This is a genomic window from Herminiimonas glaciei, from assembly GCF_042664955.1.
GTDB classification, from domain to species: Bacteria; Pseudomonadota; Gammaproteobacteria; order Burkholderiales; family Burkholderiaceae_D; genus Oxalicibacterium; species Oxalicibacterium glaciei.
This window is the reverse complement of the sequence record NZ_JBHTBU010000003.1, coordinates 234,171-291,512: the sequence shown is the minus strand read 5'-3', so window position 1 is coordinate 291,512 and position 57,342 is coordinate 234,171. Positions and strand designations below refer to the sequence as shown.

The 57,342-nt window shown below is 54.9% G+C and carries 57 protein-coding genes and 2 tRNA genes (1 of these 59 cut by a window edge); 13 read left to right on the top strand and 46 right to left on the bottom strand.

All coding sequences use genetic code 11. The features are described from left to right. Together ACFQPC_RS17935 and ACFQPC_RS17930 are read left to right on the top strand one after the other, a co-directional pair. Positions 1-332, top strand: partial view of a GNAT family N-acetyltransferase gene (locus ACFQPC_RS17935; protein ID WP_382273193.1) — the 3' portion only. It extends 208 nt beyond the left edge of the window; the window shows 332 of its 540 coding nt (coding positions 209-540); its start codon lies off the left edge, out of view; its stop codon occupies positions 330-332. After that, complete coding sequence (locus tag ACFQPC_RS17930) at positions 325-1,872, top strand: MFS transporter (RefSeq protein WP_382273191.1); 1,548 nt, start codon at positions 325-327, stop codon at positions 1,870-1,872. Before ACFQPC_RS17935 ends, ACFQPC_RS17930 begins: the two co-directional genes overlap by 8 nt. Positions 1,873-1,922: 50 nt before the next feature. Here ACFQPC_RS17930 and ACFQPC_RS17925 read toward each other — a convergent pair whose 3' ends face one another. The 5 genes from ACFQPC_RS17925 to rpoD form a co-directional block, all read right to left on the bottom strand. After that, positions 1,923-3,017 carry a porin gene (locus ACFQPC_RS17925; RefSeq protein WP_382273189.1) on the bottom strand — a complete coding sequence of 365 codons (1,095 nt, stop codon included), beginning with the start codon at positions 3,015-3,017 and terminating at the stop codon, positions 1,923-1,925. Positions 3,018-3,196: 179 nt separating this feature from the next. Next, a complete protein-coding gene (locus ACFQPC_RS17920; protein WP_382273187.1) occupies positions 3,197-4,621 on the bottom strand; it encodes an acetamidase/formamidase family protein in 1,425 nt (474 codons plus the stop codon). 362 nt (positions 4,622-4,983) lie between these two features. Beyond that, a complete protein-coding gene (locus ACFQPC_RS17915; RefSeq protein WP_382273185.1) occupies positions 4,984-5,634 on the bottom strand; it encodes a hypothetical protein in 651 nt (216 codons plus the stop codon). 212 nt (positions 5,635-5,846) lie between these two features. Beyond that, positions 5,847-5,925 (bottom strand) — tRNA-Ile (locus tag ACFQPC_RS17910). Positions 5,926-5,942: 17 nt separating this feature from the next. Further along, the gene (gene rpoD / locus ACFQPC_RS17905) at positions 5,943-8,093 is read right to left on the bottom strand and encodes an RNA polymerase sigma factor RpoD (protein WP_382273183.1); all 2,151 of its coding nucleotides are present in this window, start codon (positions 8,091-8,093) and stop codon (positions 5,943-5,945) included. Between rpoD and ACFQPC_RS17900 the strand changes: the two genes are divergently transcribed. Then, positions 8,092-8,310 (top strand): hypothetical protein, encoded by a 219-nt coding sequence (locus ACFQPC_RS17900; protein ID WP_382273181.1) that lies wholly within the window; start codon positions 8,092-8,094, stop codon positions 8,308-8,310. The genes rpoD and ACFQPC_RS17900 overlap by 2 nt on opposite strands. A 331-nt stretch (positions 8,311-8,641) precedes the next feature. On the opposite strand, the gene dnaG is transcribed toward ACFQPC_RS17900, so the two are convergent. From dnaG to ACFQPC_RS17830, 14 genes are all read right to left on the bottom strand, one after another. Further along, positions 8,642-10,441 (bottom strand): DNA primase, encoded by a 1,800-nt coding sequence (gene dnaG / locus ACFQPC_RS17895; protein ID WP_382273180.1) that lies wholly within the window; start codon positions 10,439-10,441, stop codon positions 8,642-8,644. A gap of 25 nt (positions 10,442-10,466) precedes the next feature. Beyond that, entirely contained in the window at positions 10,467-10,916 is a 450-nt protein-coding gene (locus ACFQPC_RS17890) for a GatB/YqeY domain-containing protein (protein ID WP_382273178.1), read from the bottom strand. A gap of 128 nt (positions 10,917-11,044) precedes the next feature. Beyond that, a complete protein-coding gene (rpsU, locus tag ACFQPC_RS17885; RefSeq protein ID WP_011870001.1) occupies positions 11,045-11,257 on the bottom strand; it encodes a 30S ribosomal protein S21 in 213 nt (70 codons plus the stop codon). A 138-nt stretch (positions 11,258-11,395) separates the two neighbouring features. Beyond that, a complete protein-coding gene (locus tag ACFQPC_RS17880; protein WP_382273176.1) occupies positions 11,396-11,818 on the bottom strand; it encodes a VOC family protein in 423 nt (140 codons plus the stop codon). Positions 11,819-11,910: 92 nt separating this feature from the next. Then, positions 11,911-13,107, bottom strand: coding sequence for a BaiN/RdsA family NAD(P)/FAD-dependent oxidoreductase (locus tag ACFQPC_RS17875; RefSeq protein ID WP_382273174.1), 1,197 nt, complete (start codon positions 13,105-13,107; stop codon positions 11,911-11,913). A gap of 71 nt (positions 13,108-13,178) precedes the next feature. Next, positions 13,179-13,979 (bottom strand): uroporphyrinogen-III C-methyltransferase, encoded by an 801-nt coding sequence (gene cobA / locus ACFQPC_RS17870; protein ID WP_382273172.1) that lies wholly within the window; start codon positions 13,977-13,979, stop codon positions 13,179-13,181. Further along, entirely contained in the window at positions 13,957-14,973 is a 1,017-nt protein-coding gene (gene ybiB / locus ACFQPC_RS17865; protein WP_382273170.1) for a DNA-binding protein YbiB, read from the bottom strand. Before ybiB ends, cobA begins: the two co-directional genes overlap by 23 nt. Positions 14,974-15,035: 62 nt before the next feature. Beyond that, positions 15,036-17,855 carry a molybdopterin-dependent oxidoreductase gene (locus ACFQPC_RS17860; protein WP_382273168.1) on the bottom strand — a complete coding sequence of 940 codons (2,820 nt, stop codon included), beginning with the start codon at positions 17,853-17,855 and terminating at the stop codon, positions 15,036-15,038. Then, positions 17,852-18,208 (bottom strand): nitrite reductase small subunit NirD, encoded by a 357-nt coding sequence (gene nirD / locus ACFQPC_RS17855; RefSeq protein ID WP_382273167.1) that lies wholly within the window; start codon positions 18,206-18,208, stop codon positions 17,852-17,854. Before nirD ends, ACFQPC_RS17860 begins: the two co-directional genes overlap by 4 nt. Before the next feature lie 29 nt (positions 18,209-18,237). Next, positions 18,238-20,676, bottom strand: coding sequence for a nitrite reductase large subunit NirB (gene nirB / locus ACFQPC_RS17850; RefSeq protein WP_382273309.1), 2,439 nt, complete (start codon positions 20,674-20,676; stop codon positions 18,238-18,240). A 42-nt stretch (positions 20,677-20,718) separates the two neighbouring features. After that, on the bottom strand, positions 20,719-21,525 hold the full coding sequence (locus ACFQPC_RS17845) for an ABC transporter ATP-binding protein (RefSeq protein ID WP_012078347.1): 807 nt from the start codon (positions 21,523-21,525) through the stop codon (positions 20,719-20,721). A gap of 46 nt (positions 21,526-21,571) precedes the next feature. Then, on the bottom strand, positions 21,572-22,498 hold the full coding sequence (gene ntrB / locus ACFQPC_RS17840; RefSeq protein WP_382273166.1) for a nitrate ABC transporter permease: 927 nt from the start codon (positions 22,496-22,498) through the stop codon (positions 21,572-21,574). A gap of 9 nt (positions 22,499-22,507) precedes the next feature. Beyond that, a complete protein-coding gene (locus tag ACFQPC_RS17835; protein WP_382273165.1) occupies positions 22,508-23,731 on the bottom strand; it encodes a CmpA/NrtA family ABC transporter substrate-binding protein in 1,224 nt (407 codons plus the stop codon). Positions 23,732-24,063: 332 nt separating this feature from the next. Continuing rightward, on the bottom strand, positions 24,064-24,708 hold the full coding sequence (locus tag ACFQPC_RS17830; protein ID WP_012078344.1) for an ANTAR domain-containing response regulator: 645 nt from the start codon (positions 24,706-24,708) through the stop codon (positions 24,064-24,066). 103 nt (positions 24,709-24,811) lie between these two features. Here ACFQPC_RS17830 and tsaD point away from each other — a divergent pair, with 103 nt between their 5' ends. Next, the gene (gene tsaD / locus ACFQPC_RS17825; protein WP_382273164.1) at positions 24,812-25,840 is read left to right on the top strand and encodes a tRNA (adenosine(37)-N6)-threonylcarbamoyltransferase complex transferase subunit TsaD; all 1,029 of its coding nucleotides are present in this window, start codon (positions 24,812-24,814) and stop codon (positions 25,838-25,840) included. Positions 25,841-25,880: 40 nt separating this feature from the next. On the opposite strand, the gene plsY is transcribed toward tsaD, so the two are convergent. Both plsY and ybaK read right to left on the bottom strand, forming a co-directional pair. Next, positions 25,881-26,486: a glycerol-3-phosphate 1-O-acyltransferase PlsY gene (gene plsY / locus ACFQPC_RS17820; RefSeq protein ID WP_382273163.1), complete on the bottom strand. Its 606-nt coding sequence runs from the start codon at positions 26,484-26,486 to the stop codon at positions 25,881-25,883. 312 nt (positions 26,487-26,798) lie between these two features. Next, positions 26,799-27,290 carry a Cys-tRNA(Pro) deacylase gene (gene ybaK, locus ACFQPC_RS17815; RefSeq protein ID WP_175627069.1) on the bottom strand — a complete coding sequence of 164 codons (492 nt, stop codon included), beginning with the start codon at positions 27,288-27,290 and terminating at the stop codon, positions 26,799-26,801. A gap of 36 nt (positions 27,291-27,326) precedes the next feature. On the opposite strand from ybaK, the gene ACFQPC_RS17810 reads away from it, so the two are divergent. Further along, entirely contained in the window at positions 27,327-28,310 is a 984-nt protein-coding gene (locus ACFQPC_RS17810; RefSeq protein WP_382273162.1) for an endonuclease/exonuclease/phosphatase family protein, read from the top strand. Between the two features lie 14 nt (positions 28,311-28,324). On the opposite strand, the gene ACFQPC_RS17805 is transcribed toward ACFQPC_RS17810, so the two are convergent. The 7 genes from ACFQPC_RS17805 to ACFQPC_RS17775 all read right to left on the bottom strand — a co-directional run bounded on the left by ACFQPC_RS17805 (position 28,325) and on the right by ACFQPC_RS17775 (position 35,290). Beyond that, on the bottom strand, positions 28,325-28,669 hold the full coding sequence (locus ACFQPC_RS17805) for a hypothetical protein (RefSeq protein WP_382273161.1): 345 nt from the start codon (positions 28,667-28,669) through the stop codon (positions 28,325-28,327). A gap of 90 nt (positions 28,670-28,759) precedes the next feature. Then, the gene (gene xerD / locus ACFQPC_RS17800) at positions 28,760-29,665 is read right to left on the bottom strand and encodes a site-specific tyrosine recombinase XerD (protein ID WP_382273160.1); all 906 of its coding nucleotides are present in this window, start codon (positions 29,663-29,665) and stop codon (positions 28,760-28,762) included. Further along, positions 29,662-30,162 carry a methylated-DNA--[protein]-cysteine S-methyltransferase gene (locus ACFQPC_RS17795; protein WP_382273159.1) on the bottom strand — a complete coding sequence of 167 codons (501 nt, stop codon included), beginning with the start codon at positions 30,160-30,162 and terminating at the stop codon, positions 29,662-29,664. The genes xerD and ACFQPC_RS17795 overlap by 4 nt, the downstream gene beginning before the upstream one ends. 543 nt (positions 30,163-30,705) lie before the next feature. Beyond that, positions 30,706-32,208 (bottom strand): tripartite tricarboxylate transporter permease, encoded by a 1,503-nt coding sequence (locus ACFQPC_RS17790; RefSeq protein WP_382273158.1) that lies wholly within the window; start codon positions 32,206-32,208, stop codon positions 30,706-30,708. Between the two features lie 12 nt (positions 32,209-32,220). Continuing rightward, positions 32,221-32,682, bottom strand: coding sequence for a tripartite tricarboxylate transporter TctB family protein (locus ACFQPC_RS17785; RefSeq protein WP_382273157.1), 462 nt, complete (start codon positions 32,680-32,682; stop codon positions 32,221-32,223). Between the two features lie 179 nt (positions 32,683-32,861). Then, positions 32,862-33,839 (bottom strand): tripartite tricarboxylate transporter substrate binding protein BugD, encoded by a 978-nt coding sequence (locus tag ACFQPC_RS17780; protein ID WP_382273156.1) that lies wholly within the window; start codon positions 33,837-33,839, stop codon positions 32,862-32,864. Positions 33,840-34,270: 431 nt separating this feature from the next. Then, on the bottom strand, positions 34,271-35,290 hold the full coding sequence (locus tag ACFQPC_RS17775) for a DctP family TRAP transporter solute-binding subunit (protein ID WP_382273155.1): 1,020 nt from the start codon (positions 35,288-35,290) through the stop codon (positions 34,271-34,273). 226 nt (positions 35,291-35,516) lie between these two features. On the opposite strand from ACFQPC_RS17775, the gene ACFQPC_RS17770 reads away from it, so the two are divergent. The 5 genes from ACFQPC_RS17770 to ACFQPC_RS17750 all read left to right on the top strand — a co-directional run bounded on the left by ACFQPC_RS17770 (position 35,517) and on the right by ACFQPC_RS17750 (position 41,166). Then, complete coding sequence (locus tag ACFQPC_RS17770; RefSeq protein ID WP_382273154.1) at positions 35,517-37,553, top strand: sensor histidine kinase; 2,037 nt, start codon at positions 35,517-35,519, stop codon at positions 37,551-37,553. Positions 37,554-37,645: 92 nt separating this feature from the next. After that, positions 37,646-38,239 carry a response regulator transcription factor gene (locus ACFQPC_RS17765; RefSeq protein ID WP_012078332.1) on the top strand — a complete coding sequence of 198 codons (594 nt, stop codon included), beginning with the start codon at positions 37,646-37,648 and terminating at the stop codon, positions 38,237-38,239. A 105-nt stretch (positions 38,240-38,344) separates the two neighbouring features. Further along, a complete protein-coding gene (locus ACFQPC_RS17760; protein ID WP_382273153.1) occupies positions 38,345-39,235 on the top strand; it encodes an AEC family transporter in 891 nt (296 codons plus the stop codon). Between the two features lie 177 nt (positions 39,236-39,412). Then, the gene (tsaE, locus tag ACFQPC_RS17755; RefSeq protein ID WP_382273152.1) at positions 39,413-39,898 is read left to right on the top strand and encodes a tRNA (adenosine(37)-N6)-threonylcarbamoyltransferase complex ATPase subunit type 1 TsaE; all 486 of its coding nucleotides are present in this window, start codon (positions 39,413-39,415) and stop codon (positions 39,896-39,898) included. Then, positions 39,862-41,166 (top strand): N-acetylmuramoyl-L-alanine amidase, encoded by a 1,305-nt coding sequence (locus tag ACFQPC_RS17750; RefSeq protein ID WP_382273151.1) that lies wholly within the window; start codon positions 39,862-39,864, stop codon positions 41,164-41,166. The genes tsaE and ACFQPC_RS17750 overlap by 37 nt, the downstream gene beginning before the upstream one ends. A 41-nt stretch (positions 41,167-41,207) precedes the next feature. On the opposite strand, the gene ACFQPC_RS17745 is transcribed toward ACFQPC_RS17750, so the two are convergent. Then, positions 41,208-41,852 carry a VTT domain-containing protein gene (locus ACFQPC_RS17745; protein ID WP_382273150.1) on the bottom strand — a complete coding sequence of 215 codons (645 nt, stop codon included), beginning with the start codon at positions 41,850-41,852 and terminating at the stop codon, positions 41,208-41,210. Between the two features lie 127 nt (positions 41,853-41,979). Here ACFQPC_RS17745 and mutL point away from each other — a divergent pair, with 127 nt between their 5' ends. The 3 genes from mutL to ACFQPC_RS17730 all read left to right on the top strand — a co-directional run bounded on the left by mutL (position 41,980) and on the right by ACFQPC_RS17730 (position 44,974). Further along, positions 41,980-43,821, top strand: a complete 1,842-nt coding sequence (mutL, locus tag ACFQPC_RS17740) for a DNA mismatch repair endonuclease MutL (protein WP_382273149.1) — start codon at positions 41,980-41,982, stop codon at positions 43,819-43,821. 1 nt (position 43,822) lies between these two features. Next, a complete protein-coding gene (gene miaA / locus ACFQPC_RS17735) occupies positions 43,823-44,767 on the top strand; it encodes a tRNA (adenosine(37)-N6)-dimethylallyltransferase MiaA (RefSeq protein WP_382273148.1) in 945 nt (314 codons plus the stop codon). Between the two features lie 130 nt (positions 44,768-44,897). After that, positions 44,898-44,974 (top strand) — tRNA-Met (locus tag ACFQPC_RS17730). An 89-nt stretch (positions 44,975-45,063) separates the two neighbouring features. Here ACFQPC_RS17730 and ACFQPC_RS17725 read toward each other — a convergent pair. The 17 genes from ACFQPC_RS17725 to ACFQPC_RS17645 form a co-directional block, all read right to left on the bottom strand. Beyond that, positions 45,064-45,501 carry a YeeE/YedE family protein gene (locus tag ACFQPC_RS17725; RefSeq protein WP_382273147.1) on the bottom strand — a complete coding sequence of 146 codons (438 nt, stop codon included), beginning with the start codon at positions 45,499-45,501 and terminating at the stop codon, positions 45,064-45,066. A gap of 10 nt (positions 45,502-45,511) precedes the next feature. Beyond that, the gene (locus ACFQPC_RS17720; RefSeq protein WP_382273146.1) at positions 45,512-45,943 is read right to left on the bottom strand and encodes a YeeE/YedE family protein; all 432 of its coding nucleotides are present in this window, start codon (positions 45,941-45,943) and stop codon (positions 45,512-45,514) included. Beyond that, entirely contained in the window at positions 45,940-46,272 is a 333-nt protein-coding gene (locus ACFQPC_RS17715) for an ArsR/SmtB family transcription factor (protein WP_382273145.1), read from the bottom strand. Before ACFQPC_RS17715 ends, ACFQPC_RS17720 begins: the two co-directional genes overlap by 4 nt. A 130-nt stretch (positions 46,273-46,402) precedes the next feature. Then, positions 46,403-46,930 (bottom strand): thioredoxin family protein, encoded by a 528-nt coding sequence (locus tag ACFQPC_RS17710; protein WP_382273144.1) that lies wholly within the window; start codon positions 46,928-46,930, stop codon positions 46,403-46,405. A gap of 5 nt (positions 46,931-46,935) precedes the next feature. Continuing rightward, positions 46,936-47,451 carry a TlpA disulfide reductase family protein gene (locus ACFQPC_RS17705; RefSeq protein WP_382273143.1) on the bottom strand — a complete coding sequence of 172 codons (516 nt, stop codon included), beginning with the start codon at positions 47,449-47,451 and terminating at the stop codon, positions 46,936-46,938. Between the two features lie 56 nt (positions 47,452-47,507). Beyond that, on the bottom strand, positions 47,508-48,092 hold the full coding sequence (locus tag ACFQPC_RS17700; RefSeq protein WP_382273142.1) for a rhodanese-like domain-containing protein: 585 nt from the start codon (positions 48,090-48,092) through the stop codon (positions 47,508-47,510). A gap of 11 nt (positions 48,093-48,103) precedes the next feature. After that, complete coding sequence (gene soxB / locus ACFQPC_RS17695; protein ID WP_382273141.1) at positions 48,104-49,822, bottom strand: thiosulfohydrolase SoxB; 1,719 nt, start codon at positions 49,820-49,822, stop codon at positions 48,104-48,106. Positions 49,823-49,938: 116 nt separating this feature from the next. Beyond that, entirely contained in the window at positions 49,939-50,535 is a 597-nt protein-coding gene (gene soxX, locus ACFQPC_RS17690; RefSeq protein ID WP_012078317.1) for a sulfur oxidation c-type cytochrome SoxX, read from the bottom strand. 27 nt (positions 50,536-50,562) lie between these two features. Beyond that, a complete protein-coding gene (gene soxA, locus ACFQPC_RS17685) occupies positions 50,563-51,366 on the bottom strand; it encodes a sulfur oxidation c-type cytochrome SoxA (protein ID WP_012078316.1) in 804 nt (267 codons plus the stop codon). Positions 51,367-51,471: 105 nt separating this feature from the next. Further along, positions 51,472-51,783 (bottom strand): thiosulfate oxidation carrier complex protein SoxZ, encoded by a 312-nt coding sequence (gene soxZ / locus ACFQPC_RS17680; protein WP_012078315.1) that lies wholly within the window; start codon positions 51,781-51,783, stop codon positions 51,472-51,474. Between the two features lie 43 nt (positions 51,784-51,826). After that, the gene (soxY, locus tag ACFQPC_RS17675; protein WP_195875180.1) at positions 51,827-52,288 is read right to left on the bottom strand and encodes a thiosulfate oxidation carrier protein SoxY; all 462 of its coding nucleotides are present in this window, start codon (positions 52,286-52,288) and stop codon (positions 51,827-51,829) included. Between the two features lie 52 nt (positions 52,289-52,340). Beyond that, a complete protein-coding gene (locus ACFQPC_RS17670) occupies positions 52,341-52,775 on the bottom strand; it encodes a pseudoazurin (RefSeq protein WP_012078313.1) in 435 nt (144 codons plus the stop codon). Between the two features lie 88 nt (positions 52,776-52,863). Beyond that, a complete protein-coding gene (locus ACFQPC_RS17665) occupies positions 52,864-53,940 on the bottom strand; it encodes a c-type cytochrome (protein ID WP_382273140.1) in 1,077 nt (358 codons plus the stop codon). Further along, complete coding sequence (gene soxC / locus ACFQPC_RS17660; RefSeq protein WP_382273139.1) at positions 53,924-55,288, bottom strand: sulfite dehydrogenase; 1,365 nt, start codon at positions 55,286-55,288, stop codon at positions 53,924-53,926. Before soxC ends, ACFQPC_RS17665 begins: the two co-directional genes overlap by 17 nt. Before the next feature lie 96 nt (positions 55,289-55,384). Further along, positions 55,385-55,729 (bottom strand): ArsR/SmtB family transcription factor, encoded by a 345-nt coding sequence (locus tag ACFQPC_RS17655; protein WP_382273138.1) that lies wholly within the window; start codon positions 55,727-55,729, stop codon positions 55,385-55,387. 98 nt (positions 55,730-55,827) lie between these two features. Beyond that, positions 55,828-56,253 carry a DsrE family protein gene (locus ACFQPC_RS17650; protein WP_012078309.1) on the bottom strand — a complete coding sequence of 142 codons (426 nt, stop codon included), beginning with the start codon at positions 56,251-56,253 and terminating at the stop codon, positions 55,828-55,830. A gap of 40 nt (positions 56,254-56,293) precedes the next feature. Continuing rightward, complete coding sequence (locus tag ACFQPC_RS17645) at positions 56,294-57,280, bottom strand: MBL fold metallo-hydrolase (protein ID WP_382273137.1); 987 nt, start codon at positions 57,278-57,280, stop codon at positions 56,294-56,296. Between the last annotated feature and the right edge of the window lie 62 nt (positions 57,281-57,342).

Sequence of the window (57,342 nt, the reverse complement as noted above, 5' to 3'; positions counted from 1 at the left end):
TGGCGCAAGATCCGGCCAGTGCAGATCATTTGATCGCACTCGCCGACATAGACGGTGCCATCGCCGGCATGGCGCTCATTTCCATTGGCACCAAGCAGGATGTCGCTACGCCCTATGCTTCGCTGGATGACCTGATCGTGCATCCGGACTACCGCAGCGCGGGTATCGGCCGCCAGTTAACTACATGGCTGGAGCAGCAAATGCTCAAGCGCGGCGTCAAACGCCTCTTCCTCGAAAGCGGTGTAGGCAACCATGATGCGCATCGTTTCTTCGAAGCACAGGGCTTTCAGCCGGTATCGGTCGTGATGATGAAGGAGCTGAGCCATGAATAAGCAAATCCTGAAACAACCGTCGACACTGCCGGCATCCAGTCGCTGGCTGGTACTGGCCATCGTCTCGGTTGCACTGTTGCTCATCGTCGTCGATATGACGGTGCTGTATGCGGCATTACCGCGCCTGACCGCAGACCTGGCAGCATCGGCGTCTGCCAAGCTGTGGATCGTCAACATCTATGCGTTGATCGTGTCCGGGCTCTTGCTCGGCATGGGTACGCTGGGTGACAGGCTGGGACATAAATCCCTGTTCATTGCCGGATTGATCGTCTTTGGTATCGCGTCGCTATGCGCCGCGTATTCGCCGACCTCGGCCATGTTGATTGCATCGCGTGCCTTGCTGGCGGTAGGTGCGGCCATGATGATGCCGGCAACACTTTCCATCATCCGTCTCGCCTTTGCAGATGAAAACGAACGCGCAGTCGCGATCGGTATCTGGGCCTCTGTCGCCTTTGGCGGCGCGGCGCTGGGACCGGTGGTCGGCGGCCTCTTGCTCGAATACTTTTGGTGGGGTTCGGTGTTCCTGATCAACGTACCTATCGTGCTGCTGGCTTTGCCCATCGCGCTCGCATATATACCAAAAGGTAAAGCCAACAAAACCCGTCCATGGGATTTGATCGGCTCCTTGCAAATCATGGCGGGCCTGGTCGGCGTTACCTACGCGCTGAAGGAAGCAGGCAAGCGTGACCCGGCATGGGGCATTGCCTTCCTGGTACTGCTGCTTGGACTCTTTTTCCTTGCCATGTTTGCGCGTCGCCAGCAACATAGCGCGCATCCGATGATCGATTTTTCGCTGTTTAAAAACACGATTTTTTCTTCATCCGTTGCCGCCGCCGTGGTCGCCGCTGCCGCACTCCTGGGCATGGAACTGGTACTCACACAGCGTTTGCAATTAGTGCTGGATATGACACCGTTACAGGCTGGTGTTTTCATCCTGCCTTTGTCGCTGGCTGCTTTTGTCGCCGGCCCGTTGACGGGACGCGTATTGCCACGCCTGGGGAGTGCTTTTGTATTGTCGCTGTCCTTGCTCATTTCCGCACTCGGCATGGGTGCCTACCTGTTCCTGCATGACGCAGCAGTGTGGACACAAGTCATTTGCCTGCTGGTGCTCGGTGTCGGTATCGGTGCGGCCATGACTGCCGCATCCGGCACCATCATGCAAAGCGCTCCGGTCGACCGCGCAGGTATGGCGGCCTCGGTCGAGGAAGTTTCTTACGAACTGGGTAGCGTCTTCGGCGTAACGCTGATGGGTAGCATCCTGTCGCTGGCATATGCAGGCACACTGAGCCTGCCCGGCGATATGAACCTGCCTGCTATTGTGTGGGATAGCCTGGACGAAGCCCTCATCGTGGGTCATGACCTGGCGCCGGCTGCGGCGCAAATCGTCGGTGATGCGGCCAAAGCATCATTTGATGTCGCGTTCACCGCCGTCATTGCAACCGCGACCTTCCTGCTGCTCCTGACTTCCGGCATCGTCTGGTGGAGCAATAAAAAAAGCGAGCATGTTTCCATGCTCGCCGAATCGCACTCAACTTCTTGAGCATCGGAGAGGTTGTGTGGCTGGGCGGATACCCCGCTCAGCAATGTTGATTAAAAGCGATGACGGATACCCAGCGCAACGGTATTGCCGGTGTTTTGCTGGGTAATCTTGTCGTACATATAAACCGCATACAGGTCAGTGCGTTTGGAGATGTTGTAGTCATAGCCAAACGACGCTGTATTGCGTTTCAAATCCTGTCCTACCGCAGCGCCATCACGTTTGGTATTCGCCCATGATGCGAGGATAGCGCCCTGCCCCAGTGGAATGCTGGTACCGAGCTGCACGGTCCGGTCTTGCAGATCGATATCGTGACTGGTCTGGTTATAGGTTGCGAATAACTTCGCCACCGCAAAATCATACGAACCACCGACAAACCATCCGGTTTGGCGCGCCGGCGTCAAACCACCGGCCAAAGCCGCTGCCGGCAACACATTGCCCGGCGTCTGTTCGAGCGGATTGTTCACCCTTATCTTTTGGTAGTACGCGGCCAGTCCCAATGGGCCATTCGAATACAGCAAGTTCATACCGACGTTATTCTTGCCGTTCTGCCCTGCCACTTCTCCGAACTGATAATGGATATTGGCTTTCAAACCCGCCATGTCAGGCGTGGTATAGACAATCTCATTGCTCCAGCCGGTATCCGCTGCAACCGAATTGCTCCAGCGCGAACCATTGAATAAGGGCACGTCTGCGTGCAGCATCAAAGGTGACAACTGGAATGAATCACCAAATGGATTGAACAGGATCGAAGGCAGGAAATGCGGTGCGAGATCGCGACCAAGGGAAACCTCACCGAATTTACCGATCAGGCCGACATTCGCATCGCGCGAGAAAAAGGTTTCATTGCCGTCGAAGCGCCCGGCACCGCCGGTATCCGCACGGAAGAAGGAGGTCAGGTTGAATTTGGCCTTGAGTCCACCGCCAAGATCTTCGGTTCCCTTGAAGCCAAACCACGATGTCGTCATGCCGCCACTATTGACGACGCTGCTGCGTCCCGCGTCGCCGCTGTACTTGACCGAACCTACAAAGTTATCGACCAGGCCTGTCACCTGGACCGATGTCTGCGCCATTGCCGGCAATGCACATGCTGCGCCCAAGACCGCAACGCACTGCAGCTTGCGCAGTGTATTTTTTCTTGCACCCATTTTTGTCTCCTCGTTTTTATACGTGTAAAGAAATCTGTTTTCTTTTACTCACGGCACTGCTTATTTTTTTATGTACTTCCGTTTTACCGTCCTGCCTCACTACTTTTTTAATGCCAGGTACTAATCGCTACACGACACAGTGCCGGCGGATACACTCCGCCAGCACCAGATACTTCACATTACTTAGGGAACACAGCCTTCTTGATGACTGCGTGGACACCCCAGTTGCCATCGACGACTTGGGTAATACCGAAGTCGACCGATACCGAGATCAGCGAGATCGCTTCATCCTCGGTCAGGTTGCGTGTATCCATGAAGAAGCGACGGGTCTTGTTGAAGGCATCCGTCATTGCACTGTCCAGCGACGATTTCTTGAACAGTTCCGACGTGCCATCCACACCGAATTCCTTCAGGTAATTCGGGCTGCTGAAGCCGTGCACGATCAATTCGCTTTCGGTTTCCAGCAATGGATAGTCGAGGCCGTACAGCTTGGTGCCTGGCAGGTCTGCTTTCTTGTGCACGATGAACTGGAACAAACCGGTCAGCGAACATTCGATAGCGGTACCGCAAAGCTCAGCATCACCTTGCGATGCATGCGGATCACCAACCGAGAACATCGCGCCTGGCACCACGACCGGGAAGAATGCAGTCGCACCCTTGCCCATACGCCAGTTATCGAAGTTACCGCCGCTGTAGCTAGGGATGATGGAAGACACCATATCCGCTTCGACCGGTGCCACACCGATCATGCCGAAGTGTGGACGCACAGGGATTTCATAACCCTTCAGGACGTCGTAGTTAGGCTTGATGCTGCTCTTGTCGACCGGCACGCCTGGGTAATCGATGATTGGATGCACGGTGCCGAAAGGATCGGTTTGTGGTGTCCAGCGATAGTTATAAACAGCCTTGGCCCAGGTCTGTTCACCTTGCGCATCGACTTCATAAATCGTGATGACTTCACGGCCTTTAGGCTCGGTGATCAGGTTGTTGTAGTGGAAGCCCCAGTTGCTGGCGACATTGGAACCAAAGGTCTTGCCGCGGTAATCAGGATTGCCCGATGGGCGTTGCATGGTGTCGACGATGCGTACTTCCAGTACATCGCCCGGCTCTGCGCCATTGACATAAATAGGACCCGTGCAGACATGCACACCCAATCCGCCGCCCGCGCCCAATGGATCATCCATAGCACCCGCGCCACGGCGATCAACTGCCTTGCTATTCGCATCCCACTGGAAAATGCTTTCCGCGCCTGGATCACCTTTGACCATGCGTTCGATATCGTCGTTTGAGTGATGCGTGATTGTTTCGATCGTCGCGTAATCACCGGATTCCAGCTTCAGCAGCGGCTCCATGGTCTTGCTGAAGTAACCCCAGTGGATAGTCTTGTTGTTGGCCGGAACGTAGTAATGACTAACCTGTTCCCCAGCCTGCTTCGAAGGCAGCGCACGCTCGGTAACACCGGCCAGGCCTGCGGTTCCTGCGGTTGGCTTGCCACCGATGGCGGCGCGCAAGCTCTGGCGCGCTTCCTTGAACTCACCCTGCAAATCGGCATCGTTCAGATGGGAAAAGTGATTACATCCGGTACTGCAAATATGGTCTCGCATACATCTCCTGATCTCTTTGACACACCACCTGATTGTGGTTAGCAGAGATCATATGGGCGAGGAGGTACTGGAATCTTGTACGGAGGCGTACAAATCATTGTTGGATGAATGGTAGGTATTCACCGGGGACTTGTATAAATGTCAGGCTTATTGGCTTTCAGAAATTGTTCAGCGTAGCGGGAGTTAACTAAAAAAGGGATACGAGTAATCGTACCCCCTCTGTGTATGTTGGACCTCCCTCGGGTCTAACGCAGCACCAACGGATTATGAAGTAGCATATCCACTGATTTATACACACGTTACCCCATCATCACTCGTTACCGCTTGCTCAGAATCATCAACATTGTCACGTTCTACTAGGCTCACTTAAAACTCTTGATCACTTTGTATGTAATTTCTGAATTGTTGGCGTCGATAACTTCAATCTGCGCGCCTTTGTAACCGATAACTTTAGATGCAGAGAGATCGTACTCCACATCATTGTTAAACGCAGGCCTTGCTGAGCTATTACTGAATTCTCGATAGCCAATGTTTATTTTGCTACCTACCCGACCACTGTAGATAAGTGTTTGCTGGAAGCTGGCATCTCTTTCCGTGGCACGTTTTACGATCTCAAATTTGGCGTCGTAGCACGCCCTGACACCGAATACCGTGATGACGCAAACTTTCGTAAGATCCTCATTTTTTACAGACATACCCTGATACGGATCAGCCAGCGGGTTTTTGATAATTCCTGCAGGTAGGAAGAATTTTTCCGTATCCGTGTAGCCAAGCTGGGGATATTCTCCTGGCAAGATGTCATAGGCGAAGCCACTTGCCTTACTTTTCAGAGAAAGGACCTCTCCCTCAACAATCAGCCCCTTACGCAAGAGATGATCTCCGATTTGAGCGGTTGTGATAGTACCAATTGCCGGCTCATCAAATGCATTCGTACTTTGTTTGGCGGGAGTATAACTAACGGCACACCCAGATAATGCCAACGCACTAATCACCACAAGAAAAAACGCCCTCATCACCCTCTCCTTCTATAATTAAAATCCTAGTCCCTTACCACTCAGGATTGCTTGTATCTCTTAAAAATTCGCCTACGGCATACCGAGCAAAGCACAATCAATATATTGCTTATGATTAATGCCAAATCATAGCCGGATAAGGTACGGTCGCATAGAAACCAGATTCAGAAGTAGAAAAGGGGTTACGAATAATCGTAACCCCTTCTGTTTTATGGTGGGCCTCCCGTGAGTCGAACACGGCACCAACGGATTATGAGTCCGCTGCTCTAACCAAGCATGAGCTAGAGGCCCGACAACTTGATGAGAGCTTAATTACCTTCCAGGAAGCTCTTCAATTTATCTGACCGCGATGGGTGACGCAGTTTGCGCAACGCCTTTGCTTCTATTTGGCGAATACGCTCACGTGTAACGTCGAATTGCTTACCCACTTCTTCCAGCGTGTGATCGGTCGACATTTCGATACCAAAACGCATACGCAAGACTTTTGCTTCGCGTGGTGTCAGGGAATCGAGTACGTCCTTGACTACACCGCGCATCGAAGCGTGTAACGCTGCATCGGCCGGGGCCAATGTATTGTTGTCTTCGATGAAGTCGCCCAGATGCGAATCGTCGTCGTCGCCTATCGGTGTTTCCATCGAAATAGGCTCTTTCGCGATCTTCATGATCTTGCGGATTTTGTCTTCCGGCATTTCCATCTTGATCGCCAGGGTTGCCGGATCCGGTTCTGCACCGGTTTCCTGCAGGATCTGACGCGAGATGCGATTCATCTTGTTGATCGTTTCGATCATGTGCACCGGAATACGGATGGTGCGGGCCTGATCGGCGATCGAACGGGTGATGGCCTGACGGATCCACCAGGTTGCATAAGTCGAGAATTTGAAGCCGCGACGATATTCGAACTTGTCGACTGCCTTCATCAAACCGATATTGCCTTCCTGGATCAAATCGAGGAATTGCAAACCGCGGTTAGTATACTTTTTCGCAATCGAAATAACCAGACGCAAGTTGGCTTCTGTCATTTCGCGTTTTGCCTTGCGTGCTTTCATTTCACCGGCAGCCATCTTTTTGTTGATGGCGCGCAGGTCAGGCAATGGCAAGACAACACGTGCTTGCAGGTCGATCAGTTTTTGCTGCAGTTCTTTGACGGTCGGGACGTTACGTGCCAACACGACGCTGTATGCATGTTTGCCGTTCACTTCGCCGTCTACCCAGTCCAGATTGGTTTCATTGCCCGGGAAGACTTTGATGAAGTGGCCGCGTGGCATGCCGCAACGATTCACTGCAACATCAAGGATTTGTTTTTCGATGTGGCGTACTTCATCCACCTGGCCGCGCAGGGTGTCGCACAACTTCTCGACGACTTTCGCGGTAAAGCGGATGCTCAGCAGCTCATTCGAAATGATCTCTTGTGCCTTGACGTATGGTTTCGAGTTGTAGCCTTCTTTCTCGAACGCTTTGCGCATCTTGTCGAATTGCTGGGCGATGGTCGCGAATTTGGCGAGCGAATCACGCTTCAGCTGTTCCAGCTGTTCGCTCGAGAAGCCCGCAGCGCCGGAAGCGGCTGTGGTTTCTTCTTCTTCCTCTTCTTCTTCCTCTTCCTCTTCTTCGTCTTCTTCATCATCTGAAGCAGCGGCAGGAGCAGGAGGAGCGACTACAGGTTCGGCCGCATCCATGTCGACCAGGCCGTCGACGATTTCGTCGATCTTGGCTTCGTCTTTCGAGATACGTTCGGAAGCAGCAATGATTTCTGCAATCGTGGTCGGGCATGCGGAGATCGCCTGGATCATGTCACGCAGGCCGTCTTCGATACGTTTTGCGATGTCGATCTCGCCTTCGCGTGTCAGCAGTTCAACCGAACCCATTTCGCGCATGTACATACGCACAGGATCAGTGGTACGGCCGAAATCGGAGTCGACGGTCGACAGTGCCGCTTCTGCAGCAGCTTCGGCTTCATCGTCGCTGGCAACGGTTGCCACGTTGTCGGACAGGAGCAGGGTTTCCGCATCCGGTGCCTGTTCGTAGACAGCGATACCCATGTCATTGAAGGTACCGATGATGCCTTCGATCGCTTCCGGATCGATGATGTTTTCCGGCAGGTGATCGTTGATCTCTGCGTAAGTCAGGAAGCCGCGCTCCTTACCGAACTTGATCAGCGTCTTGAGTTTCTGGCGACGTGCTTCGAGTTCTTCTTCACTGGCTTCCGTATCGGACGAGAAGGCGTCTTTCAACAATGCTTTTTCTTTGGCCTTGCGATCTTTGGCTTTCGCTTTGTCGACGGCTTTCAGTTCTGCGCGTTCGACCGCATTCAATGCCGCGATTTCATCGTTCTCAGGCTGGAATTCTTTTGGCTTACGGCCGCGACGACCCGGAACCTTGATCGACGGCAGGATGTAACCCGACGTGTCGATCGCAGCCAGGGTGGCGGCGTCGGTAGTCTGGCTGACGGTCGCCGTGATCATGACGTTTACGCCAGGACGCGACTCGACTTTTGGCTCGACTTTTGCTGACTTGCTAGCAGGCTTAACTTCAGATTTCTTATTTGTCACAGGGGCTTTCGATTGCACTGATACCGGCTTTGCAGCAACTTTAGGTGAAAGTTTTGCTGCAGGCGTTTTCGCCGCCGCTTTGCTCGGCGAGCTTGTTACTTTGGTCTTGGCAGCCACGGCTTTTGCCTGACCGGCCGACTTTGCAGCGACTACTTTCTTTTCAACAGTTTTACTCGACTTCACCGCAGCGGCCGATTTGGCTTTGCTCGCGGTGAGCGTTTGGGTTTTCGCGGGTTTCTTCATTGCATTCGCCATTGGATCAACTACCAAGGTTATGCTCTTGAAGCGCGGTTAAGCTTGCGCTCGACGAGCTGAGTTGCGCATTCAAATCCGGCTTACGCCCGCGCAAGTTTATTGATTTTCTTTCCGATTACTTTATTACCACCATGTCTAAGAGCTTGAATCGAAAGCCTTTAATTATAACATAGGAGCGAACATTTCCCCTCGCTACGAGAGCAAAATTAGCCTCTTTGCATCATTTCCGCCTGTGCCTGGCGACGCAACTGGTCTTGCTGCAAGGTCAATTCGCGGAAGCGCGCCTGCGCCTCTTCTCCAACCAGTCCACCGGCCACCAAATGCTGCAATTCATCACGTAATGCCTGCATTTTGGTCTGCCGGATCGCCCCGGCCAGCTCCAGCCGCGCCAGTGCCACGTCGGACTCCGGTTCCGCGGCAATTTCTGCAATCAGCGGATCGAAATCCGAGCCGGTAGAACGCAACATTTCCGCCAGGATCGCAAAATTCGCCTGCGCCCCCATTTCACGACTCATGGTCACCAACTGGATCAGCATTTCCGCACGCTCAGGCGCCAAATGCGCGGCGATATCGAGTGCCGCCTGGTCCATTTCAGCCGCCAGCACCGGATGCGATACCAGCAAACGCATGATCTGGCGTTCCAATCCCTGCGGTGCAGCGCGCTTGGTACGCGGCGGCGGCGCACGCACATGCGAAATCGGCTGCGCCAATTCAAACAGCGCTTCGATTTCGGCCGGCGTGCTTTCCGTTATTTGTGCCAGGCTGCGCACTATCTGCAAGCGCAAGGATGACGGCGGCAATGCCTGCAACAGCGGCTTGGCGTCGAACTGCGCGCGGGCGCGGCCTTCCGGCGTACCAAGGTCGTTGTCGCCGACCGCCTCTTTCAGCAAAAACTGCGACAAAGGCATGGCATCCTGCACCTGCTTTTCGAATGCTTCGGTACCCAGTTCACGGATGTAACTATCCGGATCATGCTCAGTCGGCAGGAACAGGAATTTGATCACCTTGTTGTCACCTGCATGCGGCAAACTGGCTTCCAGCGCACGACGGGCGGCACGGCGTCCGGCCTTGTCACCATCAAAACTGAAAATGACCTGGTCGGTCTGGCGCAATAGCTTTTGCACATGGATAGGCGTACATGCCGTACCCAGGGTCGCCACAGCTTGCGGGAAACCCAGCTGCGCCAGCGCAACCACGTCCATATAACCTTCGGTCACCAGCGCATAGCCGGCCTCGCGGATAGCCTGGCGTGCCTCAAACAAACCATAGAGTTCGCTACCCTTTTGAAATAAGGGCGTCTCGGGCGAATTCAAGTATTTAGGCTCACCATTGTCCAGTACGCGACCACCAAAACCGATCACTTGCCCCTTGGTATTGCGGATCGGGAACATGATGCGGTCACGGAAACGGTCATAGCGTTTGCGGTTTGCGCCTTCTTCTTCCGCCTTGTCGATGACCAGGCCGGATTCGACCAGCGCCTCGACTTCATAATCAGGGAATACCGAACGCAAACCATCCCAGCCGTCAGGCGCATAGCCCATGCCGTAACGTGCGGCAATTTCACCGGTCAAGCCGCGGCCTATCAGGTAATTCTTTGCCCGTTCGGCATGGCGCAATTGCTGGCGGTAATAATCGCAAGCCTGCGTCATCGCTTCCGACAAGGCCATGCTCTTGGCCTGATGCTCGGCACGTTGGGCCGGCGGCAAACGGTCTTCCGCTTCCGGTACGACCATGCCGACGTTTTGCGCCAGGTCCTTCACCGCTTCCACAAAACCCATACCCGAATACTCGATCAGGAAACCGATTGCAGTGCCATGCGCACCGCAGCCAAAGCAGTGATAAAACTGCTTGGTCGGACTGACGGTAAAACTGGGGGATTTTTCGTTATGGAAGGGACACAGTCCCATGAAGTTCGCACCGCCTTTTTTCAGCTGCACGTAACGCCCCACCACGTCGACGATATCGACGCGGTTGAGGAGATCCTGGATAAACGACTGTGGTATCACGCCGGCAGCTGACTGCGGATGACGATCAGGCTTTGGTCAGCGCTGCTTTTACCAAACCGGACACGGCGGTCATGTCGGCACGACCAGCGAGTTTCGGCTTGAGGATGGCCATGACCTTGCCCATGTCCTGCGGCCCGGCGGCACCGGAAGCAGCGACTGCAGCAGCAACTTCAGCCTGCACTTCGCCATCCGACAATGCACTCGGCATATAGGTCGTCAATACGGCCAGCTCGGCTTGCTCGATATCAACCAGGTCCTGGCGACCGCCGGCCTGGAATTGCGAAATCGAATCCTTGCGCTGCTTGATCATTTTTTCAATGATGGCCTGCACTTGCGCGTCATCAAGCTCGATGCGCTCATCGACTTCTTTTTGCTTGATGGCAGCGGTAATCAGGCGAATCGTGCCCAGCTTGCCCGCTTCCTTGGCGCGCATCGCCGCTTTCATATCTTCCGTGATCTGTTCTTTCAGGCTCATACGCACTCCGATATCTGATTAATCAAGCGATCTTTAAAAACGCCAAAACCCGCTGCGGACCAACACCGGAGCGGGTTTGCGACTAATTCTGAGTACCGCACGCTCACAAGGGCGCGCAGCCATTGGAATTAGTACAGTTTCTTAGGCAATTGCTGGCTGCGGATACGCTTGTAGTGGCGTTTCACAGCTGCAGCGAGCTTGCGCTTGCGTTCAGCAGTTGGCTTCTCGTAAAACTCGCGCGCACGCAAATCGGTCAGCAAACCAGTTTTTTCAATGGTGCGCTTGAAGCGACGCATAGCGACTTCGAACGGCTCGTTTTCTTTAAGGCGGATAGTGGTCATTTAAATGTAAACCAATGTTGGGTAGTGAGTCGAAGATTATAGCAGCCTTGTTCCACAAAGGGAAGGCTCTTTATTGACCCACAAGCAGATACGGGACAAAACGCCACACCTGCGGCGCTAGTCCCCGCGCAGATTAGCTTAGTGGCCGTACAGTTTCAGGCTGAGGTCGGCATCCCAGTACGCGGCTTCCAGCTTGTGCCCTTCCGGATCCCGCACGAAGCAACCGTAATACGGGTCGCCATACAGCGGGCGCGGGCCAGGCGCGCCATCATCGCTAGCGCCAGCCGCCAGTGCGGCGTCATAAAACGCATGCACCTGCTCCTTGCTGGTGGCGATAAAGCCCATATGGAAACCATTGCCTATCTCCGCCGGCTTACCGTTATGCGGTGTCTGCACCCAGAATTCCGGGTACTGGCGCCCATAGGCGACCGCGCCCGGATGCTCCATGATGACCTTGATATCCAGCGCAGCCAGCACGACATCGTAAAATGCCCGCGCCTTCTCGTACTGGTTGGTGCCTATCGAAACATGGGAAATGATGCTGGGATTCTCGTTGCTCATACCACTCTCCTGTTAGCTTGTTAATAGTAAACAGCCGTCAGCATAGCTTGCCCTACTGACAATAGATGTCAGGAGTCCTGCAATTTCGGTGCTTAAACCGCTTGCCCGGCAGCAACACCGGAGGCCCAGGCCCACTGGAAGTTATAACCGCCGAGCCAACCGGTCACATCTACCGACTCGCCGATGAAGTGCAAACCCGGCACCTTGTTCACCATCATGCTTTGCTGCGACAGTTCACGCGTGTCGACACCACCCAGCGTCACTTCCGCCTTGCGATAGCCTTCCGAGCCATTCGGGATGATGTTCCACTGGTTGAGCGAAACACCCAGTGCGCGCAATTGCTTGTCCTGCATGTCCGCCACACGGGCATCGGCCTTGAAACCGTTGACCGCCAGCCATTCATCCGCGAGGCGCGACGGCAGCCATTGTGCCAACTGGTTGCCGAGGTTTTTCTTGCTGCTGGCCTTGCCTTCTATCAAGGCTTCGGCGATGTCAGTCTCCGGCACCAGGTTGATGGTCAGCGGTGTACCGGGCTGCCAAAAGCTGGATATCTGCAGGATGGCCGGGCCGGACAAGCCACGGTGTGTGAAGAGCAAATCTTCCTTGAAGTAGCCGCGGGCTTTCTTTGTGCCGGTTTCCACTTCGACCGGCAAGGCAATGCCGGACAAGGGTACGAAGGGTTGCCAGGCATTTGCATCGAATGTCAGCGGCACCAGCCCCGGACGCGGCTCGACCATTTTCAAATCGAATTGTTTCGCAATGCGATAGGCAAAGTCAGTCGCGCCTATTTTGGGTATCGACAAACCACCGGTCGCAATCACCAGGCTGTTGGCGAGGATGTCACCGGTATTCGTTTCTATCCTGAATTGCTCGCCGCTTTTGGCAATCGACACCACCGTGCACGGCATGCGCCACGAGACATTGCCGAGTGCGCATTCCGCTTTCAGCATACTGATGATGTCTTCCGCCGAGTTATCGCAAAACAGCTGGCCCTTGTGCTTCTCGTGGTAGGCGATGCGGTAACGCTTCATCAGCGCCAGGAAGTCTTGCGGCGTATAGCGCGACAAGGCGCTTTTGCAGAAGTGCGGATTTTGCGACAGGAAGTTTTGCGGGGTCGCGTCGATATTGGTGAAATTGCAGCGACCACCGCCGGAGATGCGGATTTTTTCCGCGAGTTTGGCGGCGTGATCGATCAGTACCACGCTTTTGCCGCGCTGGCCTGCAACGGATGCGCACATCATGCCGGCGGCACCGGCGCCGATTACGGCAACATCAAACTGTTTAGTCATGGCTTACTACAAATAGAAATAAGCCGTGATTGTAAGCGCAGCTGGCCCGGGCCAGCCGGCTGTTTGCATTTCTATGCTGTCAGTTGTGCAAGAACCGTATCGCGCAGGGTCTGTGTTTCAACTCGTGTGACACAACGGACGACATCGCCAATGACAATGATGGCCGGGCTGCCTATGCCGGATTCAGCCAGGGCTTGCGGCAAGTCCGACAGAGTGGTGATCAGTTGCGCTTGTGCCATGCCGGTCGCCGACTGGATGACTGCGACCGGGGTTGTGCCATCCTTGCCGCCTGCCAGCAGCGCAGCCTGGATTTCCGCACAGCGTGCAATCCCCATGTAAATCACCAGCGTCAGCTTCAGTTTGGCCAGCGTTTCCCAATCCGGATTCGATTCCGCATTCTTGCCATGGCCGGTGATAAAGATCGCACCCTGGCTCCAGTCCCGGTGCGTGAGCGGCACGCCTATCGACGCCGGTGCCGCCAGGCCACTGCTGATACCGTTGATTACTTCAACAACTATCCCTGCTGCCTGCAAATGCTCGCGCTCTTCGCCACCGCGGCCGAAAATAAAAGGATCGCCGCCCTTCAGGCGCACCACACAATGCCCGGCTTGCGCTTCGGACAACATCAGGCGTTCTATGAATTCTTGTGGAGTTTGCTGGCAACCGCCGCGTTTACCGACGTTGACGATGCGCGCAGTAGCCGGCGCATATTGCAATACTTCCGGATTGACCAGGTCGTCGATCAGGATGACATCCGCACATCCGATGGCTTTGACTGCCTTGATCGTGAGCAAGTCCGGATCACCGGGACCTGCACCGACCAGTAAAACCCTGGCTGCCTGCTCGCTTTTAAGCTTTGATTGCTGCTCCATCTCGCACACCTTGTTTGCTTTGTAGGTTCTTCGTTACAAGCAAACAATGTTCCACCTGCTCCGCAATCGAAACCGGGATCGGTTCCTCGCCGCGCAGCGCCGCTTCTATCCATCTGGCGGTCGTTACGGCATCACGTTCGGCAGGCAAAGGCGGCATATCATCGACCGGTTCCTGCTTCTGCACCAGAATCGTGCACTCGCCATCGTGTATCCAGTTGATTTGCTGCGCACGTTTGGCGTTTGCCACGGTTTCCCCTTCGGTACCGCGCATCAGGAAGGCTTCGCCACGTGCCGCCGGGGCCGCCGTCGTGAAGTAGCCGGTCAGCATCGTCAGGTATTCCGGATGCGTGTACGAAGTCAGGCGCAAGGCCGCGGTCGCGAACGGTTGCATCAGCTTGACCAGCGTATGTGTGGAATTGCGCACGCCAAGGATGCGGCGCATCGCCAGCAGGCGCGACAGGCGCGGTGCCAGGTCTTCGATCGGCATCAGCACCGGCGCGTGGCGTGCGAACTCTTGCATTGCCTGTTCCACGGTATGCGATACCGGATAGCCCATTTCCTGCAATATCTCGGCGGTCGTCACGCGTCCCGGATCGCTGGTCACGCCGTGGATCAAGACTGGTGCCCCTGCCTGTGCCAGCAACAAGGCCAGCAGCGGTGTCAGGTTGGGCATCTGGCGCGAACCGTTATAGCTGGGCAGCACAATCGGCGCGTACTCACTTTGCGGCGCGGGTAATTGTTCAAATGACTGTTCCGCCGCATCGAGGAAGCCGGCGATTTCATCCACCGATTCACCCTTGATGCGCATCGCCAGCATGATGCCGCCCATCTCCAGGTCGGAGACGCGCCCATTCAGCATCGCTGCATACAGTTGATAAGCGTCTTCACGCGACAGGCTGCGTGCGCCTTTGACGCCGCGGCCGATTTCCTTGATGAAACGACCGGCGGCGAATGGCCCGGTATCAGCTGGAGAATGAGAAGAAGGATTTTGCATCCGCAGAGGGTACTACGAAGGAGGGATGGACGAAAGAGTTAAGCAGCAAATGCAGCGCCTGCTTATGCGGCTTGAGCGGGCAAGGCGTGGCTGGCAATAATTTTCTTGAGCTCCGGCACACAGGAGCCACAGTTGCTGCCGCATTTCAGTTTTTGCTGCAGAGCCTGCAAACGTGCATCCGGCGTGCCGGGCATAGTCATCAAGGCATCATTGATTTCAGTCTCGGATACATTGAGGCAATTACAGACGATGCGGCCGCGCGATTTGAAATTCTGTGGTGGCTTGTTGGATGGCATCAGCAAGAGGCGACCCAGCGTAGCGACCGCCTGTTCGCTTTCCAGGTATTCTTTCAGCCATGCTTCCGCCGAGATATCACCGGCCAGTGCCACTGCCTGCAGCTTGCCGTCGTGGATCAGGATGCGTCGCGAATTGCCGCGCTTGCTGTCGTCGTAACGCAATACCTGTGCGCCGGCGATACCAAACATCTGTTCTATCTGCGCAATCAATTCAGGAGCTGCACTGTAGTCGTCGGCAGCACGGAACAGGACACCTACCTTGTCGCGCCCAAACAGGGTGCAAGATGCATAGGCAAACTTGCGCATGAATGGACGCAAGTCTGACTGCAGCGTCAGCAGGCGCGCTTCATCTATCCAGCCGAAAGCGATAAAGCGCCACGGGAATTCGGCCTTCAATATCTTGACCGCTGCATGCTTGAGCTCCGGCTGCTTGGAGCTGGGATCATAAGCCGGTGAAGTCAGCGCATTCACACCGTGGCTGCCATCGCCATCGCGGCCGCGACCGGACACATACTCTTCGCCCCAGTGCATGCCGACGAAGACTTGCCCGGCACGCATATCTTCTCCCAGTGCCACCGGGAATATTTGCGAACCGTGTTTACTGGTGACGTGCACCAGGTCACCGTTGTGGAGCTGGCGTCGCTCCATATCGGTTTTCGACATCGCCACCGCGGGTTCCGCCGCATGTGCAAACAATTGCGCCACGGTACCGGTACGGCTCATGCCATGCCATTGATCACGCAGGCGGCCGGTGGTCAGGTGGAAGGGATAACGTGCGTCAACGCGATCGGCGACCGGCTGGTAAACCGTATTGACGAATCTGGCGCGACCGGATGCGGTCGGGAAGATGCCATCTTCATACAGACGCTTCTTGCCTGTAGTCGCACCTTCCGGATACGGCCATTGCTGTGGGCCCTGCTCTTCCAGTATCTTGAAGCTCAGGCCGGTGATGTCGAGGTCGCGACCGCGGGTCGATTCACGATGCTCATTCCAGATTTCTTCGGTTCCTGCAAACGGGAACAGGGATTTGTCCTTGCCCATCACGGCTTCCAGCTTGCGTGCAAACTCGACCGCGATTTCCCAATCGTGTCTGGATTCCGCGAGCTTCGGCAGCACCGATTTGAAGCGCGTGATACGGCGTTCCGAATTGGTCACCGTGCCTTCCTTCTCGCTCCAGGTCGAAGCCGGCAACAACACATCCGCGTAATCGCAACTGGCTGTAGTACGGTAGGCTTCCTGCACGACCACCAGCTCCGCATTGCTCAATGCTTCCCGTATCATCGCCTGCTCCGGCATCGATTGCGCCGGGTTGGTACAAACGATCCAGATCAGTTTGATCTCGCCGGTACGCACCGCTTCAAACATTTCCACTGCACTCTTGCCGGGTTTTTCCGGTACGGCATCGATTCCCCACAGAGCGGCGATTTCCGCCCTGTGCTGCGGATTGCCCAGATCACGATGGCCGGACAACATGGTTGCCAACCCGCCGACTTCACGGCCACCCATTGCATTAGGTTGTCCGGTCAGCGAAAACGGACCGGCACCCGGTTTGCCGATCTGGTGTGTCGCCAGGTGCAGGTTTATCAGCGCCGCATTCTTTGCAGTGCCGGACGACGATTGATTCAAACCCTGGCAATACATGGAGAGCGCAGCCTTGGCCTGGCCGAACCAGCGCGCGGCCTGCATCAGGTCTGCTTCATTGATGCCGCATATCTCGGCCACCATTTTTGGTGTGTATTCACGCACGGTTTGCTTCAGCTCGGCAAAACCTTCGGTGTGTGCAACGATGTAATCAAGATCAACCAGGTCTTCCCACAGGCAGATGTGCAACATGCCATTGAACAGTGCAACGTCGGTACCGGGCAAGATAGGCAGGAATAAATCCGCTTCACGCGCCGTATCGGTGCGGCGTGGATCGGCGACGATGACTTTCAGTGCGGGATTGGCTTTGCGCGCATCTTCGATGCGGCGATAAACAATCGGATGCGCATAGGCGGTGTTGGAGCCAACCAGGAAAATGACATCGGCCTGATCGATATCTTCATAGCAAGGTGGTGGCGCATCCGCGCCCAGCGTCTGTTTGTAACCAGCCACCGCGCTCGACATGCAGAGGCGCGAATTGGTATCGACATTATTGGTGCCGATGAGGCCTTTCGCCAGTTTATTAAAGACGTAGTAATCCTCGGTCAGCAATTGACCGGACAAATAAAAACCCACGCTGTCCGGTCCGTGGTCGCGTATCGTCGCGGCGAATTTATTCGCCAGGAAATCCAGCGTGGTCGCCCACGATGCACGTTCCCGCTGGTCGGTACGCGCCAGTCTTAATTCGGGATATAAGGCGCGCGCCTGCTGTTGCAGCGCCGGACGCGCGCTTAAATGCAAGGTACTGCCCTTGGTGCACAGGCGGCCGTAGTTGGCCGGATGATCCGGATCACCACGTACCGCCACCACCTTTTCACCATCGCTTTGTATCAGCACGCCGCAGCCCACCCCGCAATAACAGCAGGTGGCTTTGGTTTCAGTCAGTGGAGCAGCAACTAACTGCTCCACTGCCAGGCCGGCAGCGGATGGCATGGGTGCATTCATGCGGCGGCGGCCTCGCTGAGCATGATGACATTTAGTTCGGCCGCATCCAGGTAGACTTGCCCGTCTTCCAGCTTGACGCTGAATTTTTGCGTACAGCCTTCGTCCGGTGCAACTGCACAGCCGGAGTCGAGCTGGATATTCCAGTTATGCAAAGGACAGGCGACGCGCTCGCCGAACACGATACCCTGCGACAAGGGACCGCCCTTGTGCGGGCAGCGATCGAGCAAGGCAAATACCTTGTCTTCGCTATTACGGAATATGGCGACATTCGGCTGGTTGGCACGATGTACGACGCGTGAGCCGAGCACCGGGATATCCGTCACCTTGCAAATTGCTTTCCATTGCTGAGACATAAATGGCCTTGATATAAAAGTTGGGTGGATTAAACCGACAATGGTTCGAATTGACGCGTGTCGACCATCGCCTTTTCCGGCTCATGCCATGGGTCCGGCTCACCGTCGAGTGAGAACAGCAGGCGTTCATACAGTGCCTTGCGGTTTTCCGCATCCTCGACCACTTTCTGTTTCGCATACTCCAGGCCGACGCGTGCGAGGTAATGCACGGTGCGTTCCAGGTACCAGCCTTCTTCGCGATACAACTGCAGGAAGGCACCAGCGTACTCAAGTACTTCTTCGTGTGTTTTGAGCTTGACGAAGAATTCCGCCACCTCGGTCTTGATACCGCCATTGCCGCCGACATAGATTTCCCAACCCGAATCGACGCCGATCACACCGACGTCCTTGATGCCGGCTTCAGCACAGTTACGCGGGCAGCCGGAGACTGCGAGCTTGACCTTGTGCGGTGCATACATGCGTGCCAGTTGATGTTCGAGTTGCTGTCCCATCCTGGTCGAGTCCTGGGTACCGAAACGGCACCATTCCGAACCGACGCAGGTTTTGACCGTACGCAAACCCTTCGCATAGCCGAGGCCGGATGGCATGCCGAGGTCTTGCCACACTGCGCGCAAGTCTTCTTTCTTCACACCCAGCAAATCGATACGCTGGCCGCCGGTGACCTTGACGGTAGGAATCTTGAACTTGTCGACCACATCGGCGATACGGCGCAGTTCCGATGAATTGGTTTCACCGCCCCACATGCGCGGGATGACCGAGAAGGTGCCGTCCTTCTGGATATTCGCGTGTGCCCGTTCATTGATATAACGCGATTGCGGATCATCCTTGGCTTCATGTGGCCAGGTGGAGATCAGGTAATAGTTGATGCCGGGACGGCAGCTGGAGCAACCGTTGGGGGTGCGCCAGTTCATGTGCGCCATGACACCTGCAACCGTCAGCAATTTCTCGGCCTTGATCGCATCGCGTACTTCCTGGTGCGTATGGTCGGTACAGCCGCACATAGGCTTGGCTTTGTTCGATGCCGAGTAATCACCGCCGGCGGTTGCCATGATGATTTGTTCGACCAGGCCGGTGCATGAACCGCAGGATGCCGACGCCTTCGTATGTTTGCGCACGTCTTCTATCGTGAACAAACCTTTTTCCTTGATGGCTTTCACGATGGTGCCTTTGCACACGCCGTTGCAGCCGCAGACTTCGGCAGTGTCCGGCATCGCCGCAGCCTTGCTGAAGCCTTCGTGGCCGACATCGCCGGGACGGCCGGTATTAGCTTCGCCGAACATCAGGGTGTCGCGTATCTCGCTGATGTCCTTGCCTTCGCGCAGCAGGTTGAAATACCAGCTACCGTCTACCGTATCGCCATACAGGCAGGCACCGATCAGCTTGTCGTCTTTCAATACCAGTTTCTTGTAGACGCCGCCGATAGGATCGGACAGCAGGATTTCTTCGGTACCTTCACCACCGAGGAATTCACCGGCGGAGAACAGGTCGATGCCGGTTACCTTCAGCTTGGTCGATGTGACCGAACCCTGGTAACGACCGATACCGTAGTTCGCCAGGTGATTCGCACAAACCTTGGCCATCTCAAACAATGGCGCCACCAGGCCATACGCCGTGCCGCGATGATTCACGCATTCACCGACTGCATAGACGCGCGGATCATAGGTTTGCATTGTGTCGTTGACGACAATGCCGCGGTTGCAATACAGGCCGGCGGATTCAGCCAGCGTGGTGTTCGGGCGGATGCCGACTGCCATCACGATCAGTTGTGCCGGCACTTCGCTGCCATCGGTAAAGCGCAGCGCTTGTACACGCCCGTTGGCATCACTGATGATTTCTTGCGAATTCTTGCCCAACAGGAAATTCAGGCCGCGGTCTTCCAGCGATTTTTGCAGCATCTTGCCGGCCGCTTCATCCAGCTGGCGCTCCATCAGGGTTGCCGGCAAATGCACGACCGTGACATCCATGCCGCGCAGTTTCAAACCATTGGCGGCTTCCAGGCCCAGCAAACCGCCGCCGATCACGATGGCTTGTTTGTGTACCCTGGCCGCTTCTATCATCGCGTTGGTATCCTGGATATCGCGATACGAGATCACGCCTTCCAGGTCCTTGCCCGGGATCGGCAGCATGAAAGGATTCGAGCCGGTTGCCATCAACAGCCGGTCGTATGGCGCAATCGTGCCGTCGTCGGCAATCACCACGCGCTTGATACGATCGATTTCGACGATTTTTTTACCCAAATGCAGGGTGATGTCATTTTCCGCATACCAATCCACATCATTGAGCATGATGTCCTTGATGGTTTGCTCACCGGCCAGTACCGGCGACAAGAGGATGCGGTTGTAGTTGGCATAGGCTTCCGCACCGAATACAGTGATTTCGTACACATCCGGTGCAATCTTGCGCAACTCTTCCAGGGTGCGCACACCGGCCATGCCATTGCCTATCATTACGAGCTTCATTTTTTTCATCATGCTTCTCCTGAATTCTTCCGGATATTTTTCTTGTGGTGCTTACGCCGCAGCCGGATGCGATTGACGGTGATACAGGAACTCCAGCACTGCCGTACGGTATTGCGAATACAAGGGATCCTGCGCCAGCATCACGCGCTCGCGCGGACGCGCCAGTTTCACTTCGAGGATTTCGCCGATGGTGGCGGACGGGCCATTCGTCAGCATGACGATACGATCCGACAGCAAGACCGCTTCATCCACATCGTGCGTCACCATCACGACGGTGGAACCGGTGGCGGCCACGATCTTCAGCAATTCATCCTGCAAGTGGGCACGTGTCAACGCATCCAGCGCACCGAATGGTTCATCCATCAAAAGCACTTTCGGCTCCATCGACAAGGCGCGGGCGATACCAACGCGTTGCTTCATGCCACCGGAGATTTCATTCGGACGCTTTTGCTCGGCATGGCTGAGGCCGACCAGCGCCAGTGCGGCGCGGGTGCGTGCCTTCAGCTCCGCCTTGCTTTCAGTCGCACTGAAAACACGTTCGACCGCGAGGTAGACGTTTTCATAGCAGGTCAGCCATGGCAGCAGGGAATGGTTCTGGAACACCACAGCACGTTCCGGCGACGGCCCGGCTATCTCCCGGTTCCCGCACAACAACATGCCGCCGGTGGCTTGCGTCAATCCGGCGATCAGGTTGAGCAAGGTCGATTTGCCGCAACCGGAGTGACCGATCAGCGTAATGAATTCGCCTTTGCTGACGGTGAGGTTGACGTTGGTCAGCGCATTGAAGATCCCCTTCTTGGTGCTGAAAGACATTTCCGCATGTTGAATATCGATGAACTTGCTGTTGATGCTATCCATGATGGTTCCTGTATTTGTATGGCACTGTTGCATTGCGACGAATTGATCAGCTCTTTACATCTTCATAGGTAAAGGCACGGGCGATACCGACCAGGATTTGTTCGAGGATCAAACCCACGACACCGATAACGACGATGGCGATGATGATGTGCGGTACGTTCAGGTTGTTCCACTCATCCCATACCCAGAAGCCGATACCGACGCCGCCGGTCAACATTTCCGCCGCCACGATCACCAGCCATGCGGTACCGATCGCCAGGCGTACACCTGTCAACATATAAGGCAGTACTGACGGGAACAGGATCTTGGTCACGATCTTCCATTCCGACAGCTTCAATACCTTGGCGACATTCATATAGTCTTGCGGCACGCGTTGTACACCGACTGCGGTATTGATGATCATGGGCCAGATCGAGCAAATGAAGATGGACCAGATCGCGGCTGGATCAGCAGCCTTGAATACCAGCAGGCCGATCGGCAACCAGGCCAGTGGCGATACTGGTTTCAACAGGCTGATGATGGGATTGAACATGCCGGACAGGAATTTGAAACGGCCGATCATGAAGCCCAGCGGAATGCCCACCAGTGCCGCCATACCGAAACCCATGCCGACACGTTTGAGCGAAGCCAGGATGTTCCAGCCTATGCCCTGGTCGTTCGGACCATTGCTATAGAAAGGATCGGCAAACAGCGCCTGCGCAGACTGGAAAGTCACCAGCGGCGATGGAATACCGCTGCTTTTGGCTGAGATGATTTCCCATACCAGCACCAGGAAGACCATGCCGAGTATCGGTGGCAGTACCGCCAGCAACAGCGGCTTGGACGACCACTTCACCTTTGGCTTGGCCGCTTCCACCACCACGCCGGCGCGGGCAGCTACGGCCGCATCTGCGGATTCTGATTTCATACTGACTTCCGTTTCTGTCGTAGCGCAGATGGGCGCGTTTTCTGCGGGGCGCATGATTGCACTCATGGTGACTCCTTAAGCCTTGATCTTGAATGATTCGGCGTACGCTTTCGGGTTCTTGCCATCCCACACCACGCCGTCGATCAGCTTGGAGGAACGCATAGGACTCTTAGGCACAGGCACATTCGCCAGCGTTGCCGCTTCCTTGTACAAATCGATACGGTTGACCGACTTGGCCGTGCCGGCGTAATCCGGTTCACCTTTAGCCAAACCCCAACGCTTGTGCTGCGTCATGAACCACATGCCGTCCGACAGGTAAGGGAAATTCGCCTGGCCGTCGTTATAGAACTTCATGTAGTTAGGGTCATCCCAGGTTTTGCCCAAACCGTTTTGATAACGGCCGAGGATGCGCTGGTTAATGACATCAACTGAAGTGTTGACATAGGACTTGGCGGCGATGACTTCTGCCATTTTGTTTTTGTTCGACAGCGAGGAATCGATCCAGCGACCGGCTTCCAGCACCGCAGCCGTCAAGGCGCGCGCAGTGTTCGGATTTTTTGCGACCCAGTCCGAAGTAGTGCCCAGTACTTTTTCCGGATGGTCTTTCCAGATGTCTTGCGTGGTCGCGGCGGTGATGCCGATGCCGTCAACGATGGCGCGGTGGTTCCATGGTTCGCCGACACAATAGCCATCCATATTGCCGACACGCATATTCGCCACCATTTGCGGTGGCGGCACGGTGATGACTTTTGCATCCTTCAATGGATTGATGCCGTAGGTCGCCAGCCAGTAATACAGCCACATCGCATGGGTGCCGGTCGGGAAAGTTTGTGCGAAGGTGTATTCGCGCTTTTCCATTTGCATCAGCTTGGCGAGGCCGGGACCGTCAATCGCTCCGCCTTCGGCCAGCTTTTTCGACAGGGTAATCGCCTGCCCGTTATTGTTCAGGCCCATCAGGACAGCCATGTCCTTCTTCGCGCCGCCTATGCCTTCATGCACGCCGTACACCAGGCCATACAAGACATGTGCCGCATCCAGCTCGCCATTGACCAGCTTGTCGCGCACGCCGGCCCACGATGCTTCCTTGGTCGGCACGATCTTGATGCCGTATTTTTTATCGAAGCCCATGACCGAAGCCATGACCACCGAAGCACAATCGGTCAGTGGAATGAAACCAATCTTTACTTCTTCCTTTTCAGGCTTATCAGAACCCGCCGCCCACACGCCTTGCGTAGCCAAACCACTAAAGGCGGTCGCAGTAATGGTTGCTCCCGCTTTCAAGATTGTGCGTCGTGTCATATTGGTTTTCCTGTCGTTCGTTGTCATGATTTCCTCGAAGAGCGGTTCTGATAAGCACAAAAAAAAGACGCCCGGGCCGGCACAAGCAAAGCTCATGCGACACGGACGTCTTTGTCCTTATTACTCTTACCGCCATTGGTATGAGTAATGATTTGTTCGTAGCACCTTCGTTGGTACTAGCTACTGTTTAGCAATTGGTGTGCCAGCGCGATCAGGCTGTTTTCAGATGTTTGCGATGCAAACCGAGCACTTAAAACGCTCTCTTTTTGTGCGGCGCATTACTTCAGTGCAGAGGAGTAATGACTTACTGGTGCAGCACTTCAGCTGACGTGTCAGCCCAGCAGGTCGGCAATATCCAGTACGCGTTGCGCCAGCTCGGACAATTTCAGGTTCTTGTCCATCGCCATGCGACGCAGTTTTATATAGGCTTCGTCTTCGGAAATCTTGTGCCGCTCCATCAGCAAACCCTTGGCGCGTTCTATGGTTTTACGCTCGGCCAGCTTGAGTTTGGTATCCGATAACTCGGTCAGCAATTTTTGTTCGGCGTTGAAGCGCGCCAGCGCTACATCCAGCACTGGCTTGATCCGTTCAGATTGCAGGCCGGCCACGATGTAGGCCGAGACACCGGCCGCCATCGCCGCCTCCATGCTGGATTTGGCCTTGTCTTCGGTAAACAGGACGATGGGACGGCGCGCATTGCGCGTTGCCATCACCACATGCTCAAGCACGTCACGTGCATCGGATTCGGCATCGATGATGATCATGTCCGGCTGCAATTGCGCGACCCGCTCCGGCAAATGCAGGTCGGCCGGGAACGACGCGATGATGTTATAGCCGGCTTCCAGCAAACCGATGCGCAAGGCACGCGTGCGCTCATCCTGCGCCAGCGCCTGCTCATCGAGTTCGCCTTCCGGTGCGACCGGATTGACGACTACGATGCGCAATGAGTGCAAATCTGGCTGGGAAATCTTAGTCATTCGGCAATCTATAAAAATCGTGGATGGGGTCTTGCATCAGAATAAGCTACAATCCACGCAAGAATCACACCACATGTTGCATATTTTTTGCAACTTTATCCCCATGCTTGTTCTCGGTATCGAATCCTCCTGTGATGAAACGGGTCTGGCGTTGTATGACACACAACGCGGCTTGCTTGCGCACGCCCTTTATTCACAAGTGAAAATGCATGAGGAATACGGTGGCGTGGTGCCTGAACTGGCGTCGCGCGACCATATCCGCCGCGCCCTGCCATTGCTGGACCAGGTATTCAGCGAAAGCGGCATCCGGCATGATGCGATAGACGCGATTGCGTATACACAAGGTCCCGGCCTCGCCGGTGCGCTGCTGGTCGGTGCATCCGTCGCCTGCGGCCTCGGCCTGGCACTGGATAAACCGGTATTGGGCATCCATCACCTGGAAGGCCATTTGCTGTCGCCCCTGCTGGCGAGCGAACCACCGGAATTTCCTTTCATCGCCCTGCTGGTGTCCGGCGGTCATACACAATTGATGCGGGTTGACGGCGTCGGTCTATACACGATGCTGGGTGAAACACTGGATGACGCGGCCGGTGAAGCCTTTGATAAATCGGCCAAGCTGTTGGGCCTGGGGTATCCGGGCGGCCCGGCGATTTCACGCATGGCTGAATTCGGTGATCCGACGGCCTACAAGCTGCCGCGTCCGATGCTGCATTCGAAGAACCTGGATTTCAGCTTCTCCGGCTTGAAGACCGCAGTGTTGACGGTCGTCAAAAATCACACGACGAATATCTGCGAACAGGACAAGGCCAATATCGCCCGTGCCTTCGTCGATGCCATCGTTGAAGTATTGACGGCCAAATGCGTGACCGCGCTGAAACACACCGGCCTGAAACGCCTGGTGATAGCCGGCGGCGTCGGCGCCAACCAGCAATTGCGCGCCTCGCTGAATGCCGCGGCGGCGAAGAAACACTTCAAGGTGTTTTATCCGGAACTGGAATTTTGCACCGACAATGGTGCGATGATTGCATTCGCCGGAGCGATGCGTTTGCAACTGAATCCCGCTGCAGCCAAGCGCGATTACGCTTTCAATGTGAAGCCACGCTGGCCGCTGGATAGCATCCGCGAAATCTGAACGGATGCTGGCCGGTATCCCGCACGGGGTACCGGCAAGCTTATTTCTTCTTGCTGCCGAGGCGGCTTTCTTTTCCTGCTAACAGATTACCGATATTCTTGCTGTGTCTGTAGACCAGCAGGATGCTCATCGCCAGCACCGCCAGCAAAATCACATCCGGTCCGAACAACAAGCCGTAATAAAAAGGCGCAAAGATGGCCGCAATCAAGGCTGCCAGTGACGAATAGCGGAAAGCATAGGCAATCACCAGCCAGGTGACCAGGGTCGCCAGGCCCAGCCAGCCATTCAATGCCAGCAATACGCCGAGTGCGGTCGCAACACCCTTGCCACCAACAAAGCGGAAGAAAACCGGCCACAGGTGACCAAGGAAGACTGCAATTGCCACCAGCGCCACGCCGTTTTCATGCACACCGTAGGCCGGGCCGAAGTGCTTGACCAGCCACACGGCGAGAAAGCCTTTGGCACCATCGCCGAGCAAAGTCAGGATCGCGGCTTTCTTGTTCCCGCTGCGCAGCACATTGGTCGCGCCCGGATTCTTCGAGCCGTAGCTGCGCGGATCAGCCAGGCGAAAGCATTTGCTGACCACGACGGCAAATGAAATCGAGCCTATCAGATAAGCACCCAGGGCAAATAAAACTGTATTCATACCAACCTTTCTAGAACTCATTTCACAAATATCCGCGAGTGCGAACGCGGCTATTTGGGAGGTAGTGCAAGGCGTGTCGCGCCGCCAAGGGTGGTCCCCTTGGCAAGCGGCACAACGCAGCAATACGCCCAAATAGCCCGTTCCCTCCGGGTTCTTACCAAAAGCGGCGCTGGCCGCGTTGTGCTCCTTGCGCATAGGCCACTATGCGACGCGTCGCACGCCTTGCCAGCACCGCTTTTGGTAAGAACGCATCTCACGGATATTTATGAAATGAGTTCTGGTATTTCCGCATCGCCTGCGCGATAGCAATCATTATTCTTCGAGCGCACACTGCACCGGCTTGGCCGCCAGGCTGTCTGTCAACACCTGCGGTGCGATACCGATCAGGTAACCGCGCCGACCACCATTGATATAAATCTGTTCCAGCGCAAGGATACTCTGCTCGACATAAACCGGCATTTGTTTACGCGTGCCGAAAGGTGAAGTACCGCCGATCAGGAAACCGGAATGCCGGTTCGCCACTTCCGGCTTGCACGGCTCTACCGATTTGCAACCGATCTGGCGCGCCAGGTTTTTGGTCGAAACCTTGCGGTCCCCGTGCATCAGCACGATCAACGGCTTGGCCGCCTCATCCTGCATCACCAGCGTTTTCACCACATGGTGTTCATCGACCCCCAGTTTTTGTGCCGAAACCGTGGTTCCGCCATGTTCTTCATAATCGTAAGGGTGTTCAGAAAAACCTATCCCGTTACGACGCAACCATTGGGTCGCCGGCGTTTCGGAAATATGCTCTTTTTTGGCCATGCGTGTTACGCTCATCTATAAAATTTGGAGCACATTATGCAACAAGAACTCCGCTTTGCCACCTTCAATGTCTGCAATCTGGCATTGCCGGGCATGAAATACTATGAAGACCAGATTCCGTATTCCGCCGAGGAATACGATGCCAAGATTAGCTGGATTGCGCAACAACTGGATAGGCTGGATGCCGACGTCATCGGCTTGCAGGAGATCTTTTCGCAACAGGCCTTGAAGGATGTACTGGCGAAAACAGAGAAATACCGGGATGCGCAACAACTGGGCTACGATCCCGACCCTGCCGCCGACCACCTGACGCCCAGCGTGGCGCTGATTTCACGCTTGCCGGTGCTGACCGGTGCCACGGTTTTCCGCGAATTGCCGCATCATTTATCGATCACGCTGCCCGGTGTCGCCCATCCGGTCACGCAGTTCACCCGCCCTATCCTGCATGCGCAAATCCAGGCCGCGAACGGCCTGGCGGTGGATGTTTTTGTCTGCCACCTGAAATCCAAACTGCCGGACTACCGCAACGACCTCGAAGATGAATTGCCGGACCAGACCGGCATCGCGATGCTGCGCTCACTGATACGACGCGGTACCGATGCGCTCGGCTTGCGCCATTTGCTGTCCGATATAAAACAGGTGCAACGCAAACCCATCGTCGTCATGGGTGACTTCAACGACGTCGCCGATGCGATCCCGACCCAGATGGTCATGGGGCTGGGCAAATATCCATTGAACGGGGTCGACGACCGACTGTTTGAAAGTTACCGCATCCAGTCACGACGCGATGTCTTGCGCGATGTCGGATATACGCATATCCACGACAATAGCTACGAGACTATCGATCACATCCTGGTATCAGAAGAATTCAATCCGGGCTCGCCGGTAGCACTGGGTGAGGTCATCGAAGTGATGTACCTGAATGACCATATGACGTTCAGGCAGGCTTATGCGTCGGACCACGGCCTGGTCCTGGCGCGCATCCTGCTGCATGACAAGGCAGAGTCGCTGCCTGATTAAAGACGCAGCGGGAATTACTTGTCTGCTGCGGCAGCGTCGTCGCCACCATCAGTAGCATCGGTCTCGGCATCATCTGCATCGCCGGCTTCCACGCCATCGTCAGGAGTATTGCCCTTTTCCTGTTTGCGCTTCAGCTTCTCTTCTTTTTTTCTTTTCTTTTCCAACTCTTTTTGACGCTTTTCGTACTGGAAATTAGGTTTAGCCAAGTGGTCGCTCTTTGAGTGGATGTTCTGTTTAAGGTGGGCAGCTGGGCGCAACGCTACTGCCATCGCACCCATCAATGGGACGAATGCTAGCATGCCGCCACCCTTTACGTCATGGAACTGCGGCCCGGGAACCATATTGCCAAAATGAAACATCTGCCAACATCCGGCAATTACGGGCAAGCCGGCACAATGCCCTTTCTTTGCATCCCAATATAAATTCAGCCAAATACGAGGGACTGCAGCCTAGCCGCGCGGATGGTGCATTTGATGCAGGCGTTTCAGGCGTTCACGTGCGACGTGGGTATAAATTTGCGTGGTGGAAATATCAGAGTGCCCGAGCAAAAGCTGGACCACGCGTAAATCTGCGCCATGGTTCAGCAAGTGCGTGGCAAAGGCGTGGCGCAGCGTATGCGGCGATAGCGGCGCGTTGATGTCGGCCGCGGCTGCATGTTTCTTGATCAGGGTCCAGAACATCTGGCGCGTCATCGCGCCACCACGTGCCGTCACAAACAGGGCATCGTCCATCTGCCCGTTCAGGATCACGCCACGCGCTTCCTTCAGGTAGCGCTCTATCCACGCACGCGCTTCTTCTCCAAACGGGATCAGGCGGGTTTTACCACCCTTGCCGGTGACGCGCAAAACACCTTCATTCATGCCGACTTCAATCGACTTCAGCAAGACCAGCTCGGTTACCCGCAAACCGCTGGCATACATCAGTTCCAGCATGGTGCGGTCACGCAAACCCAAAGGCGTATGCACATCAGGTGCTGCCAGCAAGGCTTCGACCTGCGCTTCCGACAGGGTCTTGGGCATGCGCGGCGGCTGCTTGGCTGAACGCAGGCGCAGGCAGGGATCATCCTTGATTTTGTTTTGCCGCAATGCGAGCTGATAGAAGCGCTTGAGCACCGCCAGGCGCCGGTTTGATGAAGTGGCCTTGGTCGTTGCATGCTTGGCGAAAAAATAGCCGTTGAGGTCTTCGGTATGCGCAGCCAGCAGGGACTTGCCGCGCTCCTGTTGCAGCCAGACGGCAAACAGGCGCAGATCACGGCGATACGCTTCCAGCGAATTTTTGGCGAGGCCATCTTCCAGCCACAAGGTGTCGCAAAATTCATCAATCTCGGATTGACTGAGCAAGGCCTCAGCGCTCATCGGTAACCTTCTACCTTTTCATGTGCCAGCAGCCAGCGCTTTACGCCGACGTGGAAACTGGTTTCATCGTCGTAATGCGAAAAGCCGCCAAGGCCGTTCGCAGCGGTCACGCGATGACAGGGAATCACCAATGGATACCAGTTCGCACCGCAAGCCTGGCCGACTGCGCGCGGTGCCGATTTCACACGGCGCGCAATATCGCCATAGGTCAGCACCTCGCCGCGCGGGATTTCAGCAATCGCTTGCCATACCTTGTTCTGGAAGTCTGTCCCTATCGGTGCCAGCGGCAAGTCAAAGCGGAAGTCCGGATCGCCCAGGTAACGTTCTACCTGCAGCGCCGCACGTTCCGACACGGCATCGACCGCAGCTTTTTCATCGAAGCTGGCCGGCAGGTAGACCAGCTCGCGTATATGCCCGTCTTCACTGCGTATGCCGATTGCTCCGAAGGAAGCTTCGACGATGGCGGTAAACAGGGAATGGGCGGCATTCTGTTTCATGGCAACAGGATTTAATTGGAGAATAGGCTAAGCATAAAACAAAAAAGGCGCATCTCGCGATGCGCCCTCAAATACCTCTACTGTACCCTCGCCGCGTATAGCATCAGCTATCGCCGCTTTTATTGATACAGGTCTCCTCTGCTATCCGGCATCGATGCCGTGTGTGTATATGCCCCCTGCTAACTATCCTGTCTTGCGCCGGTCCCGGGCCAGGCCCTTGCACCAAAGTGGGCTGATTATAAAAATCAATCCGGAAGAAATCAAGCACTCATCTGAAACGGATCATAGCCGAGGAAAAGCCCGGGGGCTATGCATTTTTAACAACGCTTTAAACATGCTTGTAATAAAATTTTTGACAAGCGCGCAACAGCGATGTATGCACTTGGTCGAACGGCCGAGCAAATAAAAAGGGCGCATCTGACGATGCGCCCCTGAATCTTGCTCCACGTTCCCGGCTACTGACAAACTTCAACAGCATCGTAAAACGCAGGCCTCCTCGACCCACCGGCCTGCCGCCTGCAAACGCAGGCAGCGGCCGTGTCTTTAGTCTTCCTTGAATGCTTCTTCGCGTTTCTTGCGCAGGGCCGGCATCAGCACCACTGCCATCGCCAATACTGCAACTGCCAGCATGGTTGCGCTGATCGGACGGTTCAGGAACACCATCGGATCGCTACGCGACAACAGCAGCGCACGACGCAGGTATTCTTCCATCATCGGTCCGATGATGAAGCCCAGCAGCATAGGTGCAGGTTCTGCATCCAGCTTCGCGCAAATATAACCAAACAAGCCAAACAAGGCCATCAGGTAAATATCGAAGTCACTGTTATTCAAGCTGAACACGCCGATCGCGCAGAACAGCAGGATAGCCGGGAACAGGTGGTGGTAAGGCACGGTAATCATGCGCACCCACAAACCGATCATAGGCAGGTTCAGCACGATGAGGAAGAAGTTACCGATCCACATCGAAGCAATCAAACCCCAGAACAGCGTTGGCTGTTCCACCATCACCGCAGGACCTGGCTGGATACCTTGAATAATCATCGCGCCGATCATCAGCGCCATCACCGGATTCGAAGGAATACCCAAAGTCAGCATCGGGATGAACGAAGTCTGTGCACCCGCATTGTTAGCGGATTCCGGTGCAGCCACGCCTTCGATTGCGCCCTTGCCAAATTCTGCCGAGTTTTTCGATACTTTTTTCTCGATCGAATACGCAGCAAAAGACGCCAGCATCGCACCGCCACCCGGCAGGATACCCAGCGCCGAACCGAGTGCCGTACCACGCAGGATAGGAGCGATGATGCGCTTGAAGTCGTCCTTCGTCAGCATCAGGCCGGAAACCTTCTTCATCACCAGCGAGCGGGTTTCTTCATGCTCGAGGTTACGAATGATTTCACCGATACCGAACATACCCATCGCCACGATCACGAAGTTGATACCGTCTGCCAGTTCCGGCAAATCGAAGGTATAACGTGCCGCGCCGGAGTTGACGTCGGAACCGACCAGGCCCAGCAACAGGCCCAGGATCACCATACCGATGGCATTGAGCAGCGAACCGCTGGCCAGAACCACGGAAGCAACCAGGCCCAGCACCATCAGCGAGAAGTATTCAGCAGGGCCGAATTTCAATGCCAGGTCAGCCAGTGGTGGGGCAAACAATGCCAGCAGGATGGTAGCAACGGTACCGGCAAAGAAGGAGCCGATAGCCGCTGTTGCCAGCGCCTTGCCCGCTCGTCCCTGTCGTGCCATCTGGTAACCGTCAATCGCAGTCACCACCGAGGATGACTCCCCGGGCAGGTTGACCAGGATCGCAGTGGTTGAACCGCCGTACTGTGCACCGTAATAAATACCGGCCAGCATGATCAGAGCGGAAATCGGAGGCAAGGCAAAAGTTGCCGGCAACAACATTGCGATCGTGGCCACAGGGCCCAGACCAGGCAACACGCCGACAGCGGTACCGAGGAAGACCCCGGCCAGACAGTACGCCAGATTCTGCAAGGACATTGCAGTATCAAAACCTAGCGCCAAATTAGCGAATAATTCCATTTGAGTACCTTTTTAACCGCCGAACCATGGGCCAAATATTGCGATCGGCAAACCGAGCGCTTCGACAAACACCACTACCGCAAACACGGCAGCCCCTATGGCCAGCGCAATCGCCGGTATCCATTTGAATTTTGCACTTGCGTATGCACTGAACATGATGATCGCGAACACAGCGACCACCAGGCCGGCACCACGTACCAGGAAGCCGAACAGCAAGACGCCGGTCAGGATCAGGATGGTTTCCTTGACGGCAAATTTGCCGATAGGCTCGCCATCACGGAAGAAAGCCCGCACCATTGCGGCCAGGCCGATCAGTGACAGCAAGCCGCCAAGAATGGTAGGGAAATAGGCCGGGCCCATTTTGCCTGCGGTACCCATGTTGTAATCGCGGCCGATGATGACAGCAGCCAGGCCGATCACAATAAAAATAACCCCAGTCCAAAAGTCCTTGGGATGTCGAATGAATGATAACAAGTTGCTCCCCTTCTCTAAAAACCAGATGGCTCAACGTTGAATATCAAACATCAAACGTCGAACAATAAACATTCTGTCCTGCAATGGATCGGTGGGTGCATATTTACCGAGCCACTTACTGAAATGACGAGATACACCTGCGCGTATCTCGTCATTTTTAAATTTACTGCATGCTTTTATCAGTCAGCGTAAACGCCAGCCTTCTTGATGATAGGCGCCCACTTGGCGATTTCTGCCTTCAGGTGTGCGCGCAGTGCTTCTGGCGTCGCGCGGTTTTCTGCAACCGGCTCTGTACCCAGGTCAGCAAAACGTTGTTTGACTGTTGGATCTTTCAGTGCGACTTGCAGAGCGTGTTCCAGTTTGTCGATGATAGGTTTTGGTGTGCCCTTAGGAGCATACAGACCGTGCCAGACAGCGACTTCAAAACCAGGCAAGCCGGCTTCGTTCATGGTTGGCAGGTTAGGCAACGAAGGTACGCGTGTTTTTGTGGTTACAGCGTAAGCCTTGATTTTGCCGCCTTTGATCTGGCTGGTGGTGTTGGTGGTTTGATCGCACATGAAATCAACCTGGCCGCCGAGCAAATCATTCATTGCAGGACCGGTACCTTTGTAAGGCACGGTGGTCAGTTCGGTGTCGATTGCTGTCATGAACAACATACCGCACAGATGGGAAGCCGAACCGATACCGGCATTGGCGTAAGTAACTTTGGTTTTGTTGGCTTTAACGTAAGCCAGCAATTCTTTCAGGTCTTTCGCAGGGAAGTCGCCGCGTGCGATGAAAGTCATAGGCACGTCGGTGATCAGGCCGATAGGCTCGAAATCGTCAACTGCGTTGTAGCTCAGTTTGCGATACAGCGAAGGTGCTGTCGATTGACCGATGTGATGCAGGAACAGGGTGTAGCCGTCCGGTGCGGATTTCGCAACGCGTGCTGCACCGATAGTGCCGCCGGCGCCGCCGACGTTTTCAACCAATACTGTCTGCTTCAGGGTGTTGGTCATCGATTGCGCAACCAGACGCGCCACTGTATCGGTCGGACCACCCGCAGCAAACGGCACGATCATGGTGATCGGCTTGGTTGGGTATGGTGTTTGGGCAAAGGCAAATGCACTTGCGAACATGGCCAGGCCGGCAACCGATTTCAGAAATTTATGTTTCATGTGACGTGTCTCCTGATTTAATAATTATTGGAAAAGCTACAACTGAGCCTGCTGGCTACTATTGCTTCTTTATCCTATCAAAATCGCAAATAAAGCGATACGAGGATTAGTGTTCCAGATAAAAGCAGCGCTTTGAAGTGAGAAAATCGTTCAAGTTCTACCGGGCAAAAAAGCTCCCGACTTTAATCTAGGGGGCTGATCATACTGACCGAACCTTTCACCAAACTTGCGGGGACAAGACTAAACGATTTTATAGATCGCCTGCAAGAAAGATTCTTGGCAATTTACACCCGTAATTGCACATATTAGTAATATACATACGCAGGGAAACAAGAATTAACATTGCCGTGTCATTTTCGAAGGCACAACAAGCATATCGCATGCATTAAGCATTAACACATATCTATTACATATCTATTACTAACGAATATTTAACGTGCACTGCCGCGGCGCATATCCGCGTCACGCGTCACGCCATACACGAGTGCCTTGCCGATCCGTGCTTCCAGTTCCTTATGCACCGGCAACAGTGCCTGGCGCCAGGCCTCGGTTTCTTCTGCAGTCAAGGTATAGACCTTCACCTTCTTTGATTTTTTGATCCATTGCAGTGCAGCGGCATTTTCTTCTTCCGCCAGATTATTGCCATATGAAGTGGCTTCACGCATGGCGAGGTCTATCGTATTGCGCAAATCGGACGGCAAACCATCCCAGAATTTCTTGTTCACCACCACCGCACTGCCGAGATAGCCATGATTGGAGATGGTCACATTGCTCTGGACTTCATACCATTTTCTTGCGTAAAAATTAACAGGTGAGGTTTCCGCACCATCGACCACACCGCCCTGCAAGGCCGGATACACTTCATATGCATCCAATATCAATGGAATTGCGCCGAGTGCCTCCATTTGCCACGACAGTACTTTGGAGGAATGGATGCGCATCGCCAAGCCGGCGAAATCGGATGGTACGCGCAAGCGTTTGTTGCCGGACATGATCTTGAAACCGTTATCCCAGTATGCCAGGCCAACCATGCCCTTGGATTCCAGCTTGCGCAGCAGGGTTTTGCCGATCGGGCCTTCGGTGACACGTGCCACCGATTCCTTCTCAGTAAATGCAAACGGTAAATCAAATACCTCGAAATCCTGCAAACCGAACTGCGCCAGCTTGGCCAGCGATGGCGCGAGCATCTGCACCGCGCCCAATTGCAGCGCTTCCAGCTCGTCGCTTTCTTTATAGAGCAGGTTATTCGGGTATACATCAACGCGGATACGACGCTGGCTATTGCGTTCCACCAATTCCTTGAAACGCAGCGCGGCCTTGCCTTTCGGGCTGTCAGCCGGAGAAACGTGGCTGAATTTAATTACAGTGGTCGTTTGCGCGGATACAATTACGCTGGTCAGCGATAATGCCAAACCAAGCATAAACAGATGCAGTTTTGTTGCTAATTTCATCGCACGACCAGGAAATTTCAAATTCGGGTTGATACTATGCGCAGTCACTATAGGCGTCACAACTGTGGTTAACCACATGCTGCGCCTCGGTAAATGAGCTATGCGCGCTCTCGAAATACACCAGCATTTTTTAATTTGAATGTAATGCTGTGAATACAACAGCAAAAAAATCGGCACATCCACTGCTGTACTACTGCTTTATAGCCGGTTTTTTATTTAGCTATTTATGATACCAAATCAAACGCGCTCACCAAGCTTCGGTTTTCCAAGTCGCAAACAAGCGTGGCGTTGGCTTGCTCCACTGTTCCTCGCGCTGCTCTTCCTGACCACACTGATCTGGCTGCCGCTGCATGAAAAGCAGCAGGAAGCCGCCGAGCGCCAGGAACAACTGATTGCCGACTCCCTGTGGGTTGAGCAAACCATCCGCTTCCAGTTACAGCGCAATGAAGAGAGCCTGGGCCTGATGGGTTCCGAGATTGTATCCGGCTATTTGGTCGGCAAGCGCCTGCTGGACCGCATGGAAGGCCTGATTCGCAATAATCACGAAATCCATCGCATCATCCAGCTCGATGCGGACGGCAAATTGCTGACCTCGACCGATGAAACACTGATCACCTTCAACGAATTATCGGCACCGTCCAAACGTGCCAACGAACGCGCCCGCACCACCCGTACCCCACTCTATAGCCAACCGGCCACCGACATCAGCGGTCCGGTGATGATCGACTATCACGTGCCGCTTTTTGTCGGTAATAAATATATAGGCAGTATCATCGCCAGCTACCTTGCGTCGAGCATACTCGATGATATGGTGCCGTGGTGGTTTGCGCAGGACAATGAAATTGCGCTGACCGATATCAACGATGTCATCATCCACAAACGTGCATCCGGCGGTGCCGGCCGTGGCGTCTATACACACAGACGCGCGCTCAACCTGGCCGGCCTCTCGCTCAAGCTCAGCACCAACAGCATCAAGAGCGCACCGAAACTCTTGCCCAGCCTGCTGGTCGATACCGTCATCCTGCTTTCGCTCGGCCTCGCGTGGAGCCTGATTGCACTATGGCGCGATATCAATCGACGGCTGGCAGCGGAAACCGCATTGCGCGAACAGATCGCCTTCCGTACCGCGATGGAAAACTCGCTGATCACCGGCTTGCGTGCGCGCGACCTCGAAGGTCGCGTGACCTATGTGAATCCGGCTTTCTCGCAAATGGTCGGGATGCCGGCCGAAGAAATTGTCGGTCACCTGCCACCTATGCCGTACTGGGCACCGGAAGCACGTACCGAATATCACCGGCACTTTTCGCAAGTGGCAGCGGGCACTGCCAATCCGCAAGGCTTTGAAACCGTATTCCAGCATTCGGATGGCCGCCGCATACCGGTCCTGATTTTTGAATCACCGCTGGTGGATAACACCGGTGCGCAAACCGGCTGGATGGGCTCCATCCTTGACATTTCAGATCGCAAACGGGTCGAAGACCTGAACCGCCAGCAGGAAGAAAAACTGCAGGCCAGCGCCCGCCTCGCCACCATGGGTGAAATCGCATCGACGCTCGCGCATGAGCTGAACCAGCCGCTGGCCGCCATCTCCAGCTACACCACCGGCGCACTGAATATGCTGGAGCGCGACAAATCGAAGGCGGCCGAAGTCAATATAGATATGCTCACGCATGCGCTGGAAAAAGCCCAGGCACAGGCGCAACGTGCCGGGCAGATTATCCGCAGCGTGCATACCTTCGTGAAAAAGCGCGAACCCATGCGTACTGCGGTGACGATAGAAGAACTGATCGATAACGTCGCACCGCTGGTCGAACTGCAGGCGCAAAAATACTTCGTCTTCATCAAGATCGATATCCCGGATAATCTGCCGGCAGTGCTGGCCGATCATGTCTTGCTGGAACAGGTGCTGCTGAACCTGACACGCAATGCCATCGAAGCTATGCAAAACATCGCACCGGAAAAACGCGTACTGCGTATCGCCGCCGCGGTTGATGAATCCGACCCGCCGAATGTAGTAGTCTCGATCAGCGACCAGGGCCACGGTATTCCACCGGAAGTCGCGGAACGCCTGTATTCGCCCTTCTTTTCGACCAAGGCCGACGGCATGGGCATGGGCCTCAGCATTTGCCGTACTGCAATAGAATTCCATGGCGGTACACTCACGCATGCGGACAATCCGGGGGGCGGCACTATTTTCCGTTTTTCACTTCCGACATTGCAAAATAGATTGATCGACACGACAATGCGTGCAAACCGAAGATAAAAAAAATCCTTTTGATATATTTTTGATACTTTTATCAGTTCCCCGAACTGATCAGATACACCGCAACACACGGCAGACCGACAGGATATTTAATGCTGCACATTATTGATGACGAAGAAGTAATCCGCGACTCGCTCATGTGGCTGGCCAAATCGCGAGGCATCCCGGCCACCGCATATGACAGCGGCAAGGCCTTCCTCACCACGCTCGACACCATGCCACGCGCCACCAGCCCGCAAGGACAATGCATCTTGCTGGACGTGCGTATGCCGGAAGTCAGCGGCGTCGCCTTGTTCGATTTGCTGACTTCGCGCGGCCTGACCCAGACTTTCCCGGTGATTTTCCTGACCGGCCACGGTGATGTACCGATGGCGGTGGATACATTGAAGCGCGGCGCTTTCGACTTCTTTGAAAAACCATTCAACGACAACAAGCTGATGGATCGCATCCAGGAAGCGCTTGCCTCTTCCGAACATGCATCGGCCAGCGTCGCCATCCATACCCGCCTGGCCGCGTTGTCGGGACGTGAACGCGAAGTGCTGGACCTGATCCTCGAAGGCAAAATGAACAAGGTCATCGCCGACAAGCTGGGCATCAGCATGCGCACGGTCGAAGTCCATCGCGCACATATCTTCGACAAGATGAATGTAAAGACCGCGGTCGAACTGGCCCGCCTCTTAAAGTAAAATCAACAGTAAAATCAAAAGACGCAAGGGCCGGCTGATCGGCTCCTTGCGCTCCGTGCACTTTCCTAAACTGCTTTTCCATTCCAGCGTACTACGCTGATTGCCATGCATATCGTCAATCTCCTGCTGCCCGACTTCATGCTGATCCTGTTCGGTGCGGTCTTGTTCCGCGTCACCAAATGGCATGCGGAATTCTGGATAGGCATGGAGAAACTGATTTACTACGTGCTGTTCCCGGCACTCTTGTTCTATTCCTGCGCACGCTCGCCGATCAACTTCGCCGCCACCGGTCAGTTCCTGCAAGTGGCGATAGCCGCCTGTGTCACCGGCATCGTGTTCGGCTGGCTCGCCAAGCCGCTGTTCAAATCCGAGCCGATGATCTTTGAATCCGGTGTGCAAACCGCATTCCGCTTCAATTCCTATATTGCATTGGCGATTGCCAGCCGTCTCGGCGGCGCGGAAGGTACTTCACTGATGGGCCTGGTGATCGGCTTTGCCGTCCCCCTGTGCAATATGGCGGCAGTCCATGCACTGGTTAAAAACAAGGGCGGCCTGGTATTTGAATTACTGAAGAACCCGTTGTTGATGGCAACCGTCGGCGGTGTAATCTTCAATTTGCTCGGCTTCCAGGTACCTGAATTGGCCAGCGCCTTCCTGTCGCGCCTCGGCAATGCATCGATTGCACTGGGCCTGATCATGGTCGGTGCCGGCCTGCGCCTGACCGGCTTGCACGCATCAAAAGGCATCGCAGCCTACTTCATCATCGTCAAGCTGCTGATCGTCCCCCTGGTCACCTACGGTCTCGGCCTCTGGCTCGGCCTGTCGAGTTCACATCTGCAGATGGTAGTGATGTTTGCCGCATTGCCGACTGCTTCCAGCGCCTATGTGCTGGCGGTGCGCATGGGTGGCAACGGTCCTTTTGTCGCCTTCCTGATTTCTGCCGGCACACTGATTTCGATGGCCACCCTGCCACTCTGGCTGGCACTGTTACAGTAAGCGACACTTTTTTCTCGCAATGCACAATTGAGCGTAATGCAGGATCGCAGTGCGCGATAAAATACGCTCGCCTGAAAAAAGATTGAACTCAGGACACATAATTGCATCGTAGCTGCAGGCTGAGTCCACAGGCGAAGCGCAGCATCCGGCAAAGAACCCCTGGGATATCCTTACTCAATGCAAAATTTCACCGCCCATCTGCATGAAGAAGCCGGCACCCTCGCACTGGGTGCATCGCTCGCGCATGCGCTGCAGCCGGGCCTGACCATTTACCTGCATGGCGACCTCGGTGCCGGCAAAACCGCGTTGACACGCGCCATGCTGCATGCGCTGGGCCATGTCGGCCATGTGAAAAGCCCGACTTATACATTGGCAGAACCGTATACCGTCCACATCGGGGGCGTGGCCGTCAATGTGATCCATTTCGATTTATATCGGATGGGAAGTGCGGAAGAATTCCTCGATGCCGGCTTCCGTGAATACTTCAATCAGCAAACGATCTGCATTATCGAATGGCCGGAAAAGGCTGAAACGGTATTGCCGCCTCCCGATATCAGCATTTCGCTTACAGTTGCAGGCGAAGGGCGTGATGTAGAATTGCAAGCGTTGTCCGATCAAGGTGTTGAATGTCTGAATCGACTGAAATTCGCTCCAAACCTGTGAAAGCAAAAGTCCGTCGCACTGTCTTGAAGGCAGGCGGCACTTTGCTGATCTCCCTGTTTTCGCCCTTGCCGGCCTTCGCTTCGCAAATCCTTGCCGTACGCGTCTGGCCGTCCGAGGATTACACCCGCGTCACGCTGGAAAACGATGCGAACCTGAAGACCAATCACTTCATCATCAAGGATCCGGAACGGCTGGTGGTGGATGTCGAAGGCATCGACCTGAACCCGACGCTGAAAAGCCTGATCGCCAAGATCCAGCCGAACGACCCCTATATCAAGCAAGTGCGCGTCGGCCAGAACCGGCCGGGCGTGGTACGCCTGGTATTCGACCTGAAGGAAGAAGTGAATCCACAGGTGTTTACGCTGGCACCGGTCGACAAATACCAGCACCGCCTGGTATTCGATCTGTACCCGGTCAATCCGCCGGACCCGATCGCCGCCCTGATAGAAAAAGGCCAGTGGTCACTCGACAAACCAAACGAGCCGACGATGCCGCCGCCGGTGGCTGAAGTCAAACCACCGTTTGCCGAGCCCAAGACAGACCGCGCACCGCAAGTCAGCCGCATGCTGACCATCGCACTCGATCCCGGCCATGGTGGCGAAGATCCGGGCGCGGTCGGACGTGGCGGCAGCTATGAAAAACACATCGTGCTATCCATCGCCAAACGCCTCAAGGCCAAGCTGGAACAGCATCCGAATATGCGCGTGATGCTCACGCGTGACGGCGATTACTTCGTGCCATTGCATGTGCGCGTACAAAAAGCACGCAAGGTACAAGCCGATTTATTCGTGTCGATACACGCGGATGCCTTCGTGCAACCGACGGCGAACGGCTCATCGGTCTTTGCCCTGTCGGAAAAAGGTGCCAGCTCAACCGCTGCGCGCTGGCTCGCGAACAAGGAAAATGCGGCCGATCTGATCGGCGGTACGAATATCAAGAACCATGACAAGCAACTCGCCAGCGTGCTGCTCGACCTGTCGACCACCGCACAGATCAATGACAGCCTGCGCCTCGGCAAGGCGGTGTTGAATGAAATCGGCGGCGTCAATCGCCTGCACAAGAATGCGGTGGAACAGGCGGGTTTTGCGGTATTGAAGGCACCGGATATCCCGAGCATCCTGATTGAAACCGCCTTCATTTCCAATCCGGAAGAAGAAGCCAAGCTGAATGATGATGCCTACCAGGACCGGATGGCGGATGCAGTGGCGCAAGGTATCAGGAAATACTTTGCGAAAAATCCACCGCTGGCGAAGGGCCGGATGATGTAAATAAAAAGGCGCTTAGGTATGACCGAAGCGCCTTTTTTATTTCATTTATTTTTGAAGCGTTGTAATACTTTCCACAAGGCGCCGAGCGCCACCGGCACTGCCGCCGCACCAACACCAATCAGCACGATAGTATTCAAGTGATCGCGGATGATAGGAATGTTGCCGAACAGGTAACCACCAACCACCAGCAAACCCACCCACAACACGGCACCGATACAGTTGAATAACTGGAAGCGGAAGAAAGTCATTTCCGAGACACCGGCGATAAACGGCGCAAAAGTACGTGCAATCGGGATGAAACGGGCGAGGATCAGGGTCTTGCCACCGTGTTTTTCATAGAAAGTATGGGTTTTGCGCAAAGCGTCGCGATCCAGCCAGCGGTAATCATGGGTAAACACTTTTTCGCCTATCGCATGCCCTATCCAGTAATTCACGGTATTGCCGAGGATCGCAGCCGCCATCAGCAAACCCAGTAACAGCCACAGGTTCATGCTGCCGGAAGCGCAAAATGCACCGGCAATGAACAGCAGGGTATCGCCAGGCAGGAAGGGAAATACCACCAGCCCTGTTTCGCTGAAGATAATCGCAAACAGCACGACATAAATCAGCATGCCGTATTGCGCGATAAAAGTGCCTAGATACTTGTCGACATGCAAAATCATGTCGAAGAACTGCATGAAATCCATAATTTTCCTTGGTAGCGGCAGAATGATACACCAGCGGCACTGCCGACAGGCACCGTAGAAAGACTGCTGGCAGCTCCGACAGTTCACTGCACCGTGCGGCCATGCAATCAGAAGTTATAATCTCCCTATGTACGCAACCACCCAACCTTTCCGGCCGATCCAGCCGCTCTCCGACCAACTCATTTCGCAAATCGCCGCCGGTGAGGTAGTCGAACGCCCATCCGCCGTCGTCAAGGAATTGCTGGAAAATGCATTGGATGCCGGCGCCACGCAAATCAGCATACGTCTGGAACAAGGCGGCGTGAAACGCATCGCGATTACCGATAACGGGCGCGGCATTGCCCCGGAACAATTACCACTGGCGCTGGCACGTCACGCCACCTCCAAGATCAATTCGCTGAACGAACTGGAAAACGTCGGGACACTGGGCTTCCGTGGTGAAGCACTGGCTTCGATCGCTTCGGTCGCACAGCTGACACTTACTTCGCGCACCGCAGATGCACAGCACGCCTGGGAAATCAGCGGCGTACAAGGCAGCGATCAAAAGAACACCGTTGCACCGTCATCCGGCGCTCCTGGCACCACAGTCGATGTGCAAGACCTGTATTTCAATACGCCAGCGCGACGGAAGTTTCTGAAAACAGATCAAACCGAATTTGGCCATTGCGCCGAAGTGGTACGCCGCATCGCGCTGTCGCGTCCGGATGTGGCCTTCTCGCTGTCACATAACGGCAAGACCGTCGATCACTGGGCCGTCAACGATATCGCCAAGCGCAGTGCACATATCCTTGGCAGCGAATTTTCCGGTGCGCGCCTGCCTTTGGAAGAAACCGCAGGGCCTTTGCACCTGCACGGCTACATCGGCTTGCCGACTGCATCCAAGGCACGCGGCGATGCGCAATACTTTTACGTCAACGGCCGCTTTGTCCGCGACAAATTGCTGATGCATGCAGTACGTTCCGCATATCAGGACGTCTTGCACGGTGATCGCTACCCGTCTTATGTCATCAGCCTGGATCTCGATCCGGCGCTGGTGGACGTCAATGTGCATCCATCGAAAATCGAAGTACGTTTCCGCGACAGCCGCGCGGTCCATCAATTCGTATTCCATGCAGTCAGTCGCGCACTGGCGCAGACATCGGCTACCGCCTTCGGTGCCGTACCGTCGCCAACGCCGGCTCCGTCCGGTGCCTTGCCATGGCTGCGCGAACAACAACAGACTACATTTGCACCACAATTCCAGCAGCAGTATGGCGTCGCGCAAACGACGGCGAATTATGGTGCCTTGTTTAATACGGATAGTGCAACGACGCCTGCCGGTACCGAACCGGCACCTGCATACGCAGCCTTCACCAACAGCCCTGCGCAGACCATGTCTGACGATGAATTCCCGCTCGGCTTTGCCTTGGCGCAATTGCACGGCATCTTCATCCTCGCGCAAAACACCAAGGGCCTGGCCCTGGTCGACATGCATGCAGCGCATGAACGCATACTCTACGAGCAATTGAAGAATGCATTGGATGACAATGCGATGCAGGTGCAGCCATTGCTAATCCCGATCACCTTCTATGCCGATGACGTTGAAGTCGGCACCGCCGAAGACAGCAAGGACACCCTGCTCTCGCTCGGTTTCGATATCGCCGTGATGTCGCCGACCACGCTGGCAATACGTGCAGTACCGACGCTGCTCAAGAATGCCGATGCGCAATCACTGGCACGCGATGTCTTGCGCGATGTACGTGAATACGGTGGTTCGCGTGTATTGGTGGAACGACGCAATGAGTTGCTCGGCACGCTCGCCTGCCACACTGCAGTGCGCGCCAATCGCATGTTGACCGGCCCGGAAATGAATGCGCTGCTGCGCCAGATGGAAGCCACCGAACGCGCCGACCAATGCAATCATGGCCGTCCGACCTGGGTCCAGCTGGGCTTGTCCGACCTCGACAAACTCTTCGAGCGCGGACGTTAAGATGTCCGTAAAACCACTGGTCGTTTCCATCATGGGACCGACCGCGTCCGGCAAAACTGCGGCGGCACTCGCCGTCGCGGAAAAGATTCCTGCCGAAATCATTTCGGTCGATTCCGCCCTCGTCTATCGCGAAATGGATATAGGCACCGCCAAGCCCAGCGCGGAAGAACTGGCGCAAGTACCGCATCACCTGATCGACATCCTCGACCCGCTCGATTCGTATTCCGTCATGCAATTCCGTCAGGATGCGATACGCCTGGCGACAGAAATCAGCGCACGCGGCAAGTTGCCACTGCTGGTCGGCGGCACCATGTTGTACTTCAAAGGCTTGAAGGATGGACTGGATGCACTGCCGCAGGCGGATGCCGCCTTGCGCGCAGAACTGGATGCGGAAGCGGCAGCGATAGGCTATCCAGCCATGCACGCGAAGCTGGCGGCACTCGATCCGATTACTGCAGAGCGCCTGAAACCAAACGACTCACAACGCATACAGCGCGCACTGGAAATCATCGCCCTCACCGGCCAGCCGATGTCGGCCTTGCTGGCACAGGCACCGAAGACCGAATTGCCTTTCACGCTATTGCCAATCGCGCTGGAACCGTCGGACCGCAGCGTCTTGCATGCACGCATCGCGACACGCTTCGATGCCATGCTGAAAGGCGGTGCCTTGCTGGATGAAGTCAAAGCCTTGCGCGCCCGCGGCGACCTGCACCTGGGCTTGCCATCGATGCGTTGCGTCGGTTATCGCCAGAGCTGGGAATACCTGGACGGCGCTTACAGCCTGGCCGAACTGCGGGAGCGCGGCATCGCCGCCACCCGGCAACTGGCAAAACGGCAGCTGACCTGGCTGCGCTCCATGGATGACCGGCACATCATTGATTGCCTGGCTCCTGACGCAAGCGGCGCCATCCTGCAACAAATAGAAATCGCGCAAAATCGCGCGTGATTGCAAATTCCACAAGCTTTTCCCGGCAGTGGAAACCCGCTTCCTGCACCGATTTCTTCGAATATCTGAGAACTAATAGGATTTGGATATTGACAGGAAGAGCCAAAAACGCGATAATTTTCGGCTATCTGGTGATATAGCTCAGTTGGTTAGAGCACAGCACTCATAATGCTGGGGTCGGTGGTTCAAATCCACCTATCACCACCAAGAACATGTTTTCGGGGCAACCCGGAACATACAAAAACCCGCTCTCAGCTTAGGCCGAAGCGGGTTTTTTGTTGCTTGCGAATGTTTCCTTACTTCGCCTGCACCTGCGGCTTGCGCGTATAAGTTTCCAGCAATTCAAATATCGCCATACCGAGCACCATCGCCGTCACGAAGATAACTGTTTTGCTATGCCCTATCACCAGTGAAGCCAGCGCCGGACCCGGGCAATAACCGGCCAGCCCCCAACCTACACCGAATGCCAGCCCACCAAGAACCAGACGGCGGTCTATCTGCTTCGCCTGCGGCAAACGCAGAGGATCACCAAGTAAAGTCGTACTGCGCTTGGCGGCAATGCGGAATGCAAACAAGCCGACCAAGATTGCCCCACCCATCACGAAGGCCAGCGACGGATCCCATTTACCGGCCAGGTCCAGGAAGCCGATGACCTTGGCCGGATTGGCCATGCCAGAAATGATCAGCCCGATCCCGAAAACCAGTCCCGCGAGTAATGCCATAAGAATTTGCATGAGCTTTCTCCTAGGCGATCAAGTGACGCACGATGTACACGGTCAGGAACCCTGCCGCCATGAAGGCCAGTGTCGCCACCAGTGAACGCAAGGACAGCCGCGATAAACCGCACACGCCATGACCGCTGGTGCAACCAGCACCGTAGCGCGTGCCCAGTCCTACCAGCAGGCCGGCGACCACCAGCGTCACATTGCTTGCATCTATCGTGGCATCCGGCAAAGGCTGGAACAATGCAAACACCAGCGGCGCCGCCATCAATCCCAGCAGGAAGGCGACACGCCACAACAGGTCACCCTTTACCGGTCGCAACAAGCCACCGAGGATGCCGCTGATGCCGGCAATCTTGCCGTTGAATAAAATGAACAATGCCGCTGCCAGCCCGATCAGCAAGCCGCCGGCCAGCGCATGCCAGGGCGTAAAGTGGATCCAGTCGATTGTCATGATTTTTTCCTTTTGCCCGGGGCGCAGAATTGTTGGTACAGCACTGCTATCACTGCCATCGCCTCTTTGCTCGCCATGCTGTAATAAATCTGTTTGCCATCGCGTCGCGTATGTACCAACTGTTCTTCGCGCAATACCGTCAACTGCTGCGATAAAGTCGGTTGCCGTATTTCAGTCATCGCTTCCAGTTCGCTGACGCAATATTCACCCTCACACAACTGGCACAGCAAGAGCAATCTATCCCGATTGGATAGGGTCTTCAGCAAGCCACATGCCTTGGAAGCCGCATTCTGCAAGGCTTCCAGGTCCACACTGTCAGTCGTACTCACGCCGGCACCCACTCCTTCAATCCTGTTCAACACAAAACAATATGCAATATTTTAATATATATTTATGTATATTATTAAAGAAAAATAAAGCAGCCATCCCTGTGGCTGCCCTTGCTGAAAGCGTCGCATGTCATGGTGGCGGACATTCTTTCACTGCACCTTTGACCGCCCCACCCAGCTTCTTTGCAGCGGCAATTTTTCGCGCGGACATATCAAAAGCGTTATCCAGGTAACCACCATAGACACCCGCGATATCGCCGCCGACAATAGACGGTGCCAGCATGCAACCGGCAGCGTCTACGAAGATCACGGTAGGCGCGGCGATCACCTTATACCTTTGCGCAATGCTGCGCGGACTGCCGGTTGTACGATCGAAATTCCGCAGGCTTTGCGTACTGCTGATATCGACTTCACGGATGACAGGACGTTGCTTCGGCGTGCTATCGCGCAATAAAGGCTGTAAATAATTATTCCGCACCACGTGGCAGAAGGGGCAGCCCGGTAGCGAAAAAAACAGGATGATGGGCTTGTCTTCGCGTTGCGCCTGCACCGCGTCGGCGGCCAGGTCACTGAGCATAGGGACAGTAATCGGTTTGCTATCGGCAGCAACGTTGCCAGTCAGCAGCAGGCACAAGAGCCATAGGACACCTAATCTCATATGCATTAATCCTGCTGCGCGAACTTGGCTATATCGTCAAAGTCTTCATCGAAGATTTCGCCTACATCAACGCGCCGCAACATGCCGCGTTTATCGAATACATAGTTGACCGGCAAACCCTGGCGTTTGCCCAGTACACGTTCCAGCGCCAGGTAATCCAAGGTAACCGGATGCGTCAATTGATACTTCTGCACCCATTTCAAGGCTTTGTCTTTTTGTTGCGGATCTTTGGTTTCGATGTTGACGCCGATGACGATCAGCTTGTCGGCATTCTTGCTATACAGCTTTTGCAATTTCGGAGCTTCATTCGCACAGAACGGACAATAGGAAGCGAAGTAGCTGATGACCACGAGCTTGCCGCGCAGGCTGGCAGGATTGATGGTCTTGCCATCCAGTGTAGTTAATGTTGGCAGTACCGGCATATCGCCCGGCCTGGCATCGGCTGCATATACCCAACCGCCCACGACCATACTGGCCAATAGCAGGCAGCGCGATACAAACAGGATCAGGCGGTTACACATGCTGCGCACCTAGAAGTGATGTCAGCCTAAGGTCGCGCAATGACGCGACGCCAGCTTCAGTACTTGGGGAAATACAATTTACTCTTATCCAGCTTGTAACTCCATGGCAAACCGGCATTCTTCCAGCCATTCACCACGCGTCGCCCCGCTTGCGGCCCGGTCTTCGCCAGGTCGCCTTCGAAACCGTCAACCACCGTATACACTTTGGTGTAACCGAGGTCCGTCAATAAATTGGCGGCGCGCGAACTGCGATCACCGGAACGACAGATCAGGATTACAGTATCGTTTTTACCGAGGCCGGCAGCCGTCATACGACGCGCCAGTTCCGGTCCGAAATCACTATTGACGTCCAGCTTGAAGCGACCATTCTTGTCATCCCAGGGCGCATCATCCGGATGTTCGACGTACGGGATGCTGGCATCAACAATAGTCGGCATACCGACATACGAGATTTCACCACGCGTACGTACATCGACGAAGTAAGCCTTGTCCGCCATCTTTTGCTTAAGTGCGTAGGCTTCTTTCGCATCGAGGTAAAGCGCTGCCTTGGTCTGCTTGATATCCGGCACTTGTGCCGCATCAAAAGCAAATGCCGAGAAACAAGTCGCACCCAGCAGCAATACCGCCATCCATTTCTTCATATCCAGTTACCTCAATTCGCGATGCCGGGATTGCCATCCATGCCGACGATACGCGGTGTATTCAGTTTGCGCGGTGTCACCACCTTGTTGGTACGCAACCATTGCGCGACGACATCCCATACTGGTTCGCCGGATGCACCTTCGGCGACCGGGGCCCAGCCTGCGACCTTGTAAGTCTTGCTTGCATCGATCAGCTTGCCGTCCAGGCGCATGTCCTGGATGCGCGCACCCATTTTTTCTTTTGGTGCAATCGTGTAACTCATGCCACCGACACGCACCATATCTCCACCTTGCTGATAATAAGGATCCGGATTGAACAGATTGTCTGCCACATCTTCCAGAATCGTTTTGATGGTAGAGCCGCTCATATCCGTCAGCGTGCTGTATGAATAGGTGGTCGCGGTCTGGTCCATCAGGTGTTCCATCAGGATAGGACTGTCCGGCAACAAGGACGTACCCCAGCGGAAGCCCGGCGAGAATGCGATGTCCGCACCTTTGACGTCCATCAGCGCGTCGACGATCAGTTGATCGAAGGTGCCGTTGAAATTGCCACGACGGTACAAGGTACCTTCAGTCATCGCGAGGCGTTCATTCAGTTTGGATTCATAAGGTGCTCGGATCTTGTTGATCAATGCATCCATATTCTTGTCGGCCGGCAGGAAGTTGGAAAACACCGGCAACAGACGATATTTATAACCCTGGACTTTGCCACCGCGCACATCGAAGTCGAGCACACCGAGGAATTTGCTATTGCTGCCGGCATTCGTGACCAGGGTCTTGCCGCCCGGATTGCTGACGATGACCGGTGCCGGCATACCGTCATGCGTATGGCCGCCCATGATGGCGTCGATACCACGTACGCGCGATGCCATTTTCAGGTCCACGTCCATGCCGTTATGCGAGAGCACGACGACAACTTTGGCACCCTTGCTGCGTGCTTCGTCGACCATCTTTTGCATATTCTCTTCCTGGATACCGAAACTCCATTCCGGTACCAGGTAGCGTGGATTCGCAATCGGCGTATACGGGAAAGCCTGGCCGATGATGGCGATCTGTACGCCGTTCATTTCCTTCAGCACATACGGCGGGAATACCGGATCGCCAAAATCGGTGGTCTTGATGTTTTGCGCAACAAAATCGACCTTGCCCTTGAAATCTTTTTCAACGATTTCCTTGACGCGCTTATCGCCCAGCGTCATTTCCCAGTGCGCAGTCATGACATCGACACCCAGCTCCAGGCAGGCGTCGACCATATCCTGGCCGTTAGTCCATAAGGCGGTGGCCGAACCCTGCCAGGTATCGCCGCCATCCAGCAGCAAGGCACCGGGACGACCGGCCTTCATGCGTTTGACGAGTGTCGACAAATGCGCAAAGCCGCCGACCTTGCCATAGGTTTGCGCGGCTTTTTCAAAGTTCAGGTAAGTAAAGGCATAGGCTTCCGGCGTATTCGGTTTGACGCCGATTTCCTTCAGTAATTTTTCGCCGACCAGATGCGGCATGCGCCCTACCGCGTCGCCGATGCCAAGGTTGACATTCGGTTCGCGGAAATAAATCGGTTTCAATTGCGCATGGCAATCGGTGAAGTGCAAAAAGTGGACATTGCCGAATCGCGGCACGTCGTACAGTTTGGCGGCCGAAGGTGCAGCCAGCGCGCCCTTGGAATCCAGCAACATACCGCCTGCAGCTGCGATACCCATGACCTGAATGAACTCACGACGATTCAAACCCATTTTTTCCTCTGATTGTTCGGTAGACGACCTCGCCATCCTTGCATAGGCAAGTCACGCGACAAGGCGATGAAGGACGAAGCGCAGCAGGCAGCACTGCGCTTCGAACTTCGGATTGCTTACTTATTGACGGGCGAAGCCGGATCCAGCAGCAAGGCCATCACATCCTTGATTTGCTTCTCTTGCAGGATGCCGTTATGGCCGAAGCGCGGCATGTTCGAACATGCGGTGAAAGCCTGTGCGTTATAAATCTTGGCCCAGGTGTACTTCAGCATGTCTTCGCTCTGGCCGCGGATTTTCCCGTATTGATAAAGGGAAGGACCAATATTGCCAAAGGAAATTTCCGCCTTGCTGATCTGGTGACAGGCGTAGCAGTTACCGCCATTGACGCTGCCAACTGCGTCCGACGACTGCATGCCGCGACCGTTCTGTGCGATTTTTTCACCTTCTTTCCAATCGCCCAGGTACTTGCCGTCCGCCGGATACTTGACCTGCTTCAGTTGCGAAGCTTCCAGTGCAGCCGCCTTGTCTTTCGGCGCGTCGCTCGGATACTCGCTGCACAATTGCTGTGCTTCGTCCTGGTTCAGCATACGTTCCATCGTAGCCGGACCTTTGGACTTGAAGTCAGCCTTCAGCATGGCAATGGTTTCCTTGCCATAGTCGGTATCCGCTGCCACTGTGGCGCAACCTGCGATGGTTGCGACCGTCGCTATCATGATGCCTATTTTTTTCATATCGCCTCCCTATCGTTTCAGCGCTGGGCCGTTATAGACACCACCGTCCGCGCTCTTGGCCAGGAACATCGTCACGGCCGTGATCACGTCAGAACCGTACAGCGGTTCCGGGAAGCGTTGCTGACGGAAGCAATCGTTGAGGCGATGCTGCATGGTGCGCACTTCGCCTTGCGAGACGCGATAAGCAGGCCAGGTGCCATAAGCGGCCTGGGCATTGCTCTTGTTCAGCAAGTTGGGGAGGTCCTGCAGGCGGATACGCTGGTTATCGACTGCATGGCAGGTAGCACAGGCAAAGTCATGCGAACCGGCGCGATAGAAGAAAATCTTCTTGCCGATTTCGTAGGCACGCTTTTCTTCCGGATGCGCAGTCGACACCGACATCTTCATGCCGCGCGATTCGGACGTGATGTAGGCTACCATCGGTTCGATATCGGATGGCTTGCCGGCGGAACCAAACGGCATTTTCACCGCCTGCTCGCGCGTCAGGCCCTGCAGGTTCATACGGCAATAGATCAGCCGCTGCTCCAGGTCCATGACCTTGTTGACGTCCTTGAAGTAACGCGGCAATTCGGCATAAGCGCCTTTCACCACGCCGGCACCCTTGCCCAGATCGCATTGTTCCAGGCTGACATTTTTCGGTCCGGCTTTGGTGCGCCATAATTCTTCACCGCGCATTTCCCATAATTCAGCGGGATTACCGTCAGCCAGCAGCTGGCGATACTTGGCAATCTCATCTGTAGTCGATTGCGCCATTACAGATGCAGTTGCGCTGATCGCGACCGCTGCAAATAGATACAAGCTTCTCTGTCTCATTACGCCCTCCTCAAATTTAAGTGGATGCGGTCTGGTGCCACATTCGTATCACTCGGGTACTGCTACTCCCGTTTGCTTGCGTATATTTCTTAACTACACTCGGCTTCAGGAAACTGCTGCTTCATCGGTACGGCTGTCACCGGTGTTGTCGGTCCAGGTAATGGCGATCTTGTCGCCTTTGGCACCACCCTTGAACTTGAACGACAAGAACGGATCTTTCGAAATCGACGTACCCATCAACATATCGAGCACGACCTTGTCATTGCATTTGGCGGTCAGTGTCTGGATGAAGTGCGCCGGTACAGCTTTGCCGGAAGCGTCTTTGCGCTGGCCGGTTTCCATATCGTGACGCATCAGGACTTTGACTTCTACGACGTCGCCAGTTGCATTGGCGCGTATGCGCATCGGATTTCCCATGATATTTCCCTCAAAAATTGGTGTGGATAACTAGCAGGCGTGATTAACCGCCGCAGCCGCCGAGAGTGACCTTGATCTCTTTACTGGCGATCAGCCACTTGCCGTTTGCCTTGACCAGTGCATGCACGTTCGAGGTACCGCCCATCTTGACGCGGGTACTGACATTGGCTTCCGTGCCGGCAGGCAGGGTCATGGTGGCGGACAGTGGTGTCGGGTTTTTCTCCACCAGGATGGCCATGAATTCGGTGTTCGGCACATTGCTCGATACCGAGACTGGAACGACTGCACCGTTTTCCGCGATATCAGGACCGTTGACGGCGATATCGGTGCTGATTGCCGCTTTGTCCGCGCCCAGCGCCGCCAATGCTTCCTGCAGCGATTTCGCATCGAAGCCGCTGGATTTCCAATCAGCTGCGAGTACATCCGTAGGCTTCAATATACCGGCTGAAATAGCCAATCCGAGTACCGTTGCAATACGCAACGCGTCACGTCGTTTCTGATTCATTAGATTCTCCTCTTGAAAAATTGATGCCATCGCGAGATGGCACGCCTGCCACTTACTTCACTTGCGCCAGTGCTTTGGTCAAACGATCCTTGTTCATGACAAAGCTCTTCGACAGCTTGTCGGCTTCGGCTTTGGCTGCATCCAGATTAGTCGGTTTGCCGACCTGGATCACGCCTGCCATGCCCATGGTTTTATGTGGATCGCAGACATAAACATACACGCCATCTTGCGTGAGCGACACAACAATTTCTTCATCCATCTTGCCTTTCCATTCCTTCGCACCGGCAGGTACCAGGACGGATGCGCTGTTGTGCGCTGCATCAGTTTTGATGAATTTAACAGTGTCACCTTTTTCAGCTTTCAGGAAGGTAGGCTCGAATGACATCATGCCGTCTTTGCCGTTATTTACCATCTTCACCTGATGCTCGGCAGCCGACACGCTCAATGAAAACAATGCCAGGGTCATAGCGCTTACCAGTTTGTACATTTACATCTCCTCGTTTTAGTTTTGGTTGATACACATACGCATTACTGCTTGTTTTGCAAATTGCTTTACTACTTATTCTTCGCCGGCTTTATTTCGCGCCGCCGATGATCCAGCCGACCAGCGTCTTGATGTCTTCATCCTTGACATGTGCCTGTGCCGGCATAGGGATAGGACCCCACGCGCCGGTGCTGCCGTTTTTGATCTTCGCTGTCAGTGCTGCCGGTGCTGCTGCATCGCCCTTGTACTTGGCAGCGATTTCATTAAAGCCGGGACCGATGATTTTGTTGCTGACGCCATGGCAAGCCACACATGCATATTGCTTGGCCAATGCCAGACCATCCACTTTGGCCGGAGCCGCAGGCTTGGCCGGTGCAGCCATGGCCAGCTTCTGGTCAGCGGAAATTGCCGAGATCGGTTTGGTCGATGCAGGCTTGGTGGTATCGACGCCGCGTACTTCACCGAAGGTACGGTTTTGCAGCTGGATATTGCCGTGTGCATTCCGCGATGGCTCAGGCAGGGTCGAACGCAAATCCGTACTGGTTTTGCAATCCTTCATGCAAGCCACGCTTTTCACATCAGGCTTGCCCTTGATATCCCACATGCCATGATTACGCGTCATGCCATTCCGGTTCGGCATCAGCTGCTGCACTTCGGCGATATTCTTGTCCGACAAGGTGAAGTCGTCGGGCAGGATTTCTGCCATGTTCAGGATGTAAGCCGTGACCGCATAGACTTCTTCCGTCGTCAGCGATTTCGGTGCAGTCCATGGCATCGCACGATTGATGTAGTCCCACAGCGTCGATACCGTCGGCACTTTCATGATGGTGGTGCGTTGCGGTTGCTTGTTGTTCGACAAGGCAGCTACATGACCGCTTTTGATATCTTCCTTGGTGGTGCCACCGACGATAGGTGTGAATACTTCGTTCGATTCACCGAAGGTACCGTGGCAGGATGCGCACTTGCCTTCCCACACCGCCATGCCTTTGGCTACGGTACCGGAGCCTGGTGGCAAGCCTTTGAAGTCGGGACGCACATCAATATCCCACGCAGCAATTTCCTTCGTCGTCGCTGGACGTCCGATATTCGTATATGCCGCCTGCGCCAATACCATCGTGCTGCTGGTCGCCAGCAACAGCGCGACGACAGTTTTAGTAAACCTGTACATTCGACACCTCGCCTGATTCCGACACTTTCCACGATTGGATTGCGTTGTTGTGATAAATGGAACGCGTACCACGCACTGCGCGCAATTCATTGATCTTCGGCTGTACGTAACCGGTGTCATCAATCGCACGCGATTGCAGTACCACCGGTGAACCATCCCACACCCAGTTGATATTGAAACGCGTCAGGCACTTGGTATTGACCGGACCTTCCAGCCTTGCGGTGCGCCAGTTGCGGCCACCGTCGACCGAGACATCGACGCGCTTGATCTTGCCGCGCCCCGACCACGCAAGGCCGGTGATGTTGTAAAAGCCTTTGTCCAGCAGCATCTGGCCGGCGGACGGCGTGGTAATGACCGATTTGCATTCCTGGATCGAGGTGTACTGGCGGTACATGCCATCCGGCATCGAATCGATGTAGTGGATGGCTTCATCCTTGGTGCCGTATTCCTTGTCGCCGACTTCGATGCGACGCAGCCATTTGACCCAGGACACGCCTTGCACGCCCGGCACAACCAGGCGCAATGGATAACCGTTTTCCGGACGCAGCATTTCGCCGTTCATGCCCCACGCCACGATCACATCATCAAGCGCGCGGTCCATGCTGATGGTGCGCGTCATGCTGGAACCATCCGCGCCTTCGGCGAGGATGAATTTGCCATTCTTTTTGTCGTAACCACAGTCTTCCAGCAATACCGACAGCGGCACACCGGTGAATTCGCAGCAGCTCAGCATGCCATGCGAATACTGCACGGTAGGCACGGCCACATTGCCCCACTCCATCGCGGTATTGGCACCGCATTCGATGAAATGCATACGAGAGACCGAAGGCAGGCGCATCAAGTCATCCATCGTATAAACCTTGGGATTCTTTACCAGACCGTTGATCATGAAGCGATGCTTGCTCGGATCTATATCGTGCCAGCCTTGATGATGCCGTTCGAAATGCAAGCCGCTGGGTGTGATGATGCCGAACAGGCCCTGCAGCGGTGCGAATGAAACCGAAGCCGCCGATACACGTGTCAGTCCCGGCGACTCACGACGCAAAAGATTGGTTTCGTATTTGGACGGCACGCCGTAACCATTGGTCGCTACCGCCTGACCCAGGGTGGTGGAATGCTCGGGGAGATTCAGTATATTCGGATCGCCGTCACCAATGGCGGCCGCGCCGCCTTGTGCAAAGCTGACACCACTTGCCATTGCAGCGCTCGCTGCCAGAAAACTTTTGCGCAGGAAGCCCCTGCGCTCTTCACTCAAACCATTTGCTGTAATTTCCTGTGCCACTACTGGGTCCAGGAAATTTTCAGGCGCGCGTATTAAGCGGCCCGCCTTGATTGCATCCTTTGTCATCCGTCGTCTCCTACGGCAGTTTGTTTAATTATGTGCCTATATAACTATATGCGCATATAAGGATGATATGAACTATTTTTTGTTTTTATTTTTTTATTAGGCTGCGACGCGTCGCTTACGCGCCACGACTGGCAGTTGCACTACCGGCGATGGCATGCCTATCTGCGCAGCCACACGCCCACATACTGCTTTGCACAAATCTACCGTCTTCTCATCGTCAACGCGATAGTAAACCTGTGTACCCTCCTTGCGACGTGCAAGGATTTTTGCCCGGTACAGCATATTGATCTGGCGTGACACATTTGCCTGTGTCGATTCAACTTCATTGACGATGTCGCCTACCGAGCGTTCACCGTTGCACACCGCGTAGAGGATTTTCAGACGTGTGGGCTCGCACAGCAAAGAGAAGTAATTCGCCACTTCTTCGAATAGCTCACTCATATCTTCTTTGTTGAAATTTTTATCCACAACACACGTCCACTAATTTAGTTAAATATTGGCTTACCCAAATCCGGCATCGTTTAAAGCCGGATCAGGCATTATGGTTTGATGTAGGCATAACCTTCTTGTATCTGCAGGCGCGCCACTTCAGCTACGCCGGATGGAACAATCTTGGCTTCCGGTATGACTTGCTTCTTGTCTATCTTGCGCGTTTCCAGCGTGTTATTGCAAATGCGGAATTCCACGTGATCGCGATCGGTCAGCTCTTGCACTGCAATATCATACGGATTGCCGTTCTTGTTCTTTGCGCCTTCCAGCAGGAAATCAATGCCGGCACCATGCGCGACCACCACGATCTTGGCTTTCGGGCTGGCATTGAGGTGATTGCGGATATTGTTCAGGGCCTGCGTCGCTACTGCGCTATCGGTGATGTGATATACCACTTTTTCTTCACGATCAGCGGCAACGGCCAGGCCGACTGTGGCGCAAAAAAGCAACAGGAATGCTGTACGTATCAGTTTCATCATCGTCTCCTTTTATATACCGCTCTCAGTCCGGTGCGTTTTAACGCTTATCCAGGCTTTCTTTTTCCATCAGTATGTAGGTGCCGTAGGCATTCAGGCGATTGGCCTGCTCAAATGCAGGATACTTCGCAAACCCGGACCAGTCCACTTTTGCATACGCTGCATCAAACGGCACCATGTCAGCCACGGCCTCACCCATTTGCTTGCGCAGGAAAATCAGGTAATCACGCGTCAACTGCATATCCTGCATCGGCTGGCTGGACATTTTGCCATGTCCGGGTATGACCAGCGCCGGCTTTACTTCCAGCATCCGGTCCAGCGCTTCCAGCCAGACCTTGCTGTTGGCTTCACCGACAAATGGAATCCGCCCGGTAAAGAACAAATCACCGGCAAACAGTACCTTGTCTTCTTCTACATACAACATGATGTCTTCCGGCGAATGTGCACCACTGGAATCAATGATGCGGAAATGCATACCGCCCATTTCGAAAGGCATCACTTTGCCATCCTTGAAACTCAGCCAACGATCCGCCGGTACCAGCTGCGTATTCTCATTCACCCACGGCGCCAGGTCCTTGCGGCGCTGCTGCAGCCTTTCTTGCGTCAGGTCGGAGCCCAGTGCGGCGCGGCCGTTTTCATGCGCCCACACTTCCGCACCTTGTGCCTTGAAAGCCTGCAAGCCGTAGAAATGGTCAGCATGGTAATGACTGATGATGACGCGCTTGACCGGCAAAGGCGTAATTCTCTTGATTGCCTTCAACATTGCGCCGCCCAGGACCGGCGTCGCCAATGCATCAAATACAACAACACCGTCTTTCGTTACGACGAAACCGGCATTCGACATGAAACCCTTGTTGGCGGCACTGGCCATGCCGGCCGTCCCCTGGAAGTAGTACACGTGCGGGGAAACCTTGATCGGACGCAATGTGATGTCGTCGGCTGCGAGCGCTGTACCGGCACCGAATAGCGCCAAGGCCAGCAATAGCAAGCCGCAAACCTTGTGGTAACTCTGCCGGTAACCCTGCATATCGTCTCCTCGGCGTCGACTGGAAGCAATCGCGCTCAATTTAATTATATAGTTATATACGC

Coding starts and splice junctions, on each gene's coding strand:
- tsaE (WP_382273152.1), top strand. CDS start 39,413: ATGCAAAATTTCACCGCCCATCTGCATGAAGAAGCCGGCACCCTCGCA.
- ACFQPC_RS17775 (WP_382273155.1), bottom strand. CDS start 35,290: ATGAAATTAGCAACAAAACTGCATCTGTTTATGCTTGGTTTGGCATTA.
- ACFQPC_RS17765 (WP_012078332.1), top strand. CDS start 37,646: ATGCTGCACATTATTGATGACGAAGAAGTAATCCGCGACTCGCTCATG.
- ACFQPC_RS17790 (WP_382273158.1), bottom strand. CDS start 32,208: ATGGAATTATTCGCTAATTTGGCGCTAGGTTTTGATACTGCAATGTCC.
- ACFQPC_RS17805 (WP_382273161.1), bottom strand. CDS start 28,669: ATGTTTCATTTTGGCAATATGGTTCCCGGGCCGCAGTTCCATGACGTA.
- soxC (WP_382273139.1), bottom strand. CDS start 55,288: ATGACAAAGGATGCAATCAAGGCGGGCCGCTTAATACGCGCGCCTGAA.
- ACFQPC_RS17890 (WP_382273178.1), bottom strand. CDS start 10,916: ATGAGCCTGAAAGAACAGATCACGGAAGATATGAAAGCGGCGATGCGC.
- ACFQPC_RS17745 (WP_382273150.1), bottom strand. CDS start 41,852: ATGGATTTCATGCAGTTCTTCGACATGATTTTGCATGTCGACAAGTAT.
- soxA (WP_012078316.1), bottom strand. CDS start 51,366: ATGAGACAGAGAAGCTTGTATCTATTTGCAGCGGTCGCGATCAGCGCA.
- ACFQPC_RS17900 (WP_382273181.1), top strand. CDS start 8,092: ATGACGTTTACGCCAGGACGCGACTCGACTTTTGGCTCGACTTTTGCT.
- xerD (WP_382273160.1), bottom strand. CDS start 29,665: ATGAGCGCTGAGGCCTTGCTCAGTCAATCCGAGATTGATGAATTTTGC.
- ACFQPC_RS17645 (WP_382273137.1), bottom strand. CDS start 57,280: ATGCAGGGTTACCGGCAGAGTTACCACAAGGTTTGCGGCTTGCTATTG.
- ACFQPC_RS17670 (WP_012078313.1), bottom strand. CDS start 52,775: ATGTACAAACTGGTAAGCGCTATGACCCTGGCATTGTTTTCATTGAGC.
- ACFQPC_RS17780 (WP_382273156.1), bottom strand. CDS start 33,839: ATGAAACATAAATTTCTGAAATCGGTTGCCGGCCTGGCCATGTTCGCA.
- ACFQPC_RS17770 (WP_382273154.1), top strand. CDS start 35,517: ATGATACCAAATCAAACGCGCTCACCAAGCTTCGGTTTTCCAAGTCGC.
- ACFQPC_RS17915 (WP_382273185.1), bottom strand. CDS start 5,634: ATGAGGGCGTTTTTTCTTGTGGTGATTAGTGCGTTGGCATTATCTGGG.
- nirD (WP_382273167.1), bottom strand. CDS start 18,208: ATGTCTCAGCAATGGAAAGCAATTTGCAAGGTGACGGATATCCCGGTG.
- ACFQPC_RS17920 (WP_382273187.1), bottom strand. CDS start 4,621: ATGCGAGACCATATTTGCAGTACCGGATGTAATCACTTTTCCCATCTG.
- ACFQPC_RS17795 (WP_382273159.1), bottom strand. CDS start 30,162: ATGAAACAGAATGCCGCCCATTCCCTGTTTACCGCCATCGTCGAAGCT.
- rpsU (WP_011870001.1), bottom strand. CDS start 11,257: ATGACCACTATCCGCCTTAAAGAAAACGAGCCGTTCGAAGTCGCTATG.
- soxX (WP_012078317.1), bottom strand. CDS start 50,535: ATGATAGCGACGGTCGCAACCATCGCAGGTTGCGCCACAGTGGCAGCG.
- miaA (WP_382273148.1), top strand. CDS start 43,823: ATGTCCGTAAAACCACTGGTCGTTTCCATCATGGGACCGACCGCGTCC.
- rpoD (WP_382273183.1), bottom strand. CDS start 8,093: ATGATCACGGCGACCGTCAGCCAGACTACCGACGCCGCCACCCTGGCT.
- ACFQPC_RS17725 (WP_382273147.1), bottom strand. CDS start 45,501: ATGCAAATTCTTATGGCATTACTCGCGGGACTGGTTTTCGGGATCGGG.
- tsaD (WP_382273164.1), top strand. CDS start 24,812: ATGCTTGTTCTCGGTATCGAATCCTCCTGTGATGAAACGGGTCTGGCG.
- ACFQPC_RS17810 (WP_382273162.1), top strand. CDS start 27,327: ATGCAACAAGAACTCCGCTTTGCCACCTTCAATGTCTGCAATCTGGCA.
- ACFQPC_RS17650 (WP_012078309.1), bottom strand. CDS start 56,253: ATGAAACTGATACGTACAGCATTCCTGTTGCTTTTTTGCGCCACAGTC.
- ACFQPC_RS17665 (WP_382273140.1), bottom strand. CDS start 53,940: ATGTACAGGTTTACTAAAACTGTCGTCGCGCTGTTGCTGGCGACCAGC.
- ACFQPC_RS17710 (WP_382273144.1), bottom strand. CDS start 46,930: ATGAGATTAGGTGTCCTATGGCTCTTGTGCCTGCTGCTGACTGGCAAC.
- plsY (WP_382273163.1), bottom strand. CDS start 26,486: ATGAATACAGTTTTATTTGCCCTGGGTGCTTATCTGATAGGCTCGATT.
- nirB (WP_382273309.1), bottom strand. CDS start 20,676: ATGAAAAAAATGAAGCTCGTAATGATAGGCAATGGCATGGCCGGTGTG.
- ACFQPC_RS17845 (WP_012078347.1), bottom strand. CDS start 21,525: ATGGATAGCATCAACAGCAAGTTCATCGATATTCAACATGCGGAAATG.
- ntrB (WP_382273166.1), bottom strand. CDS start 22,498: ATGAGTGCAATCATGCGCCCCGCAGAAAACGCGCCCATCTGCGCTACG.
- ACFQPC_RS17925 (WP_382273189.1), bottom strand. CDS start 3,017: ATGGGTGCAAGAAAAAATACACTGCGCAAGCTGCAGTGCGTTGCGGTC.
- ACFQPC_RS17830 (WP_012078344.1), bottom strand. CDS start 24,708: ATGACTAAGATTTCCCAGCCAGATTTGCACTCATTGCGCATCGTAGTC.
- cobA (WP_382273172.1), bottom strand. CDS start 13,979: ATGGAGCAGCAATCAAAGCTTAAAAGCGAGCAGGCAGCCAGGGTTTTA.
- ACFQPC_RS17760 (WP_382273153.1), top strand. CDS start 38,345: ATGCATATCGTCAATCTCCTGCTGCCCGACTTCATGCTGATCCTGTTC.
- ACFQPC_RS17860 (WP_382273168.1), bottom strand. CDS start 17,855: ATGAATGCACCCATGCCATCCGCTGCCGGCCTGGCAGTGGAGCAGTTA.
- mutL (WP_382273149.1), top strand. CDS start 41,980: ATGTACGCAACCACCCAACCTTTCCGGCCGATCCAGCCGCTCTCCGAC.
- ACFQPC_RS17720 (WP_382273146.1), bottom strand. CDS start 45,943: ATGACAATCGACTGGATCCACTTTACGCCCTGGCATGCGCTGGCCGGC.
- ACFQPC_RS17705 (WP_382273143.1), bottom strand. CDS start 47,451: ATGTGTAACCGCCTGATCCTGTTTGTATCGCGCTGCCTGCTATTGGCC.
- ACFQPC_RS17880 (WP_382273176.1), bottom strand. CDS start 11,818: ATGAGCAACGAGAATCCCAGCATCATTTCCCATGTTTCGATAGGCACC.
- ACFQPC_RS17700 (WP_382273142.1), bottom strand. CDS start 48,092: ATGAAGAAATGGATGGCGGTATTGCTGCTGGGTGCGACTTGTTTCTCG.
- ACFQPC_RS17930 (WP_382273191.1), top strand. CDS start 325: ATGAATAAGCAAATCCTGAAACAACCGTCGACACTGCCGGCATCCAGT.
- ACFQPC_RS17835 (WP_382273165.1), bottom strand. CDS start 23,731: ATGACACGACGCACAATCTTGAAAGCGGGAGCAACCATTACTGCGACC.
- ACFQPC_RS17875 (WP_382273174.1), bottom strand. CDS start 13,107: ATGACTAAACAGTTTGATGTTGCCGTAATCGGCGCCGGTGCCGCCGGC.
- soxZ (WP_012078315.1), bottom strand. CDS start 51,783: ATGGGAAATCCGATGCGCATACGCGCCAATGCAACTGGCGACGTCGTA.
- soxY (WP_195875180.1), bottom strand. CDS start 52,288: ATGAATCAGAAACGACGTGACGCGTTGCGTATTGCAACGGTACTCGGA.
- ACFQPC_RS17750 (WP_382273151.1), top strand. CDS start 39,862: ATGTCTGAATCGACTGAAATTCGCTCCAAACCTGTGAAAGCAAAAGTC.
- ybaK (WP_175627069.1), bottom strand. CDS start 27,290: ATGGCCAAAAAAGAGCATATTTCCGAAACGCCGGCGACCCAATGGTTG.
- ybiB (WP_382273170.1), bottom strand. CDS start 14,973: ATGCAAAATCCTTCTTCTCATTCTCCAGCTGATACCGGGCCATTCGCC.
- ACFQPC_RS17655 (WP_382273138.1), bottom strand. CDS start 55,729: ATGAGTGAGCTATTCGAAGAAGTGGCGAATTACTTCTCTTTGCTGTGC.
- soxB (WP_382273141.1), bottom strand. CDS start 49,822: ATGGGTTTGAATCGTCGTGAGTTCATTCAGGTCATGGGTATCGCAGCT.